The 57,671-nt window shown below is 68.9% G+C and carries 46 protein-coding genes and 1 other RNA gene (2 of these 47 cut by a window edge); 18 read left to right on the top strand and 29 right to left on the bottom strand.

Annotation, left to right across the window (positions count from 1 at the left end; all coding sequences use genetic code 11):
• Window positions 1-83 carry the start of a hypothetical protein gene (locus OIC96_RS29575; protein WP_330304936.1) on the bottom strand. 946 nt of this gene lie to the left of the window's left edge, so only the first 83 of its 1,029 coding nucleotides appear in the window; the start codon lies at window positions 81-83; the stop codon falls past the left edge of the window.
• Window positions 84-794: 711 nt separating this feature from the next.
• On the opposite strand from OIC96_RS29575, the gene OIC96_RS29570 reads away from it, so the two are divergent.
• Genes OIC96_RS29570 through OIC96_RS29560 form a run of 3 tightly spaced genes read left to right on the top strand, consistent with a single transcriptional unit; the run spans window position 795 to window position 4,344 of the window.
• Window positions 795-3,026, top strand: a complete 2,232-nt coding sequence (locus OIC96_RS29570; RefSeq protein WP_330304937.1) for a glycoside hydrolase domain-containing protein — start codon at window positions 795-797, stop codon at window positions 3,024-3,026.
• A gap of 23 nt (window positions 3,027-3,049) precedes the next feature.
• The gene (locus tag OIC96_RS29565; RefSeq protein WP_330304938.1) at window positions 3,050-3,526 is read left to right on the top strand and encodes a hypothetical protein; all 477 of its coding nucleotides are present in this window, start codon (window positions 3,050-3,052) and stop codon (window positions 3,524-3,526) included.
• Window positions 3,523-4,344 (top strand): hypothetical protein, encoded by an 822-nt coding sequence (locus tag OIC96_RS29560; RefSeq protein ID WP_330304939.1) that lies wholly within the window; start codon window positions 3,523-3,525, stop codon window positions 4,342-4,344. Before OIC96_RS29565 ends, OIC96_RS29560 begins: the two co-directional genes overlap by 4 nt.
• A 159-nt stretch (window positions 4,345-4,503) precedes the next feature.
• Here the strand turns inward: OIC96_RS29560 and OIC96_RS29555 are convergent, their stop codons facing one another.
• The 6 genes from OIC96_RS29555 to OIC96_RS29530 all read right to left on the bottom strand — a co-directional run bounded on the left by OIC96_RS29555 (window position 4,504) and on the right by OIC96_RS29530 (window position 11,065).
• The gene (locus tag OIC96_RS29555) at window positions 4,504-4,911 is read right to left on the bottom strand and encodes an Imm50 family immunity protein (RefSeq protein WP_330304940.1); all 408 of its coding nucleotides are present in this window, start codon (window positions 4,909-4,911) and stop codon (window positions 4,504-4,506) included.
• Window positions 4,901-5,416 carry an Imm50 family immunity protein gene (locus OIC96_RS29550; RefSeq protein WP_330304941.1) on the bottom strand — a complete coding sequence of 172 codons (516 nt, stop codon included), beginning with the start codon at window positions 5,414-5,416 and terminating at the stop codon, window positions 4,901-4,903. Before OIC96_RS29550 ends, OIC96_RS29555 begins: the two co-directional genes overlap by 11 nt.
• Window positions 5,417-5,479: 63 nt before the next feature.
• Window positions 5,480-5,737, bottom strand: a complete 258-nt coding sequence (locus tag OIC96_RS29545; RefSeq protein WP_330304942.1) for a hypothetical protein — start codon at window positions 5,735-5,737, stop codon at window positions 5,480-5,482.
• 4 nt (window positions 5,738-5,741) lie between these two features.
• Entirely contained in the window at window positions 5,742-10,151 is a 4,410-nt protein-coding gene (locus OIC96_RS29540; RefSeq protein WP_330304943.1) for a DUF6531 domain-containing protein, read from the bottom strand.
• A 7-nt stretch (window positions 10,152-10,158) separates the two neighbouring features.
• On the bottom strand, window positions 10,159-10,470 hold the full coding sequence (locus OIC96_RS29535) for a hypothetical protein (protein ID WP_330304944.1): 312 nt from the start codon (window positions 10,468-10,470) through the stop codon (window positions 10,159-10,161).
• A 142-nt stretch (window positions 10,471-10,612) separates the two neighbouring features.
• The gene (locus OIC96_RS29530) at window positions 10,613-11,065 is read right to left on the bottom strand and encodes an ATP-binding protein (RefSeq protein ID WP_330310127.1); all 453 of its coding nucleotides are present in this window, start codon (window positions 11,063-11,065) and stop codon (window positions 10,613-10,615) included.
• 223 nt (window positions 11,066-11,288) lie between these two features.
• Between OIC96_RS29530 and OIC96_RS29525 the strand changes: the two genes are divergently transcribed.
• Both OIC96_RS29525 and OIC96_RS29520 read left to right on the top strand, forming a co-directional pair.
• Window positions 11,289-12,143 (top strand): helix-turn-helix domain-containing protein, encoded by an 855-nt coding sequence (locus OIC96_RS29525; protein WP_330310128.1) that lies wholly within the window; start codon window positions 11,289-11,291, stop codon window positions 12,141-12,143.
• A gap of 11 nt (window positions 12,144-12,154) precedes the next feature.
• A complete protein-coding gene (locus OIC96_RS29520) occupies window positions 12,155-12,349 on the top strand; it encodes a DUF397 domain-containing protein (RefSeq protein WP_330304945.1) in 195 nt (64 codons plus the stop codon).
• A gap of 652 nt (window positions 12,350-13,001) precedes the next feature.
• Here OIC96_RS29520 and OIC96_RS29515 read toward each other — a convergent pair.
• From OIC96_RS29515 to OIC96_RS29470, 10 genes are all read right to left on the bottom strand, one after another.
• Entirely contained in the window at window positions 13,002-13,688 is a 687-nt protein-coding gene (locus OIC96_RS29515) for a hypothetical protein (protein WP_330304946.1), read from the bottom strand.
• 24 nt (window positions 13,689-13,712) lie between these two features.
• Window positions 13,713-14,309, bottom strand: a complete 597-nt coding sequence (locus OIC96_RS29510) for a hypothetical protein (RefSeq protein ID WP_330304947.1) — start codon at window positions 14,307-14,309, stop codon at window positions 13,713-13,715.
• An 88-nt stretch (window positions 14,310-14,397) separates the two neighbouring features.
• Complete coding sequence (locus tag OIC96_RS29505; protein ID WP_330304948.1) at window positions 14,398-15,753, bottom strand: putative T7SS-secreted protein; 1,356 nt, start codon at window positions 15,751-15,753, stop codon at window positions 14,398-14,400.
• Window positions 15,750-16,073, bottom strand: coding sequence for a hypothetical protein (locus tag OIC96_RS29500; RefSeq protein WP_330304949.1), 324 nt, complete (start codon window positions 16,071-16,073; stop codon window positions 15,750-15,752). The genes OIC96_RS29505 and OIC96_RS29500 overlap by 4 nt, the downstream gene beginning before the upstream one ends.
• A gap of 127 nt (window positions 16,074-16,200) precedes the next feature.
• Window positions 16,201-17,244 (bottom strand): hypothetical protein, encoded by a 1,044-nt coding sequence (locus OIC96_RS29495; protein WP_330304950.1) that lies wholly within the window; start codon window positions 17,242-17,244, stop codon window positions 16,201-16,203.
• Window positions 17,232-17,888, bottom strand: a complete 657-nt coding sequence (locus OIC96_RS29490; RefSeq protein ID WP_330304951.1) for a hypothetical protein — start codon at window positions 17,886-17,888, stop codon at window positions 17,232-17,234. The genes OIC96_RS29495 and OIC96_RS29490 overlap by 13 nt, the downstream gene beginning before the upstream one ends.
• Window positions 17,889-18,135: 247 nt before the next feature.
• Window positions 18,136-19,413: an acyltransferase family protein gene (locus tag OIC96_RS29485; RefSeq protein WP_330304952.1), complete on the bottom strand. Its 1,278-nt coding sequence runs from the start codon at window positions 19,411-19,413 to the stop codon at window positions 18,136-18,138.
• Window positions 19,410-21,641, bottom strand: a complete 2,232-nt coding sequence (locus tag OIC96_RS29480; RefSeq protein WP_406501689.1) for a glycosyltransferase — start codon at window positions 21,639-21,641, stop codon at window positions 19,410-19,412. Before OIC96_RS29480 ends, OIC96_RS29485 begins: the two co-directional genes overlap by 4 nt.
• Window positions 21,641-22,660 carry a hypothetical protein gene (locus OIC96_RS29475; protein ID WP_330304953.1) on the bottom strand — a complete coding sequence of 340 codons (1,020 nt, stop codon included), beginning with the start codon at window positions 22,658-22,660 and terminating at the stop codon, window positions 21,641-21,643. Before OIC96_RS29475 ends, OIC96_RS29480 begins: the two co-directional genes overlap by 1 nt.
• Window positions 22,661-23,313: 653 nt before the next feature.
• Window positions 23,314-24,402, bottom strand: a complete 1,089-nt coding sequence (locus OIC96_RS29470; protein ID WP_330304954.1) for a LysR family transcriptional regulator — start codon at window positions 24,400-24,402, stop codon at window positions 23,314-23,316.
• Window positions 24,403-24,485: 83 nt separating this feature from the next.
• Between OIC96_RS29470 and OIC96_RS29465 the strand changes: the two genes are divergently transcribed.
• Entirely contained in the window at window positions 24,486-25,883 is a 1,398-nt protein-coding gene (locus OIC96_RS29465) for an MFS transporter (RefSeq protein WP_330304955.1), read from the top strand.
• Between the two features lie 290 nt (window positions 25,884-26,173).
• Complete coding sequence (locus tag OIC96_RS29460; RefSeq protein WP_330304956.1) at window positions 26,174-26,455, top strand: hypothetical protein; 282 nt, start codon at window positions 26,174-26,176, stop codon at window positions 26,453-26,455.
• Between the two features lie 61 nt (window positions 26,456-26,516).
• Here OIC96_RS29460 and OIC96_RS29455 read toward each other — a convergent pair whose 3' ends face one another.
• The 3 genes from OIC96_RS29455 to OIC96_RS29445 are packed head-to-tail and all read right to left on the bottom strand — an operon-like array spanning window position 26,517 to window position 29,916.
• Window positions 26,517-27,308, bottom strand: a complete 792-nt coding sequence (locus OIC96_RS29455; protein ID WP_330304957.1) for an ABC transporter permease — start codon at window positions 27,306-27,308, stop codon at window positions 26,517-26,519.
• A 14-nt stretch (window positions 27,309-27,322) separates the two neighbouring features.
• On the bottom strand, window positions 27,323-28,969 hold the full coding sequence (locus tag OIC96_RS29450; RefSeq protein WP_330304958.1) for an ABC transporter permease subunit: 1,647 nt from the start codon (window positions 28,967-28,969) through the stop codon (window positions 27,323-27,325).
• The gene (locus OIC96_RS29445; RefSeq protein ID WP_330304959.1) at window positions 28,966-29,916 is read right to left on the bottom strand and encodes an ABC transporter ATP-binding protein; all 951 of its coding nucleotides are present in this window, start codon (window positions 29,914-29,916) and stop codon (window positions 28,966-28,968) included. Before OIC96_RS29445 ends, OIC96_RS29450 begins: the two co-directional genes overlap by 4 nt.
• A 122-nt stretch (window positions 29,917-30,038) precedes the next feature.
• Here OIC96_RS29445 and OIC96_RS29440 point away from each other — a divergent pair, with 122 nt between their 5' ends.
• The 8 genes from OIC96_RS29440 to OIC96_RS29405 all read left to right on the top strand — a co-directional run bounded on the left by OIC96_RS29440 (window position 30,039) and on the right by OIC96_RS29405 (window position 41,568).
• On the top strand, window positions 30,039-31,283 hold the full coding sequence (locus tag OIC96_RS29440; protein WP_330304960.1) for a sensor histidine kinase: 1,245 nt from the start codon (window positions 30,039-30,041) through the stop codon (window positions 31,281-31,283).
• A complete protein-coding gene (locus tag OIC96_RS29435) occupies window positions 31,280-31,939 on the top strand; it encodes a response regulator transcription factor (protein ID WP_330304961.1) in 660 nt (219 codons plus the stop codon). Before OIC96_RS29440 ends, OIC96_RS29435 begins: the two co-directional genes overlap by 4 nt.
• 274 nt (window positions 31,940-32,213) lie before the next feature.
• Window positions 32,214-33,509 carry an ABC transporter substrate-binding protein gene (locus OIC96_RS29430; protein WP_330304962.1) on the top strand — a complete coding sequence of 432 codons (1,296 nt, stop codon included), beginning with the start codon at window positions 32,214-32,216 and terminating at the stop codon, window positions 33,507-33,509.
• Window positions 33,506-34,471, top strand: a complete 966-nt coding sequence (locus tag OIC96_RS29425) for a carbohydrate ABC transporter permease (protein WP_330304963.1) — start codon at window positions 33,506-33,508, stop codon at window positions 34,469-34,471. Before OIC96_RS29430 ends, OIC96_RS29425 begins: the two co-directional genes overlap by 4 nt.
• A complete protein-coding gene (locus OIC96_RS29420) occupies window positions 34,468-35,289 on the top strand; it encodes a carbohydrate ABC transporter permease (protein WP_330304964.1) in 822 nt (273 codons plus the stop codon). Before OIC96_RS29425 ends, OIC96_RS29420 begins: the two co-directional genes overlap by 4 nt.
• 11 nt (window positions 35,290-35,300) lie before the next feature.
• The gene (yicI, locus tag OIC96_RS29415) at window positions 35,301-37,550 is read left to right on the top strand and encodes an alpha-xylosidase (protein ID WP_330304965.1); all 2,250 of its coding nucleotides are present in this window, start codon (window positions 35,301-35,303) and stop codon (window positions 37,548-37,550) included.
• Between the two features lie 2 nt (window positions 37,551-37,552).
• Window positions 37,553-38,566, top strand: a complete 1,014-nt coding sequence (locus OIC96_RS29410) for a LacI family DNA-binding transcriptional regulator (RefSeq protein ID WP_330304966.1) — start codon at window positions 37,553-37,555, stop codon at window positions 38,564-38,566.
• A 125-nt stretch (window positions 38,567-38,691) separates the two neighbouring features.
• Window positions 38,692-41,568 (top strand): glycoside hydrolase family 3 protein, encoded by a 2,877-nt coding sequence (locus OIC96_RS29405; RefSeq protein ID WP_406502266.1) that lies wholly within the window; start codon window positions 38,692-38,694, stop codon window positions 41,566-41,568.
• Window positions 41,569-41,657: 89 nt separating this feature from the next.
• On the opposite strand, the gene ssrA is transcribed toward OIC96_RS29405, so the two are convergent.
• The 5 genes from ssrA to ftsE all read right to left on the bottom strand — a co-directional run bounded on the left by ssrA (window position 41,658) and on the right by ftsE (window position 45,658).
• Window positions 41,658-42,045: a transfer-messenger RNA gene (gene ssrA, locus OIC96_RS29400) on the bottom strand.
• A gap of 98 nt (window positions 42,046-42,143) precedes the next feature.
• The gene (gene smpB / locus OIC96_RS29395; protein ID WP_330310130.1) at window positions 42,144-42,677 is read right to left on the bottom strand and encodes an SsrA-binding protein SmpB; all 534 of its coding nucleotides are present in this window, start codon (window positions 42,675-42,677) and stop codon (window positions 42,144-42,146) included.
• 82 nt (window positions 42,678-42,759) lie between these two features.
• Window positions 42,760-43,947, bottom strand: coding sequence for a S41 family peptidase (locus tag OIC96_RS29390; protein ID WP_330304968.1), 1,188 nt, complete (start codon window positions 43,945-43,947; stop codon window positions 42,760-42,762).
• A 67-nt stretch (window positions 43,948-44,014) separates the two neighbouring features.
• Window positions 44,015-44,935: a permease-like cell division protein FtsX gene (gene ftsX, locus OIC96_RS29385; RefSeq protein WP_330304969.1), complete on the bottom strand. Its 921-nt coding sequence runs from the start codon at window positions 44,933-44,935 to the stop codon at window positions 44,015-44,017.
• 33 nt (window positions 44,936-44,968) lie between these two features.
• Entirely contained in the window at window positions 44,969-45,658 is a 690-nt protein-coding gene (gene ftsE / locus OIC96_RS29380; RefSeq protein WP_081217588.1) for a cell division ATP-binding protein FtsE, read from the bottom strand.
• Between the two features lie 370 nt (window positions 45,659-46,028).
• Between ftsE and OIC96_RS29375 the strand changes: the two genes are divergently transcribed.
• Window positions 46,029-46,220, top strand: coding sequence for a hypothetical protein (locus tag OIC96_RS29375; protein ID WP_028805018.1), 192 nt, complete (start codon window positions 46,029-46,031; stop codon window positions 46,218-46,220).
• A 106-nt stretch (window positions 46,221-46,326) separates the two neighbouring features.
• On the opposite strand, the gene OIC96_RS29370 is transcribed toward OIC96_RS29375, so the two are convergent.
• From OIC96_RS29370 to OIC96_RS29355, 4 genes are all read right to left on the bottom strand, one after another.
• Window positions 46,327-46,953, bottom strand: coding sequence for a hypothetical protein (locus OIC96_RS29370; RefSeq protein ID WP_330304970.1), 627 nt, complete (start codon window positions 46,951-46,953; stop codon window positions 46,327-46,329).
• Between the two features lie 326 nt (window positions 46,954-47,279).
• Entirely contained in the window at window positions 47,280-48,386 is a 1,107-nt protein-coding gene (gene prfB, locus OIC96_RS29365) for a peptide chain release factor 2 (protein WP_330304971.1), read from the bottom strand.
• A 284-nt stretch (window positions 48,387-48,670) separates the two neighbouring features.
• A complete protein-coding gene (locus tag OIC96_RS29360) occupies window positions 48,671-49,915 on the bottom strand; it encodes a serine/threonine-protein kinase (protein WP_327429147.1) in 1,245 nt (414 codons plus the stop codon).
• Window positions 49,916-50,124: 209 nt separating this feature from the next.
• Window positions 50,125-51,834: a serine/threonine-protein kinase gene (locus OIC96_RS29355; RefSeq protein WP_330304972.1), complete on the bottom strand. Its 1,710-nt coding sequence runs from the start codon at window positions 51,832-51,834 to the stop codon at window positions 50,125-50,127.
• 465 nt (window positions 51,835-52,299) lie between these two features.
• Here OIC96_RS29355 and OIC96_RS29350 point away from each other — a divergent pair, with 465 nt between their 5' ends.
• A complete protein-coding gene (locus tag OIC96_RS29350; protein ID WP_330304973.1) occupies window positions 52,300-56,073 on the top strand; it encodes an FHA domain-containing protein in 3,774 nt (1,257 codons plus the stop codon).
• Window positions 56,074-56,515: 442 nt separating this feature from the next.
• Window positions 56,516-57,671, top strand: partial view of an ABC transporter substrate-binding protein gene (locus OIC96_RS29345; protein ID WP_330304974.1) — the 5' portion only. Its footprint extends 266 nt past the window's final position; the window shows 1,156 of its 1,422 coding nt (coding positions 1-1,156); its start codon is at window positions 56,516-56,518; its stop codon lies beyond the right edge, outside the window.

Below are 57,671 nucleotides of genomic sequence, written 5' to 3'. Positions count from 1 at the left end.
ACCGAGGCCATGGGGCTCGTCAGCTGGACCGCCTCCCCCGCGGCCATCAACTGGAACATCTTCCGGATCTGCCGCTTACTCATGCAGCCCCCAACTCCCCACCGGGCCAACCGGACCCACCGGACCCACCCGTTCACTTACGCAACGGAACCAGCCTTTCACGCGCCCTCGCCTCCGCAGAACGGAAGGGCAACCTGGTTTACCGGGCCTTGACCCAGCCTTGACGGGAACGGCGGGACCAAGCCAATTCCCTGCGGGGGACGAGGCGTTGGACGAGACCACCATCACCCCTCCGGTTCACAGCAAACGCACAGATCCCGGGCGCATCCACTCTCCCGCCCCGCCTCTCGGACGGCCTCGCGTCCCCGCCGTCGCGATCCGGCCACGCCCCGCAGCGCTCTTGCCCGGCGCTCCGCCCGCATGCCTATGGTGATCGCCGTGCCGGGCGGCCCTGACCAGGCCTCCAGGACGCGCTGACCAACACCTGGGGGAACCATGTTCACGGGGGATCGCGCCTCACGCACCGCACACGTCACGTGTGCCTCACCTGTTGTACGAGCCTCACGCGCCGTACACGTCGTACGTGCCCCACGCGCCGTACGTGCCCCACGCGCCGCACGCGTCTGATCGGCCGTCTTACCACTCCCGCCGCAACACCTTCTCAGCGGACCGGAACGCCCACGTGTCCGGAGCGCCGCCGCGCGCTGTCCTGCATTGCATTGCCCTGCCATGCCCTGCCTCGCCGTACGCGACACCCGAAGCCGAAGCCGAAGCCGAAGGAGAACCCGCGCCCCATGGCCGACGAGATGGTCCGGAGAGCTCAGCAGTTCGTCAACCGCACCTACCCCAACATGCTCGGCATCCCCGCGCTGGACGAGAACGGCCAGACCGGCTGGCCGACGATGTACGCGCTGACCCGCGCGCTCCAGTACGAACTCGGTGTCCCGACGCTGTCGGACACGTTCGGCCCCACCACCCTGTCGACGCTCGCCTCGAAGTTCCCGAAGCTGAACGCCTCGACGACCCCCTCGGCGAACTTCGCCCGCATCATCCAGTCCGCCCTGTACTGCAAGGGCTACGACGGCGGTGACATCGACGGGAAGTACAACTCCCGCGTCGAGTCCTCGGTGGCGAAGCTGAAGACGGACATGGGCGTGGACGGCCTGTTCCCCGGCGGCGACCTGATACCCAAGGTCTTCAAGGGCCTGCTGAACATGGACGCCTATGTGACCGTCAACTCCGGTTCCGACGGCATCCGCAGTGTGCAGCGCTGGCTGAACGGCCGTTACGTCAACCGCGCGGACTTCTTCATCATCCCGTGCGACGGCCACAACTCCCGTGACGTGTCCAAGTCCATGCTGTACGCCATCCAGTACGAGCTGGGCATGGCCGACGGCACGGCGAACGGCGTCTTCGGTCCCGGCACGAAGTCCGGCCTCAAGTCGCACACCGTCTCGACCGGTTCGTCGGGCACATGGGTCTCCCTCTTCTCCGCGGCGATGATCCTCAACCTGCGGCCGGTCTCCTTCTCCTCCAGTTTCACCGCCTCCCTGGCCGACGCGGTCAGGACGTTCCAGTCGTTCGCCAAGCTCCCGGCGAACGGCAGCGGCGACTTCCAGACCTGGGCCTCGCTCCTCGTCTCGTACGGCGACCAGGACCGCAAGGGCGAGGCGTGCGACGGCGTCACGAAGATCACCCCGGCGCGCGCGGCGGCCCTGAAGGCGGACGGCGTCAAGTACGTCGGCCGCTATCTCACCAACCCGAGCACGACCTCACTGCCCGAGAAGGCCATCCAGCCGGGCGAACTCCAGACGATCGCCGACAGCGGCCTGCGCTGCTACCCGATCTACCAGACCTTCGGCCGCGACGCCTCCGGCTTCACCTACGCGGCCGGGCGGGCCGCCGGCTACGCCGCCGCCAACGCGGCGCTGGACCACGGGTTCAAGCCGGGCGCCCGTATCTTCTTCGCCGTCGACTTCGACGCCCTCGACGCCGACGTCACGTCGAACGTCCTGCCCCACTTCAAGGGCATCGAGGACTCGATGGCGGACGCCGGGAACCCGTTCAAGGTCGGTGTGTACGGTCCGCGCAACGTCTGTACGCGGGTCGCCGAGGCCGGCCACTCCACGGCCTCGTTCGTCTCCGACATGTCCTCCGGCTTCTCCGGGAACTACGGCTACCCGCTGCCGGGCGACTGGGCCTACGACCAGATCGTCACGCGCACCGTCGGCTCCGGCGACGGGAAGGTCGAGATCGACAACAACATCGCCTCCGGCCGCGACATCGGCGAGAGCTCGTTCAACAAGCCGCGCGGTGTCCTTCCGGACGTCCGCTTCCTGGGCGGCTACCTGAACGCGCTGCACGACGACATCGGCAAGTACATGCAGTCGATCGGCTTCCCGAACGACGGCGGCAACCGCATCTTCACCCACACCCAGTGCTTCGAGACCGTCCTCGCCCACGACGACGTGGTCACCGCGCAGTCCAACCGCTACAACATGCGCAAGGCGCTGATCCAGACGTCCGCGTACTGGGAGATGCGCCACTACGACATCATCGACCAGGCCGTGGACGCCGCCGTCGTCTACTACCACACGGGCGTCGGCGGCGGCATGACCCCGAAGCGCGACTCGTCCACGGGCATCGCGCAGATCAGCGGCGAGGTCGGCATCCGCGCCTGGAACCACTGCATCAACAAGGGGTACGTCTCCGGCACCATCCTCGACCCCGCCAAGGACGCCGACATCTGGACGATGTGGCAGAAGGTCAACAAGGACAACGCGTACGCCCTCCAGACCGTGTCCCTGATCCACCTGTGGGACGCGGAGGGCAAGCCCGGCGGCAGCAACCCGCCCGCCGGCGAGACCACGCTGCGCTCCATGCGCCTGGACTACACCGAGTCGGAGATCTTCCAGGTCCTGCGCCGCTACCAGGGCTGGGGAACCGAAGCGGAGGAGCACGCGACCAAGCGTATGGCGTTGTACCAGATCTTCGAGAAGTACAACGGCATCGTCCGGAACCTGTAGCCGAAGCCCTATGAGGAAGTCCCATGAGTGACGACCAGCCCAATGTCATCGCCCTCCTGCTGATCGGCCTCGTCGGCCTGGCCGTCGCCGGCGGGTTCGCGGTGTTCGGCTTCACCACGCTCGCCCGGCACGGGATCAGGCACGCGAAGAAGGAAACCGTGCTCCGCGGCTTCGCGGGCCTGGCCGCCGCGGCGGCGGCCGCCATGTACGTATGGGGCGCCCTCCACCTCGTCAAGGACGAGTCGATGACGACCGAGGCGTGCCGCGCCGCGGTGGGCCGGGCACACGCCGCCGACATCACCGGCTCCGACGTCTCCTACCTCCCACTGCACCTGAACTGCCATGTCAGGGGCGCCGGTTCGTACGCCGCCGCCGTACCGGAGTACGTCAACCCCGCAGTCCTGGGCCTGGCCCTGACCGCCGTCGCTCTCGGAGTCTTCGCGGCCTTCGCGTCGGAGCTCCGCGCCAGAGACAACTTCAGGAAAGAGAAGGCCAGTTGAACACCAGCCAGAACACCCCGCAGAACTCCACTCCCGCCGAGACCACCGCCGTATCCCGCCGTACGGTCCTCACGCGCACGGCGGTGATCACGGGCGCGGCGATAGCGGCCTCCCTCCCCGCGTCGCAGTTCCTGGCGAGCCCGGCGTACGCGGCGGGAAGGAACCCGAGCTCGGTCCCTGGTTCCGGTCCCGGCCCCGTTCCCGGCCCCTTCCCCGGCACGAACCCGCTCTCCGCGAAGGTGCGTGAGGCCGTCCGCAAGGCCGAGGCGCGCGCCAGACGCGTGATGACGGGCAAGCCGTCCCGCAACGGCTGGGAGATGGAGCGCGTCGCCGACGACGGCGGCAACATCTTCACCCGCCCCGTCCCCGGCACCCCGCTCACGGGCAGCGCGGGCATCGCGGTCCGCATGGGCGACGTCGAGACCGTCCTCGTCCACGTCATCCGCCGCTTCCACTACGAGATCGACGCCCTCCGCAAGGGCGACGTCATCGGCTGGCGCTCTCCAGGCACAGTCCGCAAGGGCTTGGCGGAATCCAACCAGGCCTCCGGAACGGCGGTACAGATCCGCCCCGGCTCCTACCCGGCGGGCACCCGGGGCGGCTTCTTCCCCCAGCAACAGCTGCTGATCAAGGACATCCTCGCCGAACTCAACGGCGTAGTCCGCTGGGGCGGCAACGACCCCAAGCCCGACGAGTCCCTCTTCTACATCGCCGTACGCCCGGGCGACTCCCGCCTGACCCGCACCGCGGCCCGCATCCGCCGGTGGGACGAGACGCCGGGGCGGGGGGCGGGGGTGTTGGCGGATGTGACGGGCTGAGACTGGGCGGGGTGCGTTGCGGGCGCGGGTGAACACGGCTCCTTTGACGATGAGCAGGCTTGGTCCGAGGGGTTGGTCCGAGGGCTTCGGCCAAGCCTGCCCCTGCCCGAACATGCCCAAGTACCGACGGCGATGGCGGGGGGGGTGCCTGCGGGTGGATCAGGGACTGTCGGAGGCGAGGTAGCCACGCCACTTTGCCAGCCGAGCCGTGGCCGCCCGGAACGCGATCCCGGAACCCTCAGACCCCAGCACCACCTCGAAGAACGCTCCGCCATGGGTGGCCAGGTGGATCTCCTTGGCCTCAGCGGCGCCCCACCCGGTGACTTGGAGTCCCTCCACTTCCGCGAAGACGAGGTAGAACTCGAAGGCGTTGAGGCCTTTTTCCACCCACTCTGCGGGTGGATTCGAGGGGAGCCTCCTCGTATCGAACCCCAGAGTCACCGAGTTTTCACGCTCATCAATGTGCACGTAGAAGAGATCGCACACATCATGTGCAGGAGGGGCACCGTCGTACAGTCCCCCTAAATATTCCGCGGACGCGAGAAGTTGCAGCCAGTCAGCGCTCATAGAACGTCTTCTCATCGGTCCCGGGAAGGGAAGCGTGCCGTCGGGCGTCGACCTTGCTGACGAAAAGACGCCGCCCGCTGTCCGATCCGTCCTCCTGGATTGCAAATGCGCTCACATGACGCACGCTCACTGACTCGTAGCAGTCGAATCCCAGCGCCATCCCGCAGCCGCTGCCGCTGCCGCTGCCGCTGAAGCCCACCCGCATACGCCGTTCCCTGCCCCACGGGGTCATCTCGATGCCGCCGACGGCCGGCGGCGCCCAGTCAGTAAGGGAAATGCTCTCCACTGCCAGAAACTCGAACTGACACTGCACCGTGTCCATCCCCGCGTCGATCCACTCTTGCGGTGGCGAACCGGGAAAGGACGGCAAATCGATCCGCAGTGTCACCGTGGGCCCGCGCCAGTTCAGATTGATCGAGCGAATCCTGATGCCGCTCAGGTCCGGGAGATGTCCGTAGAGCGATTGGAGTACCTCCGGATTCGCGAGGAAAGTCTCAACGCTCATAGCAATAGTACTTGCCCAACCCACTCATGAATTGTGCGCGCGTTCTCGCGCTGCGAGAGAGAGTCACGACTCCTCGCCACGGACGCGTCTCGCAATCTTTATGTCGACCTCGAGGGCACTGAGGCGAGGCGGGGTTCTGGAGTCATCCAGGACAACCACGTGAAGCACGTCTCCGACCTGAGGAGATTCCACGTCGGGCGACCACCAGGAGGGATGCTTCGTCTGGTCGATGAAACCCTTCGCACCGTCGATCTCCACCATGACGCCGACCATGCTGACGCCTGTGACCACGGCATCGAACTCCTGCTCATTGCTGATCATTGCCTCACCCCTTGCCTCGAATTGAAACCCAAGTCCTATTGAGGGTCAATTCATTGAACCGCGCCAGCTTGTCGACAGGAATTGCGAACTCTATTCGAGGTGTCCCGCCGGGGCCCTGCAGGTCATATCTCCTCATATATGGACTCTTGGCAAATTCCTTGAGGAAGTCGGGATGCATGTCATAGCGGACCATTCCGTCTGCGAAATTTCTGCCCGTGGGACTCATATAGGTGGCCGCCACGTCGCGTTCACCGAAATATATCAGACCGTCCGAGATCACTCCTCCGCCTATGTCCACCCCGGGCTGATGGTTGGCAGGGTTGGGACCGTGGAGCTTTTCATATTCGGCGTCCTTGACTTTCGGGGTCCGGTAAATCGGGAAGAAGTCTTCGCAGCCGGGCGCAAGTCCGAGATAGTCGACCCAAGTAAGTGGGTTATGGACGTAGGTTGTGGGATTCGGTGCTGGAGCGAGGCCGAGAGGGTCAGGGGTGACGTAGCGAGCCGTATCAGGGTCGTAATGGCGGAAGTAGTTGTAGTGGAGGCCGGTTTCCGGATCGTAGTACTGGCCTGGGAAGCGGAGCGGCGTGTACGCGGTGCTGTTCGCTGCCCAGGCGGTCGTTCCCCACAGGGTTCTGCGGGTACGCCAGGCAATGCTGCCGTTCTCGTCCAAAAGTTCGGTTGGGGTGCCGATGAGATCGGTGACGATCGCGAAGAACCGGGAGTCGACCCCTTCCTGGGGTGCGTCCGCGACTGTGATGCGTTCCGTCTGGGCGAGCGGCTGCATGCCCTGGTGGTCCCAGGTGAGGGTGACTCCGTGCTGCTGCCCGGCGGAGGTGGTGGTCTGCTCGCAGAGAGTACTGCTGTCCCAGGTGAAGTCGACCTGCTCGACGACGCTCTCGCCGTCTTCCGCGAACCGCTGCTTGGCAATGCGGCGTCCTAGCGGGTCGTACTGGTAGCGCCAGACGGTCCCGTCCGGTGTGGCTACTGAGCTGAGGCGGTCTTCGGCGTCCCAGGTGTAGCGCCAGGTGTCCGGTCCGCGGGACAGGCGGATCTTCTGACGGAGGGTGATACGGCCGAGCGCGTCGTATTCGTAGCGGACATTTCCAGCGCGGGTGATACGGGTGCCGGTGTAGGAGCGGGGTCCCGTTGCCTCGTGGCCTGGGTGGCTCGTAGGCCACGAGGCGTTGGTCTGGTTGCCGACATCGTCGTACGCGTATCGCTCGCTCCAGTTAGCCGCCTCGACGGCGGTGACGCGACCTGCCCCATCGAGGTCGAAACGGCTGGTGCCGTTGAGTTCGTCGTCGAGGCCGATCAGACTGCCGTCGGCGCGGTAGGTGTAGCTGCGTCGCTGGATGTGCTTGCCGCCGAGACGGGCCGCGGACTGGCGGACGAGGCGTCCCTGAGTGTCGAAGGCACTGGTTATAGTCACGGTCGCGCCGATGCGGCGGACGAGCTCTCGTCCTACGCCGTCGCGTTCGAAGCCGACCGTTCGCCCGGCGGTGGTCAGTTCGGCAATGTTGTCTGCGATGTCGTAGGTGAAGGTGCTGATCGCTCCGGTGGGGGTGATGCGACTCGCACGACGGCCGAGTTCGTCGTATCCATACGTGGTGGTCCGCCCGTTGACCGCCTCGGAAACCACGTTGCCCGCCTGGTCGTGCTGCCGGGTCAGGGTCACGCTGGGACTGATGGCCTGCACCAGACGGCCGTTCGGTTCGTATTCGTACGTGGTGACCTGGCCGTCGGCCTCCTTGCGGACCACTCGACCGAGTGCGTCGTGCGCGTAGTGAGTGGTCTGGCCGAGGACGTTGGTGCGAGCTGTGAGAAGCCCTGCGGCGTTACGGGTGTAGAACAGAGTGCGGCCGTCGAAGTCTGTCTCGGATGTCAGGCGACCTGCCGGATCATATTCGTAACTCCAGCTCATGCCCTGGGGGTTGGTGACCTGGACAAGGCGACGTTCCGTGTCATGGGTGTAGACATGGCGCGTGCCGTCCGGACCGGTCTGGGCCGCCAGCAGATCGAAGTGGGTGTACTCGGAACGCGATATGGCGCCCGTCGCGTCCGTATGGCTGGTGCAGTTGCCCTCACCGTCGTAGACCCAGGACTCGACAGTGCCGTCAGCCGCGAAGCGGCGGGCCGGCCTGCCCTCAATCGTCCATTCAAGGCGGGTTGTCGCGCCAAGTGGATCGGTGATGGCGATAGAACGGCCGAAGGCGTCACGTTCGTAGCGGGTGGCGTTTCCGAGTGGGTCGGTGATCTGGACGGGCAGTCCGGCCGGGTTGCACCGTACGGTCGTAGTGTGTCCCAGCGCGTCGGTGACCGACGTGAGATGGCCCGCACTATTCCAGGCGAAGTAGGTGGTCATCCGGGCGCGGTCGGTTACCGCAGTGCGGTTGCCACGCTCATCGTAGGTCTGCTGCCACACGATGCCATCGGGGTCCGCCAGCGTCTCCGCCAAGCCGAGCTGGTTGTACTGGGTTGTGATGTCACGTCCGTCCGCGTGGCCGACCGCGGTCCGCCTTCCGTGCTCGTCGTAACGGAATGTGGTGACGTTCCCCAGTTCGTCGCTGGAGGCGATCAGGCGCTGCTCGGAGTCCCATTCCTGGTGGGTGGTGTGGCCGAGCGGATCAGTGGTGCAGATGAGGCGGAACGACTCATTGTGCTCATAGAACGTGCTGTGGCCGAGCGAGTCGGTGACTGTGGTGGTCCGGGTAGCGTCGTCGTACGCGAGAGTGCCTGAGAGGAAACCGACGCTGCCCTCGGTACGAACCACTCGGCCGCGCTCGTCGTACGTGTACGTGTACGCAGTGTCGTTACGGTCGGTCCAAGAGGTGATCCGGCCCGCCTCGTCATAGCTGAACCGCATGGGCAGAGCGGAGGAATTGACAAGCTCGGCCAGGTGGCCCGCCTCGTCGTAGCTGTAGGAGACGAGCGTCGTGCCGTCGGCCTCCGCTCGACCGGGGTCGAGCAACCGCAGGGCGCTGATGCGGGGTAGCTCGGGGTGGCGGTCGATCGCGATGCGGTAGCCACCCGAGTGGTGAGCCTCGACGGGTGTGCCGTCGTCGGCGTAGTGGATGGTGATGCGCTGGCCGTTGCGGTCCTCGATGAACTGCAGCGGCAGGTCGACGGCATCCCCACTGTCCGTGGGCTGCGGAGTGTGGAACACATGGGCGAGCCCGGCATCCGGGTCCGTGAGGCGCAGCGCGCCGTCGACCGTTGTGTCCCAGGCCAGGGCCAGACGGGAGCCGGCCTCCGGGTAGACAGGCTCATCGCTGTCTCGGGCGAGAAGCGGGAAGACCAAACGCGCACCGTCGGGCGCGGCGTAGATGAAGCCCTCGTCGTCCGCCTGGAGGCGCTGGTCGAGGGTCGAGGCCCAGGACGGGCCGAACCAGCCGCCCCACCGGTACGACGAGAGGTGCGTGCGCTCCAGGACGAGGGCCATTGTGCCGGGCAACTGCACGTCGGTCTGAGGCAGCAGCATGTCGCCCGTGGCGACATCGATCGGGTCGAGCTTGCATTCCTTCTCCGCCGCGCCGATCCCGGCCTCAAGCTTCTCGACCTCGCCGGGCCTCAGATTGAGTTTCGAGAGGTCGGAGCCGCCGATCTTCAACGCCCTGCTGAGCTCGGCGAGTTCACTGGGTTTGAGCGCCTTGAGCCCCTTGCCCAGGGCCTTGCCCAGCACCCCGAAGCCGACGCCCATCACGGCGCCCTCGGTCAGGATCCCGGCCAACTTGCCGGGGTCCTTAAAGGCCGCCGGATCCTCCAGGGCGGTGGCGAACGCGGAGAACTCCAAGCCCTCCTTGGCCATCTTGCCGACCGCCGCGACTGCCTTGATGTCCTTGAGCGCCTTCAGCGCCCGTTCCAAGCCGCGGATGACCTCCAGCAGCCCGCGGATCACGGAGCCCAGGGCAGTGCCCTCCTCCTCGATCCGGCCGACCAGCGCAACGACCTTCAATGCGCGTTCAGTGGACATCAGAGTGGCCACCACGGTGGAAGCCCCGCCGGTGAGAACGTCCAGCGCCAGGCCCGCCAGCTCGAACTCCTCGATCTCCTCAAGCATCACGCCGATCTCGGAGATCAACTCGTGCGCCTGGTCGGCGAACTTGTCCAGCGCCTTGGCGCCCTTTCGCAGGGAGTGCGCCATTTCGGTGGCGTGCTTACGGGTCTCCTTCGCCCGCTTGTGAAAGGCCTTGGCGGTCTTGCCCTCCCACACCAGGCCCGCCAGCGCCCGCTCGGCGTCGCCGCTGGCATCCTCCAGCCCGGTGGCCAGAGCCCGCCACTTCTTGGCGATCTCACGCACCCCGTCCGGATCCACCGCCGGATCCGTGATCCCCAGGAACTCCAGCTGACTGGCCAGGGTGTCGCCGAACATGTGGTTGTACTTGTTGATGTAGTGCAGCGGGTTGAGACTGACCACGAGCGGCTCAGCCCTTCTTGCCGCGAGCCGCCGCGGCCAGAAGTACGTCCAACAGGTCGAAGGCGTCCGACACCTCACCCATCAGCTTCGCCTCGGCCTGCCACTCCTCGTCGAGGGCGTGCGTGAGTTTGGCGAGCTTGTGCATGCCGTCGCGTATGTCGTCCGTCGCGTTCAGCAGGGACCCCAGCTTGCCGAGTGCCCCCAGATCGTCCGACTCCGCCTTGAACTCGTGCAACGGCTTACTGGTGTGATGCGACACCTTGCCCAACGCGGTGGCCGCTTTGTCCAGCGACTCCGCTTCCTTCTTCAGGTCCGACATGCGGTCCAGCCCCCGTAATTCACTCTGTGCACATGCCAACCCAACGACCGTAGTAAGGGGGGCTATTGGGTCGGTATGGCGGGCACCAAGGGGGAGTAAAGATCGCCGTCCTATGCACTGAGGGCTCGCCGCTTGCCCGCGCTCACGCTGCCCGACGTCCGTGGCCGAGTCCCCCGACCTCGAACCAGAGCAGCTTTCCCGCACCCGGCCCGAGCACGTCCCCACCCCACGAGTCCGCCCACGCCTGTACGAGGAGCAGCCCGCGTCCACTGACTGCGTCCACCGGGGCCGGGCGCGGCTTGGTACCGGGTAGCTCGTCGAAGGGCGCCGGGATGTACGGGTTCGCGTCCCACACGCTCACCCGGAGCCGTCCGCCGCCGAGCCCTGTCAGCCGTAGGGAGGCTGGGCCCTTCGCGTATTGGTAGGCGTTGGCGACCAGCTCCGACGTCAACAGCTCCATCACGTCGAGAACTTCATGCATGCCGTGCCCATCGAGCGCGGCCCGCACGGTCATACGTGCGACGCGTGCGGCTCGGGGGTCATGGGGCAGACGGAGTGCGTACACCCATGTATCGGGCAGGGCTACGGTGACCATGAACACCTCCAGGGAGGAAGGGGACTTGAGCTCGCTCAACGTTGGTGCCGTGCGGCGGCAATGCCTGGGTTGGTGCGCTTCCGGCTTATGGGCGTGAGCAGTTGAGCGACGCGAGACTCACGATAGAGGCAGCGATGTAAGATTTGACATCGAAATAGCGTAAGACTTGACGATTCCCTCTTATGGGTGATTGAGGGAATGCGCCATGACGAGAGAGGGTCCCGTGCCGCCCAGCACCGCTCCTACGCTGCGCCAGCAGCGCCTGGGTACCGAACTGCGCAAGCTCCGGGAGCACGCGGGGCTGACATCCAGTGCCGCCGCGGAACTGCTCGGCCTCAAGCAGGCGCAGATCAGCAACATCGAGGCGGGCCGCTATTCCGTCAGCGCCGACCGCGTCCGTACCTTCGCCAGCAGCTACAGCTGCAGCGACCCCGCGTTCGTCGACGCGCTGGCCGCAATGACCGGTGGCCGGCAGCGCGGGTGGTGGGACGAGTACCGGGAACACCTACCGGCCACCTTGATCGACCTCGCCGAACTGGAGCAATACGCCACCGGTCTGCGTGTGGCGCTCGTCATCCACATCCCAGCCTTGCTGCAGACCACGGACCACGCACGTGCCCTCTTTCAGCAAGTGGCCCCGCCGATGCGGCAGTACGAGGTCGAGCACCGCCTCACGCATCGCATCAAACGGCAAGGTGTCCTGCACCGGGAGAACCCGCCTCCGTACACGGCGACCATCCATGAGGCCGCACTCCGCATGGGCTTCGGCGGCCAAGCCATCGCCCGTGCCCAGCTCCAACACCTCATCGAAGTGAGCGAGCTGGCCCACGTCACAGTCAGGGTGATCCCCTTCGGCGCGGATCACTACCCGAGCACGGGTCAGTCCTTCGACTACGTCGAGGGGCCCGTCCCACAGCTCGACACCGTCCAGTTGGACACCCACCATGGCGGCTGTGGATTCCTGGATGCCGAGGCACAGTTGAGTAAGTACCGTTCCGTGCTGGATCACATGGAGCCCTGCGCACTCAGCCCCGTCGAGTCACGCGGCTTCATCCACCGCCTCATCCGGGACATCTGAAAGAGACCAAGGTGCACACCATCCACTGGCAGAAGTCCACCTACAGCGGCGACAGTTCGAACTGCGTCTATGTAGCCGCCACTCCCGACGGAGCCGTCCGTCTCCGCGAGAGCGACGAGCCGGACGCCATCCTCATGACGACCCGCGTCGGCCTCCATGAGCTGATACGAAGCCTGAAGACTTACCCGTCCATGCGCAGCGCCTGACCAATTGGCAGATTTGAGCCTCCGGGTCACGCCCCGGTCGCCGAGTCGACGGGCGCTGTCACACACCCCAGTGGCACAAAGTTGCCACACGCTCGAAGGCAGCCTCAGGAGGCGGCGCCCCGACGGTTCTCTGTGGGGCGGGGAGGGAAGAGCCTGTCGTATGCGTGGATGAACCCCTTCGCCAAGGGGACTCCGACGAGGGTGGCTGCGAGGCCGATCGCCCAGAGGGCCGGGTAGCGCCGGGAGGTCTCTGTGCCGCCTGGACTGCCATGTCGGCCTCCGCCGAAGGGCCACGTTTCCGGGATGGCGCCAGCGAGAAATTCAAAAATGACGACACAGAGGACGGCACCCACAATCCAGGCGAAGCGCCGGGGCCAGGGTTCCCACGGCTCCACCGCCTTGAACACGGAGAGGGCGAAGAGCACGGCCAGAAGAGGAACGGCGAGACCAGCTGTGACCGCGAACGCATAAGCCCCGCCTGGCCAAGAAGTCCCAGCCCAGCGCCAGACCTCCGGACCCCACAGCGCATTTCCAAGGCGAGGGACGACAAAGAGCCCGAGGAGGAGACCCGCCATGATGAGACAAGACAGGCCACGCCGTTGCTTCGTACTGTCTTCTCCGCGGGCAGAGCCCTCTTTTTCGTTTTTCACTGTCAACGCGCCTCAGCCGTCCCCGCTCCCAGCGGATTGTCGAAGCTGACTGTTTCGGCGATCTGCTGAAGGATCGCGCGGTACTGCTCGCGGCGGGCCACAGCCGTCGCACTCAGCGTCAAGACGACGAGGCGCCTGCAGTCCGGGTGCGGCAGGTGGGCGTGGATCTGGATAAGGGGTGCCTGGGGGAGGCCGCTTCCCGCCGAGGGTGTGAGCACATTCTCGCTGAGGGCAGCAGGACCGCAGGGAAGTTCGAGGTACTCGACGCAAGCGTGGCCTTGCCCAGAAGTCACGGCGCGTGCGGCGGTGACGGCGCGAGGGGCCACAGCTGTGTTGCGCCAGGAAATAGTGAAGAGGGAGATCAGGGCCTGACCGCTGCGGTTGTCCGTGTCGTCGATGTCGTCGCGGTGGAGACCGATCGAACAGTGGACGGTGCCGATTTCACGCAGAACGCTCAGCAACTTCTGGCCTTGGGCGAATTGGGCGATGAACTGTTGGCGGATCACGTCGTTGGGCGCTGCGTCCAGAAAAGGGGCCAGCGTGGTGCGCAGGGTGTCGGCGGCTGGGGATCCGGGCGAGGGCAGTAGGGCGCCGAGCGGCAGTGTCCTGAAGCCTGGCGGTTCGGCGAACCACAATTCAGCGGCAGGATCCTTGGCGGAGTCGTGAAGCGTAAAGCTGGGAACGGTCATCGGGGTGCGTCTTCCCGGCACTTGTCAGGGTTGAACAGGGTGAATACCAACACGTCGGCCACGTTCGCAGTCCTCAGGTGTAGCGCCCCAGTCCTCGAAGCTGCGGCCGCCTCCCATTCCCATCTGCTGCTGTAGTACATGCAGGCGGCGAGGCGCCTGGCCATTCGGAGTGGGCGCAGCAATGAGACCGATGAAGCGCGGGTCGCCGGCGAACCACACCACCTCAATCTCGGCCTTCAGCTCCGGCTTGGCACGAGGGGCCATACGCCGACTCCACCACTCCGTGCGCAGATGCCTGGGGAAGACCAATGGCAGCCGCTCCTCCGGACGAGCCGGATTGGGGAGTTCAAACCATCCGTACTGCCTACCCAGGACATCTGGGCGCTTGGTCAACCCCGCGGGTACCTCACGGAGAACTTGCCACGGATATGTTCGCAAGATGCACTGCATACGGAGCGCTGCGGGAAAGTAGCGCAGCTGGAGAACAGCTCGGTAGAGCGAGTAGAGCAAGAACGGCACGAACAAGAAGGTGAATCCTGGAGACAGGAATCCGACCAGCACGGCCAGCAAACCGATCCACGTACCGAACCAACCGACGAGACCTGCGATGTTCATGGCCATGTGGCCCACCCAAGCTCGGCGGGTCAGCGGATGGTCCCAGGCGGTGGCGTAGTCAACTGAGTTCATGACGCTCTCTCTGTAGGCGAGGTCAAAAGACGTGACCGACGAGATTCAGGAACCCACCGTTCTCGAAGATGAGCCGCGTCCCATCGATTCCGGCAACAGAGCCATCCCTAATCCCGTCGTCATCAGCGTCCACCAGGCTGTTGACCAGCCCGAGGCCGCCCGTGGCCACACCGATCCCGCCTGAAGTGGCCTCCACCGCTCTTCCGGCCTTCTCGGTGTCACTCGCACCGCGTACCAGCCATCCGGTAAGCGGGTTATCCAAGCCAGAGATGGCTTGCGCCTCCTCCATCGTCTTGGCTCCGAAGGTACCGACCTTCTGACCAATCGATAGGGCCTCGCTGCCGGTGCGAATGGCGTTTGCTGCTGCTCGACTTCCTAGCGCTACTGCCCCAACTCCCGGGAGCGCGCCCATGACGTCGCCTCCCACGCTGACGAGGTTGCTGAAGAAATCAGCGTCGAACTCGCCCTTGAGGAAGCCATCCTTCAGTGACTCCCACGTTTCAGGGTGCTCAAAGAGACGCCATCCCAGCGCAGCCGCACTCAGCGCCGAGGCGGTCAGCATCAGTGCCGCCACCATTGCGACCCCGAGCGGGCCGGCGAAGATGATCGCCACCAGGCCGATGACTCCGGCGACGAAGCTGAGGATGTCGGGCAGATTTTCATGGAGCCAGTCGAGTGCCGAGTCGAACCAGCCCGGCTCGTGTGGCACCAGCTTCTTCGTGGCGTCGCGGATCTTGCCTGCCCGGTGCCGGGCTTGATGCTCATGCTCGTCGGCAAGCTTGCGGGCCTTGCCCCGGATCTTCTCCAGGGCGTCCTCGGCGTCGTCCACCGCCGTATTCGCCTTGGTCAGGGCCTTCTGCGCCTCGTCGTGCTTGGCGCCCTTCGTGTTCTTGTCCAGGTCGGGGCTGGCGCCCGCCGTGCCGGCATGGCCCTTCGCCCGGTCCACGGCGGCCTGCGCTTCCTTCGCGTCCTCTTCGAGTCGCTTCGCCCGGCGCTGGAAGTCGTCGAGTTCGCCTTCCCAGCGGTCGAGTTGCTTGGCCGCCTTGCGGATGGAGTGCGCGGCGTTCTTCAGGTTCAGGGGCAGGGGGCCGCCGTCGAGTTGCTCGCGGAAGGCAACCGCCGCGTCGCCCTCCCAGTAGCTGCCGTCCATCAGCTTGGTGACAAGGCCATGCGTCTCTTCGAGAACCTTCGCGCAGCCTGAGAGTTTCTTGCGTAAGCCGCTTACGGTCTCGGTGCTCCCCGGCACCGGGTTGAAGCCGACGTGTGGGTAGTCGGGGTTCGGGATGCGCGGGGCGGACTTGAGGCCTTGTGGCTTGTTGCGGTCCGCTCGGGACTGCGGGTCGAGGGCCGCACCAGAATCGCCGGGCGGGTAGGTCACTTCGAAGCCCCGCTCTTGCCCTTGCCGGCCCTGGACTTCTGCAGGGCCTCCTCCAGCGCCTTGTCCACCTCGCGGTAGCTGTCCCTGCTCTTTCCGATGATCTTGGCGAGATCTTCGGTCTGCTCACCGATCTGGTCGGTGCCGTACTTCCAGTCGTCCTGGAAGTCCTCGCAGGCGGTGTCGAGGTCGTCGGTGCCCAGGCCCGTGACAGTCGCGTCCTCCAGCGCCTTGCGCAGCCCCTTCAGCGAGTCGGTCGACTTCCTGAGCAGCTTCATGAAGTGCGCGAGCTCGTCGCCGTCCACGGCAAGTCGTTCCGCCATGTCCCCGTCCCCTCTCCCGGTGCACCTGCACCATGGAGAGGAACGACGTCGGCGATCTTTCGTGGCGTCCGGTGGCGTGCTCCCCTCTTTAGGGGGAGCACTTACCGGACACGGATCGTTGCCACGGTCAGCGGTTGACGGACTGGATCTCCTGGACGACGACGTCCTGGGTGGCCCCGAACGTGCCCTCCGGCAGACCTTGTTCCCCGGTCACGCCGGTGCCCGTCCAGTGGATCTTCCAGGTGATGGTGGCCTTGAGCTTGTACGAGCCATCGCCAGAGGAGCGCAGGTACTTCACGCCGCAGGGCGGGGTCTCATCCGCCTTGCCCTTGGCGTACGCCTCGCCGATCTGGCCGTTGTTGAATTCGCAGACGCCGGATGCCGGGTACGTCGTGGCGTCGTCCGTGCCCGGCTCGATCTTCAGCGAGACAGGCTCCGCGGTGGTTGTCGCCGAAACGTTGAGCAGCGGGACCGACGCCGTGACCGAGACCGGCTTGAACTTCGCCGTGTCCAGCCATGCCCACGTCGGGAGGTTCACCTTGGTGGTGCCTGCGGGGGCGAGGTCCACCTTGGTCGAGGGGACGCGTATCTCGGCGTACGCGAGCTGTGCCAGCATCTTGGGTGTGATCGCCTCCGGGATGTCCGCCGGCGGGGCGTCGCCCGTGTCCACCCAGAAGATGTCCTTGGTGCAGTCGAGCGCCCCAGGATCACCCTCGCGGCCCTTGGTGACGTACGAGTCCCACCAATAGCCCTTGCCGGCCTTGGCCTTGTTGAAGTCCTTGTACGGGTCGCCGTCCACGTACTTCTTGCGCTGCTCCAAGTCCCACTGGGAGCCCGTCGACTCGGCCTCCCAGATGGGCTCCAGGTACTTCTGAAGCTGGGCCGGGGTGTACTTCGGGGCGTAGTAACAGGCGGGTGGCGTCCAGGTGGTCGTAGAGGTCACCGGCCCCGCGGACTCGCCCGAACCGTTCTTGGAAAGGTCGAAAACCACAGCACCGGCCGTGGCCGACAGCTTTCCGTCGTCAGTCGCGTTGCCTGAAGGGCTGGTTGTGTCGGATCCCTGGCCGTCGCCAGGTCCGTACGCCACAGCTGTACTCGGAAACACTGCGGTACACACGGCGGCGACCGCCCCCACCGCGAAAGTGCGCCCTCGCCTTCCTAGCTGGCGCATGTCTTGTCTCCCCGCTTCGAAATCAGGTTGGTGGCCTGCCATACGCCCTGTGCGTTCTTCTCAAGACGCGTGTTGTACAGCACGTACGGGCTCTCATCCGAGGGCGTCTTGTCGACCTTGTTGGTCTTCCGGTTCTTGTTGAACCCCTTGCTCTCGTCAGCGCAATAGACAACAGACGCCGACTTCGCGCCGGACAGCGTGACTTGAGGGCTGTAGTAACGAGTGGTGCCGGTGAAGGAGAGATTGGCGTCCACGTAGGCCTGCACCCACTGCACCGCACCGCTGAGGGCCTTGTCCCGGTAATAGAACGCAAGCCCGGGGGCTCCGGTGTCGCCACTCAGGATTGCGGCGTTCGTAGCATCGATGCGACTGGCCGTGTCCGTCAGGATCTCGTCCTTGGCCTTGTCGCCCGTCTGCCAGCTCTCGTACTTGTCCTTGACGTCGGACGGCAGGTTGACCTTGGGCCGGTCGGCGACGTCCGTCGCGCTCACGCTAGGCGACGCCGATGTCGTCTCGCCCGTATCAGCCCCAGCAATCTTGTCGTTCCCCTTCGATCCACCGTCACTCCCGCCACACGCGGTAAGGAACAGTGCCGCCGTCGCACCAACGGCGGCTGTAGCAAGCAGGCGGGGACGGCGGTTCACGGCAGGCTCCTGTGCGGCGTGGGGTTCGGGAGGGCAGTAACACGCTATCGGGGGCCTGTGTGACGACACCAGAGCGAATTACGTCCAGGTGTGAGATAAGTCGGGCATAGCCGTACAGAGCGTGCCCAAGTCGAGGTCTAGAACCTTCGATTGAGTGATGTGGGAGGGTGGGATGCGTCACCGCGTTGGCCACCGCAAAGGCTAATGACGCCGTCCTACCTTCAGACGTCCTCAGCCCCAGACGTCCTCAGCCCCGCCCCCGGTGCGCCCCCGCCCGCACGCCACGGCTCGCAGCCCGTCCCCGCACCCCGTTCGGCCAAAGCCTCGCCCCCCTCTTCGCCGCAATATCCTCAATCCACCCGAACGCAACGATCGTCAGCCCGATCAGCGGCCACACCAGCAAGAACATCCACACCATGTACGACGAGTCCAGCGCCCCCACCGCCCGATCACTCTGCATGAACGGCAAGTTGTACGCCTGGTCGATGATCGGAACCGTGGCCATGATGAGCATGTTGTGCCACAGGTAGATCGTGACGGCGCGGTTGTTGGAGAGGGTGACCAGCTTGTCCCAGCGGGCCAGGCGGCCCGGTAGCTCCTGCCAGGACGGGCTGTAATGGAGCAGGATGACGACGAAGCCGAAGGACCAGGCGGCCTGGGCCAGGGGGATGTCGTTCAGGTCCCAGCCGTCTGGGCCCAGATGGCCCGACGCCCACCACAGGCCGAAGGCCATCAGGAGGGCCGAGCAGGAGACGGCCACGTAGCGGGGGACCTTCACCAGTAGGCCCTCGTGGTGGGCGAAACCCAGGACCCAGCAGCCGCCGAAGACAGCGAAGTCCGAGACGGCGTTGCCCGTTTCGCCGGGGATGGTGACCAGGCCGGTGCCGACGACGGCTGTCAGGGCGAGGGGGGCCAGAAGCGTGGCCCACGGCACCTTGCGGAACGCCCACAGCAGCAGCGGGGACGCCACCACGAACCACAGGTACGCCCGCAGGTACCAGAGCGGGCCCGCCGCCTGCACCGCCCAAGTGTCTTCCAGCAGACCCGACTTGGAGCCTATGTGCCAGGGGTAGGGGGGCGCGCCGATCGGGATGATGTAGTTGATGAGGTCCACCAAGCCCCATGTGCCGCCGTGGTCCGGGTCCTTCATCGGATTCCAGCCGCCCGCGAACATCAGCGTCAGGGCCACCACGCTGAACGCCCACAGAGGGGGCAGCAATCGGCGGACGCGGCCCCTGATCACGCCCCACGCCGGGCGGCTCAGCGAGCGTGCCATCAGCGAGCCCGCCAGTGCGAACATCACGCCCATGGAGGGGAAGAGGACCGTCAGCCATGCCCAGCCGAACAGGTGGTACACGACCACTCGGACCAGGGCTATCGAACGGAGGAGGTCCAAGTAGCGGTCACGGCCGCCGCCCGGCTTCCGGCCCTCCGGCTTCTGATCGGCCGCCGGCTCAGCTACTGCCCTCGGTGCTCCCAGCGGCGGCGTCGGTGTCGCCCCGGCCGCGTAGTCGTGCGTCGTCATCCCACCGGCCTCCGATCCTTCCCGCCGCGCTCCGTCCGCTGCCGCGGGATCGAGCCCGGTGCCTCCACCACGCCCGTGCGCCGCAGTTTCTGCCAGCGCAGGCGGCCTCCGGTGAGGGCGGTGATCCAGGACTGGAGCAGGACCACGTACATCAACTGCCTATAGAGGATTTGTTGGAGGGGGAGGGATATCAGGTGTGTCATACGTTCTCTGTCCAGGCGGAAGGCGTACGCCGCGCACGCCGCCTGGATGGCCAGCACGCCCAGCCAGGCGACGATCGTCTTCTGTGTCGGGCCGAACACCACTCCGTAGAGGAGGAATACGTCGATCAGCGGGGCCAGTAGCGGGGCCAGGACCATGAAGAGCGAGACCAGGGGCAGGCCCACTCTGCCGAAGCGGCCCGACGGTCCCCGCTCGACCAGCGCGCGCCGGTGCTTCCAGATCGCCTGCATCGTGCCGTACGACCAGCGGTAGCGCTGCGACCAGAGTTGCTGGACCGTCTCCGGGGCTTCCGTCCAGGCCCGCGCCTTCTCGGCGTAGACGACACGCCAGCCGTCGCGGTGCATGGCCATCGTGATGTCCGTGTCCTCGGCGAGCGTGTCGTCGCTCATTCCGCCGACGCGTTCGAGAGCGGACCTCCTGAAAGCCCCTACCGCGCCCGGGATCGTCGGCATGCAGCGCAGGATGTCGTACATGCGGCGGTCCAGGTTGAAGCCCATCACGTACTCGATGTGCTGCCAGGCGCCGATGAGGGAGTCGCGGTTGCCGACCTTCGCGTTGCCCGCGACCGCGCCGACCGACGGGTCGGCGAAGGGCTGGACCAGCTCTCGTACCGTCGCCGGTTCGAAGACGGTGTCGCCGTCCATCATCACGATGATGTCGTAACGGGCGTTCGCCAGGCCCCGGTTGAGAGCCGCGGGCTTACCCGCGTTGTGCTGGCGTACGACGCGTACGTTCGGCAGGCGCAGGTCTTCGACGATGCGGGCCGTGCCGTCGCTCGAACCGTCGTCGATGACGATGACCTCGATGGGGTGTTCGCTCGCCATCAGGGAGCGGACGGTGTTCTCAATGCACTTCGCCTCGTTGTACGCGGGGACCAGCACCGACACCGGTCCGGTGATCGGGGCCGGGCCCCAGCGGAAGTCCGGCTTGCGCACCCGGCGGGCGTGTGCGGCGGAGAGCAGGAGCATCAGGCCGAAGCGGGTGAAGACGAGGACGCCGGTCACCGCGATGCCCACGACCAGGGCGTCGGTGATCCCGTCCGAGGCCTGCACCAGGTAGATCCAGGCCTCGCCCTTCCACAGGTCGAGTCCCGTGACCTCGGTGTGTGCGCTGGGCGCGTGGAGCGCCTCGGTGAGATTCTGGAACTCGTAGCCCTGGTGCTGGAGTTGGGGCACGAACGTGTCGAGCGCCTGCACCGTCTGGTGGCGGTCGCCGCCGGAGTCGTGCATCAGGACGATCGCGCCCTTGCCGCCCTTGGGCGTGGCACGGCGGATGATCTCGTCGACGCCGGGCTTCTGCCAGTCCTCGCTGTCGGTGTTGTTGACGACGGTGATGTAGCCGCGCGTGCCGATGTACTCCGTCACCGGCCAGGACTTGTTGTCCATGGCGTCCGCGAAGGACGAGTACGGAGGGCGGAAGAGGGACGTACGGATACCGGCCGCGCCCGCGAGCGCCAACTGGCTCTGGGACAGCTCCCAGTCGATGCGTTTCTTGGACTGGTAGGAGAGGTCGGGGTGATTGAAGGTGTGCAGGCCGACCTCGTGGCCCTCCGCCACCATGCGGTGCACCAGCTCCGGGTAGCGCGAGGCCATGGTGCCGGTGACGAAGAAGACGGCGTGGGCGTGGTGCTCGCGTAGTACGTCGAGCACCTTCGGCGTCCACCGGGGATCCGGGCCGTCGTCGAAGGTGAGGACCAGGCGGTGATCGGGCACGCTCAGGCTGGTCGTGCGGCCACTGCGGGTGTCGATGACCGGGCCGCCCTCAAGGATCTTCTCCGGCACCTTGTCGGTGGCCGCCTCGGGCTGGATGCGGTGGTCGGCGAGGATTTCGCTGTGTACGTAGCCGCGCAGCATCAGCATCGCCATCAGCGCGACGAGGATGAGCGAGGGCAGCAGGAAGCGCATGGGCAGGCGGCGGCGCCGGGCGGCATGGGGGACCTCGCCCCGCGTACTCCGTGCGGGTGCGTGTGCGGGACCGGGACCGTGACGGCTGGTGCGGGATGCCATCAGAGGATGTTCTCCGGGTACGAGGAGGACGAGCCCGAGGTGGCAGAACCCGAGGAAGACGAGCCCGAGGAAGAGGCGTCCGAGGAACCGGCAACCGAGGAAGAGGCGTCCGAGGAAGAGGACGAAGAGCTGGTGGTGATCGGCTGTTCGGGCTCCAGCGAGGTCAGCTCGACCGGCGATGCCGCGCCGTCCGCGAGGGTTCCGGAGCCGGAGCCGTCCGTGACCGGGCTCCCCGAGGGGTCGGCCGAGGTGGCACCGCTGTCGGACGGGCTGGGGTCCGGCGGGTTGACCACCGGGTCGGTCGGGTCGGGGTCCGGGGCCGGGTCCTTGGTGGTGCTGGTGCCCGGGTTCGGCTTGGTCGTGGCGGACGCCGAGGGCTCGGGGTCCGTGGACTTGCCCGGGGTGGCGGCACCGCCCGAGGCGTCCGGCGTCGTACTCGCGCCCGGCGACCGCGTCGTTCCGTCCCCGCCCGTCGCGCTCGCACCCGGCGAGGCGCGGCCCGTACCGGACGGGGACACCGACTCGGCGGGCAGCGGCGACGAGTCGACCCTGCCGGCCGGCTGATCGTCCTGCTGGCCCGGCACCGGAAGCCAGGGCGCGTTGGAGTTGCCCGACAGCAGCGTGGTGACGATGACGACGGCGTAGACCGCGCAGGCGATGCCTACGAGGATGCCGAGCCGCCGGAATCTACGGCTGCGCCGGCCCGACTCGTCGACGAACACCGGTCCGTCCGAGCCGCCCTCCTGGACCCCCGGGGCACCCTTGGCCTGTTGGACCAGCCGCTCATCCAACTGACGTCCCGCGCCATCGAGTTGGACCGTCACCTCGTTCGGATCGTGGGTGTGGCCGGGGTCGTCCGGGCGCTCCCAGGAAGGCTGTTCGCCCAGGCGGCCACGGTGCGGGCGCGCCGCGCCGGAGGCGTCGTTCGCTCGGGAGGCCGGGTTCGCGCCGGAGGCCGAGGCCGTACCGTAGCCGCGGCTCGCGCCGGAAGCCTGGCCCCGAACGGAAGCCTGGCCCAAGCCGGATATCGGGTCCGCGCCGGAAACGGGACTCGAAAGCAGCTCGGTCTCCGACCCGGACTCGGACTCGGACTCCGGCGCCAGCTCCTGGTGCGGGTCACGCTCGGGGCCACGCCCGGAGCTCCCCCCGGCCCGAGGCCAAGACTCCGCTCCACGGCCGGCCTCCGGCCAGACGACGCCCCCCGGCTCGCCGGCTCCCCGTCGCGACGGCCCTCGCGACGACCCTTCAGATCCTCGCCGGGACTCTTCAGTCCCCCGGCGTAACTCTTCGGATCCTCTCCGGGACTCCTCGGCTCCTCGCCGAGCCGACACATCAGATCCCCGCCGAGCTGACGCATCAGCTCCTCGCCAAGCCGACGAATCGGTTCCTCGCCAAGCTGGCGGATCGGTTCCTTGCAAAGGTGTCGGATCGGCTCCACGTCCACCCCGCTGATCAATTTCTCGTTGATCCAGTTGGGCGTCTTTCCGCCAGTTTTCCTCGCGCACGCACATCCCCCCACGGGACAGTTCACGGGTGCGCGACGACTCCGGGCACTACTTATCTGCCGTCCAGACCGGGCCCCCACCCGATCCGAGCGCCCCCTTTATCACGTTTATCACGCCGCGCCCGGGCGACGAATGTAGCGCAGGTGGAGGACACGTGTACTTGAGTGTTAGTTGTGACTCACCATGACGAGTGAATCGGTGGCCGGAATCCACCCCTCCTCAGGGCGCCGCAACCACCCTTCCTCGTCCGCGAGTTCTGCCGCGGCTCGTCGAAGGGCGTCGATCCCTGGGTGCACCAGTCCCTTCCGCCACACCAGTGACACGGGTGACAGGGGAACGGGGTCGACGAGGGGCCTCAACACGGCTTCAGGCATGGCCGGAAAATCCACCACGGCGAGGACGGGGTTCCGTTTCTTGGCCATGATCCGCCGGAACTCCTCGGGACCGACGGCCACCGGCGCGGGCGGCGCGAGCGCGATGCCCCGGCCCTCGAAAAGGCGACGCGCCAGGTCGGTCCACTCCAGTGTGCTGGGGTTTCCCGCACCCGCGTACACGGTCTCGCCGGCGAGTGCGGCCAACGGCACCGCGTCCAGGGCCGCGAGGTGATGGTCCTCGGGCAGGATGACGGCCATCGGCTCATACCGTACGGGCTGGTGCTCCAGCCTGGCCCGCACCACCGGGTCGAGCCCCGCGAACCGCCCGAACGACGCGTCCAGCCGCCCGGCGAGCAACTCCACCGCCGCGCCGGTGAGTCCGCTCTCGAAGCGGGCCATCAGCTCGCTGCCGGGGGCGAGTTCGCGGGCGCGCTCAAGCACGCGACTGGAGATGAGCCCCGGGGAGTTGACGTCGACGAGCAGGGGCCGCTGTTCGCGCGGGCCTCGGGCGAACGCGGCCAGCAGCGCGTCCTGCGCCTCCAGCACTCGCCGCGCGTACGGCAACAGCCGCTCGCCGTCCGCCGTCAGCGCCACCTGCCGGGTGGTCCGCACGAACAGCTCCGCCCCCAGCTCCCGTTCGAGCCGCCGGATGTCCCGGCTCAGGGCCTGCTGAGCGACGTACAGCCGGGCGGCGGCACGCGTGAAGTGCAGTTCGTCGGCGACGGCGAGGAAGGCGCGCAGGAGGCGGGGGTCGATGTGGCCGCCGAGACCTCCGCCGGGGCGACCATCGAGGCGCCCATCGAGGCGATCTTCGAGACGGCCGTCGAGATGGCCGTCGAGACGACTGTCGTGGTGGCCTTCGAGACGCTGTTGACCAGGCATTGCGCGAATCTACAACCCAGGTGCGTCAATCACCACGGAGTAAGTGTTGGACCGCCCGCCCCGCCCGACGCGAGGGTTGGTCCATGCCGCAACAGCCCTCCGAGCAGGGGCAATCCCCCCTGCCCTTCTTCACCGTCACCGGCGACACCCTGGTGGCCACCGCCTTCCGCCCGCACGACCGCGAAGCGAGCACCCACCGCAACCCGAGCCACCGCAGCCCGCGCCGCCATCGCAACCCGTACCACCGCCTCTTCACCCACCCCGGCGCCCGCGCCTTCATCCTCGGCAACCTCATCGCACGGCTCCCCATGGGCATGTTCAGCGTGAGCGCGGTCATCATGATCGCCGGTTCGCGGGGCTCGTACGCGCTCGCCGGTGCCGTCACGGCGACCGGTCTGGCGGCGACCGCGCTGGTCGCCCCCTGGACCGCGCGTCTCGTCGACCGGTACGGGCAGGCCCGTGTGGCCGTGCCCGCCACGGCGTTCGCCCTGCTCGGTGACATCGCGCTGGTGCTGTGCGTGCACTACGGAGCGCCCGACTGGACGCTCTTCGCCGCGTACGCCGCCACGGCCACAACGCCCAACATGGGTGGCATGTCACGCGCCCGCTGGGCCCACCTCTTCAAGGGCGACCCGGCGGCGATCCACACCGCGAACTCCTTCGAACAGGCCGCGGACGAACTGTGTTTCATGCTGGGCCCGGTGTTCGCGGCCTTCCTGTGCGGAGCCTTCTTCCCGGAGGCCGGCACGCTGGTCGGGGACGTCCTGATGATGACCGGGGTACTGATCTTCGCCGCCCAACGTTCGACCGAACCGCCACCCCAGCGACGTACGGAGAAGTCGGAGAAGTCTCAGACCCAGTCCGAGGCCCGGCCCAAGTCCCAGCCCAAGTCCCCTGTCCGAGCACCCGGAATGCCCCCTCTCCTCCTCGGATTCCTCGCCATGGGCGCGGTGTTCGGCTCGATGGAGGTCGTCACGATCGCGTTCGCCGACGCGCAGGGGCACAAGTCGGCCGCGGGCGCCGTCCTCGCCCTCCAGGCGGCGGGCTCGTGCGTCGCGGGTCTGCTGTACGGCGCTTTGAAGCCGGCCGGTCCCGCCGAACGGCGATACCCGCTGTGCGTCGCCGCCATGACGGTGCTGATGACCCTGCCGCTCCTCGCGGCCTCCCTGACGGGCTCCCTCCTGGCCCTCGCGGGAGCCCTGCTCGTCGCCGGGATGGCCACCGCCCCGACCATGGTCACCGGCATGACACTGGTCCAAAACCGCACCCCCGAGGGCAGGTTGAACGAAGGCATGACCCTCGCGGTGACCGGCCTCCTCGGCGGGATCGCCTGCGGCTCGGCGACCGGTGGGTGGGTGGTGGAGCACATGTCGACGACGGCGGGGTACGGGGTTCCGGTCGCGGCGGCGGCACTCGCGCTGACGATCTCCGCGGCGGGCGCGGCGCGCCGGGCGGCACGGCGCCAGGTCGTACGCCGCTGAGTGCGCACGCCGGACCAAGGAACGTCCTTCATCACCGCGCACACCGGACCAGGAAACGTCCCTCGTCACAGCGCACACCGGACCAGCGAACGTCCCTCACCACCACGCACACCGCTTCGCCCCACGCCCCTTCACAGGTAAGTCCCACATCATGCGCACGTGAAGGTCATCAACCCATCCTCGCTGCCCCTCCGAAGAACGTTGCCCCTGGGCCTTGAGGGGCTCCTCGCCATCGTCCTGTCCCTCGGCCCGGGCACCGCCGATTGGTACCTGGAGTGCTGAGGCGACGCATGGCCGTGCTGGTGCCGGAGGCGGCGTTCGCGCTCTTCGTCGCCGGCTGCCTCCTCGCGTCGAACCGGGACGAGTACTGCTCGTTCGACGCCCGGCACCAGCAGACCGCGGCGGCATGCGTACTGCTGGCCACCCTCGCGGCGACGACGACGCTGGCTTTCCGTGCCGACGCCGGCCGGTGGTGGCGCGGTGCCCTCTGGCTCACCGTCACGGCCAGGGTCCTCTTCACCGGCCTGGCCGGCCTGCTCATGCTCGCGGAGCAGGGCATCAGCCTCTGCTGAACACGCCAACACACGGCCGGGCGGGAGGAGTTCGCCTGGATCACGCCTGGTTCGCTGTCGCTCACACATCGCGCGCCCGCAGCAGCACCCCGCCGACGAGGAGCGCCCCGGCAGCCCAGGCGGCGGGGACGCCGAGGCCTTGCCAGGGGCTGAGGGGCAACTCGTCCAGGCCGGTGGTGGCCTGGATGTACAGCCCCGCGGTCATCGGCGCGATCTGCTCCAGATGCCGGTGCCAGTGCGGGTCGCTGACCGCGCCAGCGATGATCGGAAACAAGTAGAGCAGGCCGAGGACGATCCCGACGGCCATGGCCGCGTCACGGACGGCGGCGGCGATGCCCAGGGCGAGCAGGGCGATCAGCGCCAGGTAGAGGACGGACCCGGTGGCGGCGCGCAGCATCGGCCCGTGGTGCAGGGACAGCGACGGGTATCCGTGCGCCGGTGTGAAGCCGTGGCCGGGCAGGATGAGCCGGCCGACCAGCATGGAAGCGGCCACGGCGACGGCTCCGGTCGCCAGCACCAGGCCGGTGACGACGGCCGCTTTGGCGGCGAGGACGGTGGTCCGGCGCGGCATCGCGGTGAAAGTGGTGCGGATCATGCCGTTGCTGTATTCGCCGCTGACGGCCAGCACGGCCACGAGGGCCACGATCGTCTGGCTGAGGTAGATCCCCGCGAGGCTGCTCCTGGCGGGGTCCGCGCCGCAGCCGGCGGCTCTGCACGTGAGAGCCGTGGTCGCCGCCACGGCTACCGCCACGGTCAGCGCGATGACGGCCACCAGCAGCCAGACCGTGCCGCCGGTGGTGCGTGCCTTCGTCCACTCCGCGCGCAGCACCGCCCCGGCATGCGCCCGTTCCACAGGCGCGGCCCGCCTCACGCGTCCCTCCGGCGCAGCAGGAAGGCGGCCAGGCCCAGGGCGACGGCTGCCCAGGCGCACAGCACCGCGAAGCCCGCCCACGGCGCCAGCGGGTAGTAGCCGTTCGGGGGTGTGTAGGAGAAGGCGACTTGCGCATACCGCGGATATGGCTGCTGGATGGCGAAGGCGGCGGCCGGGGTGAGCCGCAGCAGCCAGTTCGCGACGCCGACCGGCAGGAAGGAGACGCCGCCCACCGTGAGGAAGTACGGCAGGACGATCGCCACGATGACGGCGACGACCGCGATCGCGCTGCGCCGCAGCACGGTGCCGATGGCGAGGGCGAGGACCGATGCGACGGCGAGCAGCGCCGCGGTGCCGACCACGATGCGCACCAGGGTGAGCGTGGACACCGGGTCGATGGAGACACCGTCGGCGCGCATCTGCCGCTCGCCGATCACGAGGGCGCCGGTGACGGCGACGAGGCCGGCCACGAAGGTGACCGCGCCGATCACGACGGCCTTGGCGGCCAGCACCCGTCCGCGCCGGGGACTCGCGGTGAGGGTGGTGCGAATCAGGCCCCGCCGGTACTCGGAGGTGATGAACACCGTGCCCACGACGACCATCGCGATCAGCCCGGCGAACATGCCGACAAGGGTGTCCGAGAGGGACACGCCGCTGCTCGGTCCGCCGGGAACGGCCGGTGCGATGTCGCCGGAGCCGGTCACCGTGAGCGTGCCGCCGCTCTGCCGGAACGCACCTCCTCGTAGCGGGTATACGGAGCCGCCGGCGCCGCCCGTCTGGCCGCCGGCCCACACGCCGCCGGGCTTGGCGCCCTGGAGGTCGAGCTTGTCGATGGCGGCGGTGATCTGACTGGGGCCGCCTGTCTCGGACTGCGAGGTGAGGCTCTGGGAAACCACCTTCGTGTGGACCGGGGAGGCGGCGAACAGTCCGATCTGCGCGGTGGCGGGCAGTCCGGCCAGGGTGACGGCATCGACCTTCGTCCAGTGGGTGCCGTCCGCCGAGTCGTACCCGGTGATCGTGTCACCGGAGCGGGTCAGCCGCAGCCAGCGCGGGGATGCCGCGGAGACGTCACCGGCGAGGCCGGGCCGGTCGTGGGTGTAGTCGTACTGCATCCGCACCCCGTGGCCGCCGGTCACCATCATCGCCGCGTACGCCGATCCCGGGGCGGTGCCGTCCTTGATGATGATCCCGGCCTTCCCCCAGGGCTGGAGACCGGGTTTCATGCCCGCCGTCGGGTTCTGCCCCGGTCCGGCGCCGACCGGCGAGCCGCCGTTCTCCGAGTACAGGCCGGTCAGTGACGTCATCCGGACGGTGATGCTGCCGTCCCCGCGCAGCGGCTGGTGCACGAAGTAGAAGGTGTCGGTCACCGCCCCGCCGTCCGGCCCCACCGGGGAGCTGGGACAGTCCGAACCGTTGAAACTGCAGGAGCTGTGCTGGAGCAGGGTCAGACCCATGGTCGCCAGGACCGCGACGACCAGGCCGATGGCCCAGCCCCGGACGGTCCTGAACTTGGTCAGCTCGGCGCGCAGGAGGGGCGCGAAGCCACCGTGCCCGGGCCGCAGTTCCGACACGTACGGCGCGGTGCCGCCCGTGCTGCCGGTGGTGCCTGTGGGGTCCGTGGGGTCCGTGGGGTCCGTGTTCATCGGGTCGCCTCCCTGTCCGCCCGGGAGGCGGAGGGGCCGGCGGCATGGAACTCGACCGCCTCCCTGGTGAGTTCGAGGTACGCCTCCTCCAGCGTGGCCCGGTGTGCGGATACTTCGGCGAACGGCACCGCGCTCGCGGCGAGCACCGCGACGACGCGCTCCGCCGGCAGCCCGGACACGGTAAGTGTGCCGGGCCCGGTGGCGGCCACGTCGGCCCCGGCGTGTTCGAGCACGCCCATCGCCCGCGGGCCCGCGGTGGTGCGCAGCGTGACCCGGTCCCCGGACGCCGCGGCGAGCAGCTCGCGGACGCTCGTGTCGGCGATGACCTTGCCCCGGCCGACCACCACCAGATGGTCCGCGGCGTCCTGGAGCTCGCTCATCAGATGGCTGGAGACCAGCACGGCGCGGCCCTGCCCGGCCAGCGTCCGCAGGAGCCCGCGCATCCACACGATGCCCTCGGGGTCCATGCCGTTGAACGGCTCGTCCAGCATGAGGACGGGCGGGTCGCCGAGCAGCGCGGCAGCGATCCCCAGACGCTGCCGCATGCCCAGGGAGTAGCCGCCCGCCTTCCGCCGGATCACCGACCGCAGACCGGCCTGCTCGACCACTTCGTCGACCCGCGCGGCGGTCAGACCCTGGGAGTGCGCCAGCCACAGCAGGTGGTTGCGCGCGGTCCGGCTCGGCTGCAGTGCGGCGGCGTCGAGCAGCGACCCGACGTGGGTGAGCGGGTGCCTCAGCGACTGGTACGGCTGCCCGCTGACCGTCGCGGAGCCCGCGTCGGCCGCGTCCAGGCCGAGGACGACCCGCATCGTGGTGGACTTCCCCGCGCCGTTGGGGCCGACGAACCCGGTGACCTGGCCGGGCAGCACCGTGAAGGACATCCCGTCGAGCGCCTGTGTCCCCCCGAAGTGCTTGCGCAGTCCGGAGATTTCAATGGTTGCTTCCATGCACACAGTTGTCGGGCACCGGACATAACGCGGGCCGAACGCCGGCCGTTATTCCGCTGTTAGGTCCAGCGGGGCATCCTGGAAGCCGGAATCGCGGTGCCTGGCCCCCGGGGAGACGAACGATGAGCATGCAGCCGGCCGCGACCGCCAGGCAGCGGCCCCGGCTGTGGTCGCGACGTACCGTGCGGCTGCGGCTGACCGCCCTGTACGGCACCCTGTTCCTGCTGTCCGGAGCCGTGCTTCTGGCCATCGCCGGCGGCCTGTTGGTGGGGAGCTCCACGACGTCCGCCAACGTCAACGTCCCGCCCACGAACGCGGGGGGTCAGACGTCAGATTCGGCGCTGACGCAGGCCCGGTCCCGGATCCAGACGCTGGAGAAACAGCTGGCGGACGAGCGTGACCAAGCGAATTCCGGCATACCGCAGGCCGTCCTGGAATCGTCGTTGGTCGCGCTCGGTGTCATGGCGGTGGTGTCGGTCGCGCTCGGCTGGGGCGTCGCGGGCCGCGTGCTGCGGCCGCTGCGCGAGATGACGGCGGCCACTCGGCGGTTCTCGGCCGACAGCCTGCACGAGCGGCTGGGCTTGTCAGGACCCGCCGACGAGGTCAAGGAACTGGCCGACACCATCGACGAGTTGCTGGAGCGGCTGGAGGGCGCCTTCGTCGCGCAGCGCCGGTTCGTCGCCAACGCCTCTCACGAACTGCGCACCCCACTGGCCACGATCCGTGCCTCGCTGGACGTGGCGGTGGCCAAGCCGGAACCCGTGCCCGCGCAGACCACCGCCCTGGCCGGCCGGCTCCATGTCGAACTCGACCGGATCGACGGCCTGCTCGACGGCCTCCTCGCACTCGCCCGCGCGCAGCACGGTGATCTGCCCGGCCGCACCACGCTCTCGCTCGACGCGGTCGTGTCCGCGACCCTGGCCACGCGGGCCGAGGCCATCACCGCCGCCGGCCTGACCGTGCGGCATACCAGCAGTCCAGGAGGGGCCTGGGTGGAGGGAAGCCAGGAACTGGTGTGCCGCATGGTCGACAACGTCATGGAGAACGCGATCGTCCACAACGACGAAGGGGGCTGGATCCAGATCGACACCGGGACACACGGTCCGCTCGCCTGTCTGACCGTGGAGACCGGAGGGAAGCTTCTCGACCAGGAGCAGGTCCAGCAGTTGATCCAGCCGTTCCGCCGGCTCCGCGCCGACCGGACCGGCTCCGACAACGGAGCGGGTCTCGGCCTGTCCATCGTCGCGGCGGTCGCCGAGGCGCACGGCGGCACCCTGGACCTGACCGCCCGAGCCGGCGGCGGACTGCGCGTCAGCATCGCGCTGCCGCCGGCGCATCGGATCCTTTCGGCGGGAGACCCGGTATGAGAGTCCTGGTCGTCGAGGACTCCCGCTCCCTCGCCGATGTCCTCACCGAAGGGCTCCGCGATCAGGGAATGGCCGTGGACACGGCCCGGGACGGGCTGGAGGCCGCGGCCAAACTCGATCTCAACGCCTATGACGTGGTGGTTCTCGACCGCGACCTGCCGGGCATCCACGGCGACACCCTCTGCCGGATGATCACCGAAGGCGACAACCGCACCATGGTCCTCATGCTCACCGCGGCCGGATCGCCCGGGGACCGCGTCAGCGGCCTCGGCCTGGGTGCCGACGACTACCTCGGCAAACCGTTCCACTTCCCCGAACTGGTCCTGCGCATCCGGGCCCTGGCCCGCCGCCAGCCCGCCGCGCGGGCCCGGATCCTGCGCGCGGCCGGCGTGGAGCTCGATCCGCTGCGGCGCACGGTCACCCGGGACGGGCGGCAACTCGACCTGTCGGTCAAGGAATTCGGGGTGCTGGAGGCACTGCTCCGCGCCACGCCCGCCTTCCTCAGCGCCGAGGGCCTGCTCGAACAGGTCTGGGACGAGCACGCCGACCCGTTCACCAACACCGTCACCGTCACCATCGGCCGCCTGCGGCGCAAGCTCGGAGACCCACCGGTCATCACCACGACACCGGGTGTGGGGTACCGCGTGGGTCTCTAGTGTCATTCGCCGTACGTCAGTGTCACTTGCCGTACGTCGCCGCCATCACCGCGACCACGACCCCCAGGCCATCGCTCCGGTCCGCGGCCGGCTGATGGGCCACCCCGACGTCCGACCCGTCGAACCCCCGCCCCAATTCCGACGCACCCCATTGACGCGCTCACAGCCCCCACATACCTTCCCCCGTCGAAGCGCTTCGACGTCACGCATCGAAACGATTCGACGAACGCTGCGTGACGGCCCCGAAACCCATCCAACTCCCCGGAGGCAATGGATGTCGACGACACGAAGGCGTGTGGTGGCGACGGCAGCGGTGGCCCTGACGGGCACCCTGCTGCTGGCCTCATGCGGCGACTCGGGCAGTGGTTCCTCGGACGGCAAGACCCTGAAGCTGTGGCACTACGAAGGCCCGGACAGCGCGATGGGCGTCGCCTGGAACGCGGCCATCAAGGAGTTCGAGAAGACGCACCCCGGCGTCAAGGTGAAGTTCGAGGAGAAGGGCTTCGAGCAGATCCAGAAGACGGCCTCGATGGTGCTCAACTCCAATGACGCGCCGGACATCATGGAGTACAACAAGGGCAACGCGACGGCGGGCCAGCTCTCCACCCAGGGCCTGCTCACCGATCTGACCGCCGAGGCGACCAAGCGCGGCTGGGACAAGAAGCTCAGCGCGGGCGTGCGGACCACCAGCCAGTACAGCACCAACGGGGTCATGGGCTCCGGGAAGTGGTACGGCGTGCCCAACTACGCCGAGTACACGATGGTGTTCTACAACAAGGACCTCTTCAAGAAGTACGGGATCGCCGAGCCCACGTCGTTCGACGAACTCACCGCCGCCATGGACACGTTCGTGGCGAAGGGGATCACTCCGCTCGCGAACGCGGGCGCCGAGTACATGGCCCAGCAGTATCTGTACCAGCTCGCGCTCTCCAAGGCCGATCGGTCGTGGGTCGACTCGTACGAGCTGTACAAGGGCAAGACGGACTTCCACGACGCCGCCTGGACGTACGCCGCCGAGACCTTCGCCGACTGGGTGAAGAAGGGCTACATCAGCAAGAAGTCCACCAGCACCAAGGCCGAGGACGCCGGGGTCTCCTTCATCCAGGGCAAGAGCCCGATCCTCTTCTCCGGCAGCTGGTGGTACGGGCGCTTCCAGACGGAGAACAAGTTCGCCTGGGGGACCTTCCTCTGGCCGGGCAGCAACCTCACACTCGGCTCCGGCGGCAACATCTGGGTCGTCCCCAAGGGCGCCAAGAACAAGGACCTCGCCTACGACTTCATCGACATCACCATGTCGAAGAAGATCCAGAACCTGCTGGGGAACAAGGGCGGGGTTCCGGTGGCCGCCGACCCGGCCGCCATCACCGATCCGCAGTCCAAGAGTCTCATCGCCAACTTCAACACCCTCTCCGGCAAGGACGGACTGGCCTTCTATCCCGACTGGCCCGTCGCCGGCTTCTACGACGTCCTCGTCTCCGAGACGCAGAAGCTGATCACCGGGAGCGAGAAACCGGACGCCTATCTGAGCGCGTTGCAGAAGGCGTACGACAAGGGCGTACCGAAGACATGACGGTCACCGTCGAGCGGGGCGGCCGGGTGGCCCACACACCGCACGAGGTGAGGCACCCGCGCCGTCCCCGCGACTCCTACGCCCTCTTCCTGCTCCCCGGCGTCCTCGCCTTCCTCACGGTGATCGTCGTCCCGTTCCTGATGAACACCGGCGTCAGCTTCACCGACTGGCAGGGCGTCGGCAGCCCGAAGTGGTCCGGGCTCGCCAACTACCGTGAGCTGCTGGACGATTCCGAGTTCTGGGCGTCGTTCCGGCACAGCCTCTTCATGGTCCTCGCCATGGCCGCCGTACCGACGGTCCTCGGCCTCGTCCTGGCCGCCGCCCTCTTCGACTTCGTCGGCAAGCACTTCGGGACGAAGACCGCCGCCGTCCTGCGTGCCTGCTTCTACCTCCCCCAGGTCCTGCCGATCGCCGTCGCCGGCATCGTCTGGAGCTGGATCCTCGCCCCCGACAACGGCTCCCTGAACGAGCTCCTGAAGGCCGTCCACCTCGGCTCGCTCCAACAGGACTGGCTCGGCGACCCCGACATCGCCCTCTACAGCGTCATGGGCGTGATGGTGTGGGTACAGATCGGCTTCCCGCTCGTGATCTTCATGGCGGGGCTGCAGCGCGTCGATCCGCAGCTGTACGAGGCCGCCGAGCTGGACGGCGCGGGCTGGTGGCGGCGCTTCTGGCACATCACGCTGCCGCAGATCAGGCCCGAGATCTATGTCGTCCTGCTGTGGTGCACGATCGCCGCGCTGAAGGTGTTCGGAGCGGTGTACGTCCTCACGAAGGGCGGCCCGGGCGGCGCCACCGACGTGCCCTCCTACTTCTCCTTCACCACCTTCTTCGAGAAGACCCAGGTCGGCTACGGCGCGGCGATCTCCACCGTCCTCACCGTGATCATCCTCGCTCTGGCCCTCATCGGCCTCAAACTCCAGACCCGCGCCGAGGACGCCGAGGAAGGACTCCGCACATGACCGCCCTGCGCCGCTATCCGGTTCTCCTCGCCCTGGTGATCGCGGCCCTCTTCATGGTGCTGCCGTTCGGCATCGTCGCGATCAACGCGGTCAAGTCCCCCGCCGAGTACTCCGCGCACGGCCCGCTGAGCCTCCCCAAGGGCCTCTACCTCGACGGTCTGAAGGACTTCTGGCAGCGCGTGGACTTCGGCCAGAAGCTCGTCAACTCGATCCTCATCTCCGGCTCGGTGGCGATCGGCGCCGCCGTCCTCTCGGTCCTCAACGCGTACGCGATCGGCATCGGCCGGATCAAGGGCCGCACCTGGGTGCTCGCCTTCTTCGTCCTCGCGAACATGCTGCCGCAGGAGGCGCTGGTCTATCCGGTCTACTACCTGAGCAAGCAGGCGGGCCTCTACGACACCCGGCTCAGCGTGATCATCGTGTTCACCGTCATCCAGGCGGCCTTCGGGACCTATCTCCTGTCCTCCGTCCTCGGCCAGTTCCCCCGCGAGATCATCGAAGCCGCCCGGATCGACGGGGCGAACAAGTGGCAGGTGCTGTGGCGGATCGTGGTCCCCGTCAGCCGCCCCACGATCGGCGTGCTCCTGGTCTTCTTCTTCATCTGGACCTGGAACGAGTTCCTGCTGCCCCTGGTCATGCTGATCTCCAACGACAACCAGACGGTGTCGGTGGCCCTCGGCGTCCTCCAGGGCCAGCGCCTGATGGACGCCACGATGACCAACGCGGCCGCCCTCCTCGGAGTCCTCCCCGCCATCGTCTTCTTCCTCGTCTTCCAGCGGACCCTCACCCGCGGCATCGCCGTCGGCGCAGTGAAGTAAGGGGTACGAAAGTGAAGTTCACCGACGGCTACTGGCTGCTGCGCGAAGGCGTCACCGCCGCCCACCCGGTCGAGGTCCTCGATGTCAGCGCACCCCAGGGAACCCTGGAGATCCACGCGCCGACGCAGCCCATCCGCCACCGCGGCGACCTGCTGAAGGGACCGGTCGTGACGATCAGCGCGCACGCGCCGATGCCCGACGTCATCGGCGTCACGTTCACGCACTTCCAGGGCGAGGAGCCGAGGAAGCCCCAATTCGAGCTCCAGAAGGCCGAGTTCACTCCGGTCGCGGAGTACGACGACGACCACGCGACCCTCACCGCCGGGGCGCTCTCCCTCAAGGTCGCCCGCACCACCCCCTGGCACGTCGACTTCCTCGCCCACGGCCGCACCCTCACCACCAGCGGCCCCAAGGGCATGGGCATCATGCGGGACGCCACCGGCGCCCACTATCTGCGCGAACAGCTGAACCTCGGCGTCGGAACGCAGGTCTTCGGTCTCGGCGAGCGGTTCGGGCCGCTCGTCAAGAACGGCCAGGTCGTGGACATGTGGAACGCCGACGGCGGCACGGCCACCGAACAGGCCTACAAGAACGTGCCGTTCTATCTGACGGACGCGGGGTACGGGGTCTTCGTCGACCACCCCGGGCGCGTCTCCTTCGAGGTCGGGTCGGAAGCGGTCTCCCGGGTCCAGTTCAGCGCCGAGACGCAGCAGCTGACGTACTACGTCATCTACGGGCCGACCCCGAAGGACATCCTGCGCAAGTACACGGCGCTCACCGGACGTCCGGCCCTCCCACCCGCCTGGTCGTTCGGGCTGTGGCTGTCGACGTCCTTCACCACCTCCTACGACGAGGCCACCGTCACGTCCTTCATCGACGGGATGCGGGAGCGCGAACTCCCGCTCTCCGTCTTCCACTTCGACTGCTTCTGGATGCGTGAGTTCAACTGGTGCGACTTCCAGTGGGATCCCCGGGTGTTCCCCGATCCGGAGGGGATGCTGGCGCGGCTGAAGGACAAGGGGCTGCGGATCTGCGTATGGATCAATCCGTACATCGCGCAGCGTTCGCCGCTCTTCGCGGAGGGCCGGGCCCTCGGGCATCTGCTCAAGCGGCCCGACGGCAGTGTCTGGCAGTGGGACCTGTGGCAGCCGGGCATGGCGCTGGTCGACTTCACGAGCGAGGCCGCCCGGCAGTGGTACGCGGCCAAGCTGGAGGCGCTGCTCGCGCAGGGCGTCGACTGCTTCAAGACCGACTTCGGCGAGCGGGTCCCGGTGGACGTGGCGTACGCGGACGGCGCCGACCCCGAGCGGATGCACAACTACTACACCTACCTCTACAACCAGACCGTCTTCGATGTGCTCCGCAAACACCGGGGCGAGCACGAGGCCGTCGTCTTCGCGCGCTCGGCGACGACCGGCAGTCAGAAGTTCCCGGTGCACTGGGGCGGCGACTGCGAGGCGACGTACGAGTCGATGGCCGAGTCGCTGCGCGGCGGGCTGAGCCTTGGTATGTCGGGGTTCGGGTTCTGGAGCCATGACATCGGCGGGTTCGAGGGGACGCCGACGCCCGCGCTGTTCAAACGGTGGATCGCCTTCGGGCTGCTGTCCTCGCACAGCAGGCTGCACGGTTCGTCCTCGTACCGCGTGCCCTGGCTCTTCGACGAGGAGGCCGTGGACGTCCTGCGGCTGTTCACCCGGCTGAAGCTCGGCCTCATGCCCTATCTGTACGAGGCTGCCCGCGCCGCCCACGCGGAGGGCGTGCCCATGATGCGGGCAATGGTGCTGGAGTTCCCGGACGACCCCGGGTGCGCGCATCTGGAGCGGCAGTACATGCTCGGCCCGGATCTGCTGGTCGCGCCCGTCTTCAGCGACGACGGCGATGTCTCGTACTACGTGCCCGAGGGGACCTGGACCCACTTCCTGAGCGGGCAGACGGTGACCGGTCCGCGCTGGGTGCGCGAGCGGCACGGCTTCCTGAGCGTGCCGCTCCTCGTCCGGCCGGGTGCGGTGATCCCGGTGGGGGCGGTGGACGACCGGCCCGACTACGACCACGCCGACGGGGTGACCCTGCGCGCGTACGGCCTGGAGCGGGGCGCGCAGGTGACGGTGCCGGTCGGCGGCGTCACCTTCACCGTCGTACGTGAGGGGGACACGCTGCGGGCTTCGTCCAGTGATCCCTCGGCGCCCTGGGGGCTGGCCACGGGCGGGCGTGAGGTGCGGGCGAAGGCCGGGACGGGCTTCCTGTCGTTGGAGTTGAACTGAGCATGGTCAAGATCACCGATGTGGCGCGGCACGCCGGGGTGTCCCCCAGCACCGTCTCGTACGCCCTCAGCGGCAAGCGCCCGATCTCCGAGGAGACCCGGCAGCGCATCGAGGCGAGCATCCGCGAGCTGGGCTACCGGCCGCACGCGGGCGCGCGGGCGCTGGCCAGCAGCCGGTCGAACGTCCTGGCGCTGGTGGTGCCGTTGCGGGCGGGCATCCATGTGCCGGTCGTGATGCAGTTCGCGGTGTCGGTGGTGACGGCGGCGCGGCGGCACGACCACGACGTCCTGCTGCTCACCCAGGAGGAGGGCGAGGACGGGCTGCGGCGAGTCGCGGACACCGCGCTGGTGGACGCGCTGATCGTGATGGACGTCCAGCTCCACGACGCCCGGCTGCCGTTGCTGCGCGCACTGGACCGGCCTTCCGTGCTCATCGGGTTCCCCGCGACGCCGGACGGGCTGACCTGCATCGACCTCGACTTCAAGGCCGCCGGCGAGCTGTGCGTCGAGCGCCTTGCCGGGCTCGGGCACCGGGTCGTGGCGCTGGTCGGTTCGCCGCCGGAGGTGTACGTACGGGGGACGGCGTTCGCCCAGCGCGTGGTGGAGGGGTTCACGGCGGCCGCCGACCGGGGCGGACTCGCGTCCTCCGTGCACCCCTGCGAGGCCTCGCCCGCCGCCGCCCGCCGGGTCGCCGAGCAACTGCTCCGTGAACAGCCGGCGTTGACCGGTGTCGTCGTACACAACGAGCCGGTCCTGGAGCCGCTGATCGACGCCTTCGAGCAGCTCGGTCTGCGGGTCCCCGGCGATCTGTCGGTCACCGCCATCTGCCCGGACGAACTCGCCGAGGGCGTCCGCGTCCCTGTCACCTCCATCGCCATCCCGTCCGCCGAAGTCGGTGCGCAGGCGGTGGAGTTGCTGATGAAGAAGCTCGACGGCACGCCCGTACCGGAGGCGACCCTGCTCGCTCCCCGGATGACGGAGCGGGCCAGCACCGCACCGCGCACGCTGACCTCCTAAGGAGCCGTGTCATGAGGAAAGGCAAGAAGAGAAGAGGACCGAGAACCGCGCCCGGAAAACCCAGAACGGCGGTCGCAGGGCTGAGAACAGCGGTCGGGAGACCGAGAACAGCGGCCCTGGTGACCGTGGCCCTCGCGCTGATCGCGGGCCTGGCCACCACCACGGGCCCCGCCACCGCCTCCTCGTACCCCTACCCCTTCCGCGACCCCCGCCTCCCCGTCACCGAACGCGTCGACGACCTCCTGGGAAGACTGACCCTCGACGAGAAGGTCTCCCTCCTCCACCAGTACGAGCCCGCGATCCCCCGCCTCGGCATCCAGGCGTTCCGCACCGGCACCGAGGCCTTGCACGGCGTCGCCTGGCTCGGGAAGACCACGGTGTTCCCGCAGGCCATCGGGCTCGCCTCGACCTGGGATCCGGCGCTGATCGAGCAGGTCGGTTCGGCGGTCGGCGACGAGGCGCGCGGCTTCCAGCAGGAGCGCCCGGACGGCTGGGGCCTCAACCTCTGGGCGCCCGTGGTGAACCTGCTGCGCGACCCGCGCTGGGGACGCAACGAGGAGGGCTACTCCGAGGACCCGTACCTGACCGGCTCGATCTCCACGGCGTACGGCGACGGCCTGACCGGCGGCGACCCCGACCACCTCAAGACGGCGCCCACCCTCAAGCACTACCTCGCCAACAACAACGAGGTGCACCGCGCGACCACGTCCTCCGACCTGCGCCCGCGCGTGCAGCACGAGTACGACGAGGCGGCCTTCGAGCCGGCCATCGCGGCGGACGCGGCGACGGGCGTCATGTCCTCCTACAACCTGGTCAACGGCCGCCCCGACACGGTCAATCCGGACCTGAACGACGTCGTACGGTCCTGGAGTTCGCGTGATCTGCTCAACGTCACCGACGCCTTCGCCCCCGGCAACCTGCTCCCCGGCACCCAGAGCTACTACCCCACGCTCGCCGAGGGCGACGCGGCCGCGCTGAAGGCCGGCATCGACAGCTTCACGGACAACAGCGCGGACTCGGCCCCGACCACGACAGCCGTGAACTCAGCGTTGTCCACAGGCCTGTTGAAGGAGTCCGACGTCGACACGGCCGTCTCCCACATCCTCGCCATCCGCGTCCGGCTCGGCGAATTCGACCCGAACGGCGGGAAGTACGGCTCCATCGACACGTCCGTGATCAACAGCCCGGCCCACCAGAAGCTGGCCCGTGAGGCGGCGACGGAGGCGGCCGTCCTGCTGAAGAACGACAACTCGCTTCCGCTGAAGTCGACTTCAAAAAACGTCGCCGTCGTCGGCCCCCTCGCCGACACCCTCTACACCGACTGGTACTCGGGCACCCTCCCGTACGCGGTCACGCCCAAGCAGGGCATCGAGACGAAACTCGGCACGTCGGTGGCGAGCAGCGAGGGCGCGGACCGCATCGCGCTGAAGGACACCGCGACGGGGAAGTACGTCACGGCGGGGACCTCCGACACGGGAGCCGCCCTGAAGGAGAGCACGGACACCGGCACGGCGTCCCAGTTCGACGTCTTCGACTGGGGCTCCGGCATCGTGACCCTGCGCTCGGCCGCCAACGGCAAGTACGTCGGCTACAACTGGTCGAACTTCGTCAACGACCAGGTCCAGCCCAACGGCTGGTACGTACAGCAGCAGTTCAAGCTGGAGCGGCAGGACGACGGCAGCTACCTGCTCCGGTACGCCGGATACGAGACCGCCGAGTCCTGGTGGTCGAACCCCGTCTACCTCGGCCCGACCGGCGACGACGGCACCCTCGGCCTGGTCACCAAGGAGCAGGCCGCCCACTACACCAAGGACGTCGTCCGCAGCGGTGTCGACGAGGCCGTGGCCGCGGTGAAGGGCAAGGACACGGCGGTGGTCGTGGTCGGCTCGATGCCGTCGATCAACGGCCGCGAGGACCACGACCGCACCGACATGGGCCTGGCACCCTCGCAGGAAGCCCTGGTCAAGGCGGTGCACGCGGCAAACCCGAAGACGGTCGTGGTCGTCGAGAACAGCTACCCGACCACCCTCGGCGCCCTCCAGAAGGACGTCCCCGCCCTCCTGTGGACCACCCACGCGGGCCAGGAGACCGGCAACGCCCTCGCCGACCTCCTCTACGGCGACGCGAACCCGGCGGGCCGCCTCACCCAGACCTGGTACCAGTCGGAGTCGGACCTCCCCTCGATCCTCGACTACGACATCATCAAGTCCGACCGCACCTACCAGTACTTCAAGGGGCAGCCCCTCTACCCCTTCGGCTACGGCCTCTCGTACACCTCGTTCCGCTACGGCGCGCTCAAGCGCGTGGACGGCGGCTACGAGGTCGCCGTCACCAACACCGGCAAGCGCGCCGGCGACGAGGTCGTCCAGCTCTACACCCACCAGCGGGTGTCCCGCGACAAACAGCCGCTGAAGCAGCTGAAGGCCTACGCCCGGGTGTCGCTGAAGCCGGGCGAGACCAAGACGGTGAAGCTGAGGCTGCGCACGAAGGACCTCGCCCACTGGGACGTCACGCGCTCCAAGTGGGTGGTGGAGAAGGGGACTTATGACGTCCTGGTCGGCGCCTCCTCGTCCGACATCCGCTCCCGTACGACGCTGACGGCACAGGGCGAGACGATCCCGGCCCGGGATCTCGCCAAGGTGACGCGGGCGGAGAACTTCGACGACTATGCGGACATCCGGCTGGTCGACGAGTCGAAGGCACGCGGCACGGCGGTGGGGTCGTCGGGCGACGGCGCCTGGCTGAGGTTCAGCGACGCCCAGCTCGGCGCGGGCGCTTCGCGGTTCACCGGGCAGGTGGCGGGGACCGCCGCCGGCACGGTCGAGGTCCGCCTCGGGTCGCCCACCGGAACCCTGGTCGGCACGGCGCACACGGACGGCACGTCATCCGCGTACGACTACAAGACGGTGACGGCCGACCTTTCCTCGGCGGCGAAGGGCCGCCAGGACGTGTATCTGGTGCTGAGCGAGGGTCTGCGCCTTTCGACCTTCTCACTGCGCTGAAAGTCACCGAGAATCACTGAAAGTCCGGGAAAGTCCGGGAAAGGAAAAAGCCCCGCTGCCGAGGCAGCGGGGCTTTACCCACATGGGATGAGTGGAGATGGCGGGAATCGAACCCGCGTCCAACGGTGCAGAATCAGGGCTTCTCCGAGCGCAGTTCGCTGTGATTTTCTCGGCCCCGGAGATCTCGCGAACAAGTCTCCGACGGGCCCAGCCACTGTTTGATTTCCCACCGAACCCCGTGACCGGGCTCGGCGGTTTAGTTCCCTAGATTATGCCAGGATCCGGGTCGGGAACACTCCCGGGCTGACACCCTTTTAGGGTCCTTCAGTCGCTGTTATTAGGCAGCGAGGGCGAAGGACTGGGAATCGCTCTTGGAATTGGCGATTATTGGTTGCGACATATGGTTTACGAGATCATTGCCGCTTCCTCGGCTCGCTTCCCCTGCTTCGACAGCCGCTGTCGAAACCGATCATCCCCATGTTGATTTTTCAATGCTCACACCGGTTGCCCGGTGTTGGTGCCATCGTACGTGACCAACGCACGACGATGCCAGCCTATTCCCGCGGGGCAGCCGCCTACTGGCCGCGCTGCTTCCGCTTCGCCGCCGCGATCGCGCGGTCCGACTCCCGCCGGTCCTGCTTCTCGCGCAGGGTCTGTCGCTTGTCGTACTCCTTCTTACCGCGGGCGAGGGCGATCTCGGCCTTCGCGCGACCGTCCTTGAAGTACAGGGCGAGGGGCACGATCGTGTGACCCGTCTCCTCGGACTTCGAGGCCAGCTTGTCGATCTCCTCGCGGTGCAGCAGCAGCTTGCGCTTGCGGCGCACCGTGTGGTTGGTCCAGGTGCCCTGGCTGTACTCGGGGATGTGGGCGTTGTGCAGCCACGCCTCGCCCCCGTCGATCTGGACGAACCCGTCGGTCAGCGAGGCGCGGCCCTGGCGCAGCGACTTCACCTCGGTGCCGGTCAGGACGAGCCCGGCCTCGTAGGTGTCGACGATCGCGTAGTCGTGCCGTGCCTTCTTGTTCTGGGCGACGATCTTGCGCTTGCCGTCCTTGGGCTTGCCGGAGCCCGCCCCGCCCTGCTTGGGCTGGGACTCCTTCGGTACATACATTCCCTTGCTCATAGTGCTGGCCATTTTCGCACTACAGGGGGGCCGGAGGGAAAGGTGATTACGAGGCCCCGCGAATGGTCGGCTACGACGCGTCGCCGAGCCCGCTCAGCACGGTCTCGGCCCGCTCCAGGGACTGCGTGTCCGCCTCCAGGTCGGGGGTGATGCCCCGGCCGTCGACACCGCGTCCGGAGGGGGTGCGGTAGTGCCCGACGGTCAGCTCGGCGACGGAGCCGTCGGGCAGCCGGCTCGGCATCTGGACCGAGCCCTTGCCGAAGGTCCTGGAGCCCACGACCACCGCGCGGCCACGGTCCTGGAGGGCTCCGGTGAGCAGCTCGGCCGCGCTCATCGTGCCGCCGTCGACGAGCGCGACCAGGGGTCTGGCCGTGTCACCGCCGGGGTCGGCGTGCAGGGCACGCTGCTGACCGTCCACGTCATAGGTGGCGACCAGGCCGCCGTCGAGGAAGGCGGAGGCGGCGGTGACGGCCTCGGTGACCAGGCCTCCGGAGTTGCCGCGCAGGTCGAGGACGATCCCGCCGTCCTCGGGGGCCTGGTCGACAGCGGTCCGTACGGCGTCGCCGACGCCCTTGGTGAAGGCGGCGACCTTGATCACGGTGACGCCGCCGGGGAGCTTGCGGACGGTCACGGAGTCCGTGGACAGCCTGGCCCGGCGCAGTGTCTCGCGCCACGCGCGCGTGCCGCGCTCCAGGCCGAGGGAGACCTCCGTACCGGCGGCCGCGTCGTCCGCGTCGCCGCGCAGTAAGGAGACGACCTCGGTGACCGGCCGGCCGTCCACCTTCTCACCGTCGACGCTGCGCAGCCGGTCGCCCTTGCGGATCCCGGCGGACGCCGCGGGCGAGCCCGTCTGGACGCGGGTCACCTCGATCCGCCCGTCACGCTCGCGCCGGGCCCACAGCCCGACGCCCGTGTACTGGCCGTCGAGGGCCTCCTCGAACTCCTCGTAGTCGCCCTGGGAGTAGACCGCGCCCCAGCGGTCGCCGCTGCGGCTGACGGCGCGCTCGGCGGCCTCCATGGGCGACTTGCCGTCGGCCATCGCCTCGGCGGCGGCCTCCGCGACGTCCTCGTGGTGGCTCGTGGCCGTCGAACGAGCCGCGGAAGAAGGAAGGGAAGAGGGGGAGGAAGAGGATTTCGGGCCCGGGTCGGAGAAGGATCCGGTCGCCGCACCGGCGACGAGGACACTCGCGAACACCAATGTCAGGGCGGCCCCGCGGCGGATGCGGCGGGGCTCACAGAACAGGTCACGACCTGACATGGCGGTGAGTCTAGGACAACGCAAGGGGCCGCACCGCCGGTTGGCAGTACGGCCCCCTTGGCATGCGTCACACCTTCAGGTACTTGCGCAAAGCGAAGAACGCGGCCAGCGCGGGCATCAGCAGACTCGTCGCGAGGATGAGCGGCAGCTTCGTCAGAACGGCGTCCCAGCCGATGAAGTTGATCAGGTTCAGCTTCTCGGACAGGGCCAGACCGTGGTCGATGATGAAGTAGCGGGCGACCAGCAGGAAGCCGCAGGCGACACCGCCGCCGATGAGCCCGGCGACCGCGGCCTCCATGATGAACGGCGCCTGGATGTAGAACCCGGAGGCGCCGACGAGCCGCATGATCCCGGTCTCGCGCCGCCGGCTGAAGGCGGACACGCGCACGGTGTTGACGATCAGCATGAGCGCGACGACGAGCATCATGGCCATCACGGCCCGCGCGGCCCAGTTCATGCCGTTGAGCAGCCCGAAGAGGTTGTCCAGGATGCCCTTCTGGTCCTGCACGGACTGCACGCCGTCCCGCCCGTCGAAGGCGGTCGCGATGACCTGGTACTTCTCCGGGTCCTTCAGCTTGATGCGGTACGACTCCTGCATCTGGTCCGGCGTGAGGGAGCTGGCCAGCGGGGAGTCGCCGAACTGCTCCTTGTAGTGCTTGTAGGCCTGGTCCGCCGACTCGTAGGTGACCTTCTGGACGACCGTCGACATCTTGTCCAGGTCGGCGAGGATCTGCTTCTTCTGGTCGGTGGTCACCGCGCCCTTGGCGCAGTTGGGGTCGGACTCGGCGTCGCTCTTGTTGCAGAGGAAGATCGAGACGTTGACCTTGTCGTACCAGTAGCCCTTCATCGTGCTCACCTGGTCGCTCATCAGGAGCGAACCGCCGAACAGGGCTAGCGACAGGGCGACCGAGACGACGACCGCGAAGGTCATGGTCAGATTGCGGCGGAGACCGACACCGATCTCCGACAGAACGAACTGCGCGCGCATGGCGTCTTCTTCAGACCTTTCCGTGGACGATGATCAGTGCTGGTAGCCGTAGACGCCGCGCGCCTGGTCGCGGACGAGACGGCCCTGCTCCAGCTCGATGACGCGCTTGCGCATCTGGTCCACGATGTTCTGGTCGTGGGTCGCCATCACCACGGTCGTGCCCGTCCGGTTGATGCGGTCGAGCAGCTTCATGATGCCGACGGAGGTCTGCGGGTCGAGGTTTCCGGTCGGTTCGTCGGCGATGAGGAGCTTGGGCCGGTTCACGAACGCTCTCGCGATGGCCACACGCTGCTGCTCACCACCGGACAGCTCGCCGGGCATCCGGTCCTCCTTGCCGCCCAGACCGACGAGGTCGAGCACCTGGGGCACGGACTTGCGGATCTCGCCGCGCGACTTGCCGATGACCTCCTGCGCGAAGGCCACGTTCTCGGCGACCGTCTTGTTGGGCAGGAGCCGGAAGTCCTGGAAAACGGTCCCCAGCTGGCGCCGCATCTGCGGCACCTTCCAGTTGGAGATGCGCGCGAGGTCCTTGCCCAGGACGTGCACCTGACCGTGACTGCACCGCTCCTCGCGGAGGATCAGCCGCAGGAAGGTGGACTTTCCGGAGCCGGAGGACCCCACGAGGAACACGAACTCTCCGCGCTCGACCTCCAGGGAGACATCCCTGAGAGCGGGCCGGGTCTGCTTGGGGTAGACCTTGGAGACGTTGTCGAATCGGATCACGGATGCACCACGGGTCGCCGGGGGTAGGTGTGCGTGACCATACGCGACCCGAGCACGCAAGCGCAGGCGGTGGTAGGGCTTGCACGGGGCTTGTACGTATTTGTGCAGATCTTCGTACAGAGCTTTGTGCGGAGCGCCCCAAAGGGGCGCGGGGAACTGCGCGACAAGCCCCCACCGGACCGGCAGCCGCGCCCAGAACCCCAGCCACCCCACCCATGGCGCCCGGCCTAACCCGCGGAGCGCAGGGCAGGATAAGGCGAACCGCGCCGAAATCCGTGGAACCTGGCACAGTGGAAGGGGAACGGTTGCGTTCCCCGCAGCGTTAAGTAGAGCGTTGTGTACGCCGAGACGGCGCAAGGAGGGCGAGCGCATGACGTACGACCGATTGGTGTGCGCTAACTGCGCGGCGCCTGTGAGCGAGGGCCGCTGCCCCGTCTGCCGCGCGAACCGGGAGCGACTCCAGCAGGAGAGCCCCTTCGCCGGCCTGAACCCCATGGCACTGATCGCCCTGCTGGCCGTGCTGATCGCGGCGCTGGCGCTGGTGGCCCACCAGACGGTGTGAGAACCCGCGGAGGCGGCGTTACGGCACTCAGCCCACTCAGCCCCACCCCTGTGACACGAGAAGGGCCCGGAGCAAGCGCTCCGGGCCCTTCTCACACATCTGTCCGTCAGGCAGCGGCGCCGCGGCCGCCCGCGAGACGCGGCAGCAGGCGGAAGCCGATACCGCCGGCGATCATCGTGGCGGCACCGATCAGCAGGAACGCGGTCTGACCGGCACCCGTCTCGGCCAGCTCGCCATCGCTCTTGCCCTGGGTCGAGGTGTCCGAGCCCGTGTCGGTGAGGGCCGAGGAGCCCTCTTCCTGGGTGGAGGACCCACCGTCGGGGTCGGTGTTGCTGTTGCCGCCGGTGGAGCCGGTCGAGCCGGAGCCGCTGGTGGAGCCGTCCGAGGGCTCGGTCGTGGCGGTCGGGTCGGGGTCCTCCGTCGGCTCGGTCGGCTCCTCGGTGGGCTCCGTCGGGTCGTCGGTGGGCGTGGTGGCCGTCGGCTCCGGGTCGGTGCTCGGCGGGTCGGTCGGGACCGTCTCGGTGGGCGCCGGGTCCGTGGTCGGGTCCGTGGGCGTCGTCGGGATGCCGGTCTCGGTCGGAGTCGGGCTCGGGTCCTCGTCGCCGACGTTGACACCGATGCCGACGTTGAGGTCGAGCGCCGAGGCGGCACCCGCGGCGGTCAGCGAAGCACCGGCGGCAATCACCGCACCGGCGGCTATCCGTGCCACACGGATCCGCGTCTTCTTGGTCATCTGCCTGCTACCCCCAGTAGCTGATCGTCAATGGAGCAGCGCCCGGGGCCACGGCGTCACAGGTGGCCTTTCTCAAGCCCCCCGGTTCACATGCGCCCCAGAGATACGCATGCCACCCGTTACCCTTCCCAGTTTTCAAAGCAACGTCAAGGTCGTTGCGTACGCGATGTCCGGATCAACATCATTTGCCTGCCGTGAGGACATGTGACTGTGACGTAAAACCCAGACAACCCTCACACAAAAGGCAACTGCCGCCCGATGGGCGGCAGTTGCCTTGTCGACAAAGAGGCGTCAAAGGGGCGTGAATACGCCCGCGCAATGCCCGCCTACTTCTCCTGCTGCTTGCGCCAGCGAATTCCGGCCTCCAGGAAGCCGTCGATCTCGCCGTTGAACACGGACTCCGGGTTACCGACTTCGAACTCGGTGCGCAGGTCCTTGACCATCTGGTACGGGTGCAGGACGTACGAACGCATCTGGTTGCCCCAGGAGTTGCCGCCGTCGCCCTTGAGGGCGTCCATCTTGGCCTGCTCCTCCTGCCGGCGCCGCTCAAGGAGCTTGGCCTGCAGAACGTTCATGGCACTGGCCTTGTTCTGGATCTGCGACCGCTCGTTCTGACACGACACGACGATGCCGGTGGGAAGGTGGGTCAGCCGCACCGCGGAGTCGGTGGTGTTGACGCCCTGACCGCCGGGGCCCGACGACCGGTACACATCCACCCGCAGCTCGGACTCGTCGATCTCGATGTGGTCGGTCTGCTCGACCACGGGCAGGATCTCGACACCGGCGAAGGAGGTCTGGCGACGCCCCTGGTTGTCGAACGGCGAGATGCGCACGAGCCGGTGGGTGCCCTGCTCCACGGAGAGTGTGCCGTACGCGTACGGGACGTGGACGGCGAAGGTGGTGGACTTGATCCCCGCCTCTTCCGCGTACGAGGTCTCGTAGAGCTCCGTCTTGTAGCCGTGGCGCTCGGCCCAGCGCAGGTACATGCGCTGCAGCTTCTCGGCGAAGTCGGAGGCGTCGACGCCGCCGGCCTCGGCACGGATGGTGACGACGGCCTCACGGGAGTCGTACTCCCCGGAGAGCAGCGTCCGGACTTCCATCTCGTCCAGCGCCTTCTTGACGGCGGTGAGCTCGGCATCGGCCTCGGCACGGGTGTCCGGGTCGTCCTCCTCCTCGGCCATCTCGAAGAGCACGCTCAGATCGTCGATACGCCCGCGCAGCGCCTCGGCCTTCCTGACCTCCGCCTGGAGGTGGCTCAGCTTGCTGGTGATCTTCTGCGCCTCGTCCGGGTCGTCCCACAGGGACGGCGCGGCCGCCTGCTCCTCGAGCACGGCGACATCTGCCCTCAGCTTGTCGAGGTCCAGGACGGCCTCGATCGACTCCATGGTCGAGGAGAGGGACTTGAGCTCTTCGGATACATCGACGACTGCCACGCCTCCAGCGTAACGGCTACGACAAGCGGGGCTCGCCCCTCGCCCCTACGGGGCCCGGCAGCCCGTCCTTCGCCCCCGCCGCCCCTACCCGTCCCATCCTTCTGGGGCTCCGCCCCAGACCCCGTGGGCCGGTTCGTCGGCTGCGGGCCGGTGGGGGTTACTCGCGCAGTTCCCCGCGCCCCTTAAGGGGCGCGGGGAACTGCGCAATCTTTTAGACCAGGGGGTCTGGGGGCGCAGCCCCCAGGTACGGGATGGGACGGGTAGGGGCGGCGGGGCGAGAAACCTCACGGTGAGGCCGGTGCCGAGTTCTTCGTGTCCTGGGGAGTCGCGTCGGCGTCGTCGCCCGACGTGGCGAGCCAGGTACCGACCCCCACCGCGGCGACGAGAGCGACAGCCGCCGCCCCCAGCGTGATACGCCGCCGCCGGGCGGAGGCCCGATGCCGGGCCGACCCCGGCCGGGGAGCCCCCGCGGCCCGCGGTGCGCGAGCCGTACCGCGAGCGCCCCCCGCCAGCTCGTCCGGCCCGGGCACCCTCATCGACGTATGGGTGTCCCGGTTGGAGTCGGGCGCGGCCCCGGACACCAGCGGCACAGCCCCCCGCCGAACCCGCGCCGAGGCGGGAGCGGACGGCTCCGCCGCCTCCTCGTACGCCTCGTCCCCGTCCTCCGACTCCGCGTCCGGCGAATCCACGTCCAACGGCGGCATCCCCGCCAGCAACGGCAACTGCTCCCGCAGCCGCGCCCCCAGCTCCGACGCCCGCAGCCGTGACGCCGGCGCCTTCGCCAGGCACTGCACGATCAGCTGCCACAGCTCGTCCGGGATGCCGGGGAGCGGGACCACGGTCTCGGTGACATGGCGGCGCAGGACCGCGCCCGGGTGTCCGCCCCCGAAGGGCGTGAAGCCGGCGAGGAGCTCGTACAGCACCGTCGCCAGCGCGTAGATGTCGACGGCGGCCCGCGGCGGCAGCCCCTCGATGATCTCGGGCGCGAGGTAGTCCGGCGTACCGATGATCTTCGTGGCCCGGGTCCGGCGAGGTGAGTCGATGAGTTTCGCCACACCGAAGTCGGTCAGCAGCGCGGGGTGCGAGCCGCCGGGGCCGAGCGGGCCCTGCATGTCGAGCAGGACGTTCTCGGGCTTCACGTCCCGGTGGACGACCCCGGCGGCGTGCGCGGCCGCGAGCCCGTCCGCGACATCCGCGACGATCGCGACCGCTGCCTCGGGGGCGAGCCGCCGCTCCCGGTCGAGCCGGGTGCGGAGATCCGTACCCCGTACGAGATCCATGACGAGCGCGAGGTCGTTCCCGTCCACCACCAGGTCGCGGACCGCGACCACATGCGGGTCGTCGAGGCCCAGCAGCGCCGTGCGCTCCTGGACGAAACGCCCGACGAGCTCCTGGTCGGACGCGAGGTCCTCGCGCAGCAGCTTGATGGCGACAGGCCCCTCCGGCCCCTCGCCCAGCCACACCGTGCCGGCGCTGCCCCGCCCCAGAATCTGGTTCGCGGTGTACCGGCTCCCGATCTTGCGTGCCAAGACTGCTCCTACAGACGCGTGGTTGTCGCTGCTGCGCCGTCCCGGGGGTGACCCCCGGCCCCCAGCCGACAAAACTACGCGTCCGACGAGCCGATCCTTACCCCGGGGACGGAAATCACCCGTCAGGTGTCGACAAATCTCCAGAGTCAGCTGTCCCCAGGGGCAGTTGTCACCAGGGACAGGTCCCCGGGGACAGTCGTTCCCGAGGTTCAGTTGCTGGAGGAGCCGCCCCCGCCGAGATCGCCGATCCACCCGCTGACGGTGTTGAACCAGTCCTTCAGCTGGGCGAAGTACCCCTTGCCCGAACCGATCCAGTCCTGGAGGGGACTGAACTCCCAGATCAGCCACCCGGCGACGAACAGGATGACGATGGTGAACAGGCACCCCTTCAGACAGCCGAGCCCCGGAATCTTCGTGGGGTTGGCGCCGCGCTGACGGGGCTGTCGCGGCGCGGGCTGCTGGGGCTCCTGCGGCGGCGCGTACCGCTGCGGCTGAGGCTGCTGCTGGGGCGCGGGGGCGTACCGCTGCGGCTGCTGGTGCTGGGGCTGCTGCGGTGCGTACTGCTGCGGCTGCTGGGGCGCGTACTGCTGCGGCTGTTGCTGCTGCGGATACCCGTACCCGGGCGGCGGCTGCTGGCCCTGCGGCGGTCGCTGCTGCTGAGGGCGCTGCTGGGGCCGTGCGACCTGCCGCTGGGGACGGCGGCGCAGCGGGTCCTCGTTCGGGTCGAGGTACTGGACCTGCGTCTGTTCGTTGCGGTCGCGGGCCGCGCGCAGCTGGTTCTGCCAGGGATGCGGGTCCTCGGCCTGACCGGGCTGGCCGCCCGGCTGGTGCTGCGGCACGGGCGGCATGACGGCGGTCGGATCGGCCGCGCCGCGGTGCGGGAGGACGGAGGTGGGGTCGGCGTCACCGGTGTGCGGCAGGACGCTGGTCGCGCCGTTCGGGTCGTACGCGCCCGCGCCGTGCGGCAGCACCTGCGTGGGATCGGCGGCTCCGGGGACGGCCGTCGGGGCCGGGTCGGGGGCGAGCAGCGCCCCCACGCCGTCGGCGGCGGCGATCTGCGCGGCGTTCGCGTGCACACCGACGCCCGCGGCGACGGCGCGCAGCCCGCGTGCGAGGTTCTCGGCGCTCGGCCGCTCGTCCGGGTTCTTGCGCAGACAGCGTTCTATGACGGTCCACAGCGGGTCCGGGACGGTCGAAGGGCGGCGCGGCTCGGCGCTCAGGTGCTGGTGCAGCACCTCCAGGGCGGAGCCGCCGCCGAACGGCGGACGCCCGGTGACCAGCTCGTACAGCAGGATGCCCGCTCCGTAGATGTCGACGGCGGACGTCTGCGGACGCCCCTCCGCGGACTCGGGCGCGACATAGGCGGGGGTGCCGACGAACTCGTGGGTGCGGGTGAGGCCCGGGGAGTCGGCGAGCCGGGCGATGCCGAAGTCCGTCAGCATCGGGTGCATCTGGCCGCCGTCCTGCTTGAGCAGGACGTTCGCGGGCTTCAGGTCGCGGTGGACGACGCCGTCGGCGTGGCTGGCGGCGAGCGCGTCGGCGACCTGCGCGGTGAGGAGGGCGGCGGCGACGGGGCTGAAGGGCCCGTTCTCGCGCAGGTAGCGGTGCAGGTCGGGCCCGTCGATCAGGTCCATGACGAGGGCGAGCAGATCGCCTTCGACGACGAGGTCCCGTACGCGCACGATGTTCGGGTGGGTCAGCCGGAGCAGCACGGAGCGCTCCCGCAGGAACCGCATCACGATGTCCGCGTCGCTGGCGAGCTCCTCCTTGAGGACCTTGATCGCCACGGTCTCGCCGGGCTGCCCGGCCACGGCCGCCTCGGCGCCCGCGGTCTCCCTCTGGCGGGCTCGCCAGACGGTGCCTGTGGCGCCGCGCCCCAGCGGCTCCTCAAGGAGGTACTTGCTCCCTACCGGCCGCACGTCATGCGCTCCCTGTTGCTTGCTTGCCTGGTCCATCCATCGTGATCACCGTGGTACAGGTGTTCCGACCCACTGTAGTGCCGCCGTACAGGGCACTGGGCTGTTGTCTTTCTGTGCTCCCCATGGGTCCCACAGGCGGTTGTGTTCCGCATAAGCGGTTACGTACGCCTTCCCGTACATGTTCGATGGAAAGACGCTCGGCCGAGGTCGTTGGTTGCCGAAGTGCGGACGTGACCGATCTCAAGCGGGCACCGGTCGGGCACGGGGCAGGCACTTTTACGGGCAGAGCCGACCAATCAAGATCACTTACGGGTGGGTGCCGGGCGTGTTGTCAGTGGCAGGTGCGAGGATGCCTTCAGTACTGGCCGACGTGCCCGTGTGCGGTGGGGGAATCTGCGGTGGGGGGACCACAGCGCAGCCTCGTCCTCGTCGCGGACACCTGCGCGGAAGGGACCGCTGACGGCGATGCAGATCCGGCTGACCGTCGTAGACCCGCTGGGCCCGCCCTCGGAGCCGCGGGGGCGAACCGCGGCCTGCGATGTGCTGGTCACCGCGCCCGCCGGGACGGCGCTGGCCGCGGTCGCGTCGGGGCTCGCCTCGGCGGTCGGGAGTGACAGCCAGGTCGTGCTGTACGCGGGTGCGGAGCGCCTCGACGCACAGCGCTGCACGCTGGGCGAACCGCCCCTGACGGACGGTGCCGTGCTGTCCCTGGGCAGCCCCGCGGAGCCCGGCCCCGACGCGGACGACGGCGCCGCCCAGCTCCATGTGGTCGCGGGCCCCGACGCCGGCGGCGTCCACCTCCTGCACGGCGGCCAGATCCACATCGGCCGCTCCGCCGACGCGGACGTGCCCCTGGACGACCCCGACGTCTCCCGCCTGCACTGCGCGGTCACGGTCACCCCCGAGGGCCGCGTCTCGGTCGCCGACCTCGGCTCGACGAACGGCACGACGCTGGACGGCACCCGCGTCGGCACCCGCCCGGTCCGCCTCGCTCCCGGTGCGCTCCTCAGGGTCGGCGAGACCGCACTGCGGCTGACTCCGCCCGGGGCCACGGGGGCCCTGGGGACGGCGCCGGACGGGGAGGGGCACGTGCGCGTGACCGCCGGTGCCGGGCCCGGCACGGGAACCCGGTCCGACGGCGGCCCCGCCCGCCCGGGGCCGGCGTCACCGGCCGCGACCGTGCCCCGCGCGCGCGTGGGGGGCGCCGCCCGGACCCCGGCCGCCGGGAAACCCGGCGGCACCGCGGTCCCGCCGCCCGCCGGTGACACGCATCACGCCTACGGATCGGCGGAGTGGGGAGCCGCGGGAGGAGTCCCGCGCGGGGCGCAGGAGCACGGTCCGGCCGACCCGCACACCGCGCCGTCCGGCAGGCCCACTCCCACACCGTCCGTGGTGCCCGAACAGGGCGGGGCGCCCCGCATCGAGACCCGGCCGCGCGACGGCGCCGGACCCGACGGCGGCCCCGCGCCCGCCGGACACGGCGAACCCCCGGCCGGGCCCGAGGACGACGCCTCCGGCCCGGGAACCGGAGGCACCCGCAAGGGCACTCCCCAGCGGGGCACGGACGTCCCGCCGGGCGTGCGCAGGCGCGGCGGGATCGGCGCGTGGGCCCGGCGGCTGACCGGCGGACGCGGTGGACCGACGGGAGCCGGACAGGACCCGTACGACGACGAGGAAGCCGCGCCGGAGGACCCCCTCCCGACGGTGTCCCAGTCCCCGGAGAGCTGGCCCGACCCCGCGACCCTGCTGCTCACCGCGCTGGGGCCGGGACCTCGGCTGTGGGAGCGCGGCCCCGGTCACCAGGAGGCGCTGACCGTGCGGCTGGGCACGGCCGACCGGGCGGCGCCCGACGGTTCGGGCCTGCTGCCCGCGGTGCCGGTCACCGCGGGGCTGCGGGAGGCCGGCGCGCTGGGCCTGGCCGGACCGCGTCCGCGCCTCGCGGGCCTGGCCCGCGCGGTGGTGGCCCAGCTCGCCGCGCTGCACTCCCCCGACGCCCTCGAAATCGTTCTGATCAGCACGGACCGCTCCCGCACCGTCCAGGAGCGCACCGCCGAGTGGTCCTGGCTGGGCTGGCTCCCCCACGTCCGCCCCACCCACGGCCAGGACTGCCGCCTCCTCCTCGCCTACGACCGCGAACAGGCGACGGCCCGCACGGACGAACTCCTCCGCCGCCTGGAGGACCACCTGACGGAAACGGGTGGCGCGGCGGGCGGTCCCGTCCCGCTCAGCGCCTACGGCGTCGGCGGCACGCAGGCCCGGGACGATCGCCAGGGCACCGACCTGCGCGGCGGAGCCCGGCGGCCCTCCTGGGCGCGGGACGAGGACCCGGCGGACACGGGCTTCGACGGGCCGTACACCGTGGTGGTCGTGGACGGGGACCCCGGGAGCGCCGACGTACGCGAGGCCGTGGTGCGGCTGGCGCACGAGGGGGCGCGGGCCGGGATCCATGTGGTGTGCCTCGCCGAGACCCCGGCGGCGTCGCCCGCGTCACCGGTGACGGAGACGTACGAGGCGGCATGCGAGGCGTCGCCCGCGTTCCGGGAGTGCGGGGCGGTCGCCCTGCTCAGCGGAGACGTGGCCACGGCGCTGCGGCTGATGCGGATCGCGCCGGGCGGCCCCGCGAGCTCCCCGCCGAGGGGAGCCACGCGGTACGGGCAGGGTGACGCCGCGGGGGCCGGCAGAGGCGGACTCGGAGGGTCCACGCGAGCCGAATCCGTGGACCGCGCGCGCGGCGGCGGCGCCGCCGGACAGCCCCAGGGCGAGCACGGTCACGGCGGATCCCCACGCGGCGGACCGGCCCACGGCGGTTCGCCGCACCCCGGCCCCGCCCACACGGGCTCCCCGAACACCGGGACCGCAGACAGCAGTTCGCGGCACGGCGGCCACACCCACCCCGGCTTCACCGGACACCGGCCGCGCGGCCCCGTGGGCCACGGCACCGTCGCGGCGATCGACGCCGTGTCGGTCGCGTGGGCCGAGCGGTTCGCGCGGGCCCTCGCGCCCTTGCGCACGGACGGCACGCACGGCACATACGGCGACCGGCACGCGCGCGTGTCCGCACCCTTGCCCCCCATGTCCCGCCTGCTCGACGAGTTGGGGCTCGCACGAGCCACTCCCGCCTCCCTGATGGCACGTTGGGCGGACGCGGCGGACGACACGGAAGCGCTCGGTGGGCGCGCCCGGGCCGTCCTCGGCGCCGGGCCGCGCGGGCCCGTCGCCGTGGATCTCCCCGCCGAGGGCCCGCATCTGCTGATCGAGGGCCCCTCGGGCAGCGGTCGTACGGAACTGCTGCGCTCGATCGCCGCGTCCCTGGCCGCGGCGGAGCGGCCCGACCGGCTCGGGATCGTCCTCATAGACGGGCGGGACGGCATCGGGGGCAATGGCGCGGGGCGGGGCGAGGGGCTCCAGGTCTGTACGGATCTCCCGCATGTCACCACCCACCTCACCGCCAACGACCCCGTACGGATGCGGGAGTTCGCCCAGGCCCTCAGTGCCGAGCTGAAGCGACGGGCCGAGCTGCTCGGACGGCTCGACTTCGTGGAGTGGCACACCCGGCGCGAGGTGCCCGGCCGGATCGTGGTTCAGCGCTCGGCCAAGTCGGCTTCGTCCGGCATGGTGCCCGGTGCGTCGTCGTCCGGTGCCGCGGATCTCGACGCGCCGCCGAGTTCGACCATGCGGTTGCGACCTGCGGCTTCGCGGGAGCGTACGGAGCCTGGGCCGCCGCTCGCCCGGCTTGTCGTGGTGGTCGATGATCTGGACGCGCTGCTCTCTCCGGCGTTGGGGTCGCCCGGGCGGCCCTCGGCGGGGTCGGTCGTGCGGGCGCTGGAGGCCGTTGCCCGTGAGGGCGAGCGGTTGGGGGTGCACCTGGTGGCTGCGGCCGGGGTCGATGGGCGTACGGCGGGGTCCGAGCTGGCTCGGTCCGCCGCGCTGCGCATCGCGCTCGACGCGCCGTCGCCGGGGGCGGGGCCGGACGAACCCGGTCCCGGGCGGGGCCGGCTCCTGCGGGCCGACGGCCGGGACACGCCCTTCCAGGGCGGTCGGGTCACCGGACGCATCCCTCGCACCGCCACCCTCCGCCCCACCGTCGTCCCCCTGGAGTGGCACCGCATGGGTGACCCTCCGGCCCGCCGGCCCGTCCGCGAACTCGGCAACGGCCCCACGGACTTGGCCCTCCTCGCCAGCGCCCTGGAACGAGCGGCCCGCTCCGTCTCCGCGTCCGAGGTGCCCTCGCTGCTGTAGCGTCTTTCGCCCCCGCCGCCCCTACCCGTCCCATCCCTGGAGGCTGCGCCCCCAGACCCCCCTAAAAGACTGCGCAGTTCCCCGCGCCCCTAAAAGGGGCGCGGGGAACTGCGCGAACGGCCCCCACCGGCCCGCAGCCGAACGAACCGGGGTGGGCGGGGGATCGCGGGGCGAAGCCCCGCGCCTTCAGGGGCGCGGGGCTGTGACATTTGCGGCTCCGCCGCGGGGCGCGACCAGCCCCCACCCACCCGCAGCCGACACGCAACCCCCACCCGCTCCGGGGCGGAGCCAGTCGCGGCGGGGGCGAGAACACGTCACGACCCAATCACGATCACCCACTTGACACTGGTGGCGCTCTTGCCGCCCTCACAGACACGGGCGTAGACCAGACGGCACGGGACAGCGCTCGTACGTTCGACGAAGAACGAAGAACGGGGCAGTGATGCGCAGCAATCTTCGTACACGCAGGTCGCCCAATCACTCCACCAGTCACCCCACGCACAGGTCACGCAGAGCCGCACAGGCCGCCGCAGCCGCCGTCATCGCCGGCGCCCTCACCCTCACCGCCTGCGGCGGCGACAACAAGAACGACAAGAGCAGCAACGGCAACAACACGGAAAGCAGCGCCGGCAGCGGCGGCATCGTCACCCTTCCCAAGCTCGACGGCGCCAGTCTGGAAGTCGCCGCCGTGTGGACCGGCGCCGAACAGACCAACTTCAAGAAGGTGCTGGCGGAGTTCGAGAAGCGCACCGGCGCGAAGGTCACCTTCGTACCCGCGCAGGACCCGATCATCAACTTCCTCGGTTCGAAGATCGCGGGCGGCGCTCCACCGGACGTCGCGATGCTGCCGCAGCCCGGGGCCATCAAGCAGGCCGTCGAGAAGAAGTGGGCGAAGCCCGTCGGCACCGACGCCCAGGCGCAGCTCAGCAAGAACTACTCGCAGGGCTGGCAGGACATCGGCAAGGTCGACGGCAAGCAGTACGGCGTCTACTTCAAGGCCGCCAACAAGTCCCTTGTCTGGTACAACGCCAAGGTCTTCGAGAACGCGGGGGCGAAGGAACCCGCGACCTGGAAGGACTTCCTCTCCGCCGCCCAGACCATCTACGACTCCGGTGTCACCCCCGTCTCCATCGGCGGCGCGGACGGCTGGACCCTCACCGACTGGTTCGAGAACATCTATCTCTCCCAGGCCGGGCCGGAGAAGTACGACCAGCTCGCACAGCACAAGATCAAGTGGACGGACCCGTCCGTGAAGGACGCGCTGACCACGCTCGCCCAGCTGTGGGGCAACAAGAACTACATCGCGGGCGGCGCGGACGGCGCACTGCAGACGGAGTTCCCGGCGTCCGTGACGCAGACGTTCACCGGCGGCGACCAGCCCAAGGCGGGCATGGTCTTCGAGGGCGACTTCGTGGGCGTCAACATCGCGGAGACCAAGGCGAAGATCGGCACGGACGCGAAGGTCTTCCCGTTCCCGGCGGTGGGCAGCAAAGCCCCCGTCGTCAGCGGCGGCGACGCGGCCGTACTGCTGAAGGAGTCCAAGGCCGGTCAGGCGCTGCTCACCTTCCTCGCCTCGCCCGACGCGGCCACGATCTGGG

The organism is Streptomyces sp. NBC_00775 (assembly GCF_036347135.1).
In the GTDB taxonomy this organism is placed as follows: domain Bacteria; phylum Actinomycetota; class Actinomycetes; order Streptomycetales; family Streptomycetaceae; genus Streptomyces; species Streptomyces lutosisoli.
The sequence above is the reverse complement of the archived record's forward strand: the minus strand, read 5'-3'. Positions and strand labels throughout refer to the sequence as shown.

What these genes read in the sequence shown, in the direction of transcription:
- ftsX (WP_330304969.1), bottom strand. Translation starts at nt 44,935, where the DNA reads ATGCGCGCGCAGTTCGTTCTGTCGGAGATCGGTGTCGGTCTCCGCCGC.
- OIC96_RS29570 (WP_330304937.1), top strand. Translation starts at nt 795, where the DNA reads ATGGCCGACGAGATGGTCCGGAGAGCTCAGCAGTTCGTCAACCGCACC.
- OIC96_RS29410 (WP_330304966.1), top strand. Translation starts at nt 37,553, where the DNA reads ATGGTCAAGATCACCGATGTGGCGCGGCACGCCGGGGTGTCCCCCAGC.
- OIC96_RS29420 (WP_330304964.1), top strand. Translation starts at nt 34,468, where the DNA reads ATGACCGCCCTGCGCCGCTATCCGGTTCTCCTCGCCCTGGTGATCGCG.
- OIC96_RS29440 (WP_330304960.1), top strand. Translation starts at nt 30,039, where the DNA reads ATGAGCATGCAGCCGGCCGCGACCGCCAGGCAGCGGCCCCGGCTGTGG.
- OIC96_RS29480 (WP_406501689.1), bottom strand. Translation starts at nt 21,641, where the DNA reads ATGGCATCCCGCACCAGCCGTCACGGTCCCGGTCCCGCACACGCACCC.
- OIC96_RS29495 (WP_330304950.1), bottom strand. Translation starts at nt 17,244, where the DNA reads ATGCGCCAGCTAGGAAGGCGAGGGCGCACTTTCGCGGTGGGGGCGGTC.
- OIC96_RS29510 (WP_330304947.1), bottom strand. Translation starts at nt 14,309, where the DNA reads ATGGCCATGAACATCGCAGGTCTCGTCGGTTGGTTCGGTACGTGGATC.
- OIC96_RS29375 (WP_028805018.1), top strand. Translation starts at nt 46,029, where the DNA reads ATGACGTACGACCGATTGGTGTGCGCTAACTGCGCGGCGCCTGTGAGC.
- OIC96_RS29530 (WP_330310127.1), bottom strand. Translation starts at nt 11,065, where the DNA reads ATGGTCACCGTAGCCCTGCCCGATACATGGGTGTACGCACTCCGTCTG.
- OIC96_RS29470 (WP_330304954.1), bottom strand. Translation starts at nt 24,402, where the DNA reads ATGCCTGGTCAACAGCGTCTCGAAGGCCACCACGACAGTCGTCTCGAC.
- smpB (WP_330310130.1), bottom strand. Translation starts at nt 42,677, where the DNA reads ATGTATGTACCGAAGGAGTCCCAGCCCAAGCAGGGCGGGGCGGGCTCC.
- OIC96_RS29485 (WP_330304952.1), bottom strand. Translation starts at nt 19,413, where the DNA reads ATGACGACGCACGACTACGCGGCCGGGGCGACACCGACGCCGCCGCTG.
- OIC96_RS29430 (WP_330304962.1), top strand. Translation starts at nt 32,214, where the DNA reads ATGTCGACGACACGAAGGCGTGTGGTGGCGACGGCAGCGGTGGCCCTG.
- OIC96_RS29460 (WP_330304956.1), top strand. Translation starts at nt 26,174, where the DNA reads ATGGCCGTGCTGGTGCCGGAGGCGGCGTTCGCGCTCTTCGTCGCCGGC.
- OIC96_RS29500 (WP_330304949.1), bottom strand. Translation starts at nt 16,073, where the DNA reads ATGGCGGAACGACTTGCCGTGGACGGCGACGAGCTCGCGCACTTCATG.
- OIC96_RS29350 (WP_330304973.1), top strand. Translation starts at nt 52,300, where the DNA reads ATGCAGATCCGGCTGACCGTCGTAGACCCGCTGGGCCCGCCCTCGGAG.
- OIC96_RS29515 (WP_330304946.1), bottom strand. Translation starts at nt 13,688, where the DNA reads ATGACCGTTCCCAGCTTTACGCTTCACGACTCCGCCAAGGATCCTGCC.
- OIC96_RS29370 (WP_330304970.1), bottom strand. Translation starts at nt 46,953, where the DNA reads ATGACCAAGAAGACGCGGATCCGTGTGGCACGGATAGCCGCCGGTGCG.
- OIC96_RS29550 (WP_330304941.1), bottom strand. Translation starts at nt 5,416, where the DNA reads ATGAGCGTTGAGACTTTCCTCGCGAATCCGGAGGTACTCCAATCGCTC.
- OIC96_RS29555 (WP_330304940.1), bottom strand. Translation starts at nt 4,911, where the DNA reads ATGAGCGCTGACTGGCTGCAACTTCTCGCGTCCGCGGAATATTTAGGG.
- OIC96_RS29565 (WP_330304938.1), top strand. Translation starts at nt 3,050, where the DNA reads ATGAGTGACGACCAGCCCAATGTCATCGCCCTCCTGCTGATCGGCCTC.
- OIC96_RS29545 (WP_330304942.1), bottom strand. Translation starts at nt 5,737, where the DNA reads ATGATCAGCAATGAGCAGGAGTTCGATGCCGTGGTCACAGGCGTCAGC.
- OIC96_RS29435 (WP_330304961.1), top strand. Translation starts at nt 31,280, where the DNA reads ATGAGAGTCCTGGTCGTCGAGGACTCCCGCTCCCTCGCCGATGTCCTC.
- OIC96_RS29450 (WP_330304958.1), bottom strand. Translation starts at nt 28,969, where the DNA reads ATGAACACGGACCCCACGGACCCCACGGACCCCACAGGCACCACCGGC.
- OIC96_RS29445 (WP_330304959.1), bottom strand. Translation starts at nt 29,916, where the DNA reads ATGGAAGCAACCATTGAAATCTCCGGACTGCGCAAGCACTTCGGGGGG.
- OIC96_RS29390 (WP_330304968.1), bottom strand. Translation starts at nt 43,947, where the DNA reads ATGTCAGGTCGTGACCTGTTCTGTGAGCCCCGCCGCATCCGCCGCGGG.
- OIC96_RS29535 (WP_330304944.1), bottom strand. Translation starts at nt 10,470, where the DNA reads ATGTCGGACCTGAAGAAGGAAGCGGAGTCGCTGGACAAAGCGGCCACC.
- OIC96_RS29465 (WP_330304955.1), top strand. Translation starts at nt 24,486, where the DNA reads ATGCCGCAACAGCCCTCCGAGCAGGGGCAATCCCCCCTGCCCTTCTTC.
- OIC96_RS29425 (WP_330304963.1), top strand. Translation starts at nt 33,506, where the DNA reads ATGACGGTCACCGTCGAGCGGGGCGGCCGGGTGGCCCACACACCGCAC.